Consider the following 57671-nt stretch of genomic DNA (forward strand, 5'->3'; position numbering starts at 1 on the left):
GATAATTTAATGATGTTACTGGCATTTGGTACAGGAATTTGTGGTGCCGCAGCCATTGCAGCCGTTTCACCAATCCTAAAGGCTAAAGAAGAGGATACAGCAATGGCTGTAGGTATGATTGCATTGATGGGCACCATTTTCTCGTTACTATATCCGGCAGTAGGGTCACTTTTACACTTAGCACCAGCCGTATATGGCTATTGGTCCGGCTTCAGTTTGCATGAAATTGCACATGCTGCACTAGCAGGCGCAGCCTATGGCGACGAATCCCTGACACCTGCATTGCTTTCAAAATTGAGCCGAGTTCTCTTATTGTTCCCTGTAACACTTGTGCTTGTAGGTTTCTTGAAGTTTAAAAAAGGGGGAACAGGGCAGAAAGCTTCCTTCCCTTATTTCTTACTAGGATTTTTAGCGGTCTCTGCGCTTGGCACCTGGGGAACACAGCAAGGATTCCTGAGTGCATCTGTAGAAGATGCCATCGCACAAACAGGCACATTTTTCTTAGCGGTTGCTATGGCTGCCCTTGGCATGTCTGTTGACTTAAAGGAATTGAAATCAAGAGCATTGAAGCCACTGTTAATGATGACGATTGTTTCCATTATTCTTAGCGGAGCTGTCTTGTTTATTGTTTAAGCTGCGAGATAGAATAGAATGAAATAAAAAGACTGTAGATTAGCTTTTTCAAGCTGTCTACAGTCTTTTTGCTAAGCAGTTGTTGCATTGCGTTTTTTAAATAGAATCGTAAAGATAATCAGCGCAAGAAGAATGGCCTGGCCGCTAATGGTTTCAATTGTTGGGTAAAAGCCAATCGTAGCCCATACTGGCATATGGCTCATAACATTCGAAGGTACAACATCAGTCAATTGCAACGTATGAATACTTACACCGATTATTTTAAATGCCAGCAAATAGATGAATATAGTCGCTACGGCAAAGAATTTATGAACAGGAATTTTATTTGTCGCACGCAATAAGATGAATGCTACAACAGCTAAAATGACGGCTGCAATCCCGATACCTAGTGAAAATTGGGAAGTAGACATTTTTGGTGCTATTCCCGCATAAAAAATCAGTGTTTCGGCCCCTTCGCGGAAGACGGCAAGGAAACTAATGAATGCCATTGCCCACACACTTTGTTTGGACATTGCATGGTTCATCTGTTTAGCAATATACGCATTCCAAGCTTTGACGTTCGATTTGCTATGCATCCAAACACCAACACCAATCATCATAGCAGCGGCAATTAAACCTACATATCCTTCAATCATTTCGCGGCTAGTATTGATTGTAGAGGAGTTGAACAGCGTTGACATTAAAATAGCTGCCACTGCACTACATGCAATCCCGAGTCCTGCTCCAATATAAATCCATTTTTCCATATGACGTTGGTCTGATTTCTTAAGAAATGCAATTAATGCGATCATAATTAAAAGTGCTTCTAAACCTTCACGCAGTAAAATAAGTGCAGAATCCCAGAGTGTATAATTTTGGTCGCCCTGAATTAATTGGATTTGTTGTTTTAGGTCTCCGAGCTTTGTTTGAATACCTTTTGCATCCACCTGATCTTTCATCAAATCACCAGCAATAATGGGCATTTCGCTTTCGATTTTTGTATAAAGGCCAGCATTTTTAGTGCGTATATCGCCTTCTACATTTGGCCAAGTGACGATGAACTGTTTGATAGTGGCGGAAGCCTTTGAATAATCATTGGCAACGATTTGCCCATTGGCTTTATCAATTAAATCAATGAGCGATTGCAGTGAATATGTGTCTCCTTTAGTAGAAGAAGCCACTTTTTTCCCTAGTCCAAAGTCATTCACTGTTTGCTTTAATACGTTAAACTGGTCTTGCATGGTATCAAAGTTGGGATGTTCGTCAGCTAGCGCAATGCGGATGAACGACATTTGTGTTTCAATCTTGCCGTAAGCAGCAATGTCTTGCTCTCTAACAGGTGTTTCTTTCTTCTTCCAATAAGCGTTGAATGTAGTATATGCTGCTGTCATCTTGGGTACATCGCCTTCTTTAATAGCAGCTTGAAGCTGGTCTAGCGCAGGATTCATCGCTGTCAGGAAGGACTGTCTTTCCGCTTTCTCATCAACAGGGTTTTCTGCTTTTTCTAAAGCTGTTAGAGCCTTAGAAAGAGTAGATAGGGCATCAAGACGTATGTCAGTTGAAGAAGCTGCTTGGGCTTCTTTCAATGCTTGGTCAACTGCTTTCGTTTCCTTGGAATCTTGTGAACGTACTTTCTTCCAATCTTGTGCAAAAGCAGAGAGCGCCTTTTCAGCCTTTTTATCATCGCCTTTTTTGCTGTCCATAATCGCATCGCTGATTGAAATATACAGGTTGCTATAGGATGCGGCTGCTGATACGGGTTTCATGGCAATAAAAGCAGCTAAAGTACATAGTATAAGAATTTGACTACAGCGTATTAAATAATGCTTCACCTATATAACTTCCTTTTTTTATACCTGGGAAGCATGCAAATAATGCGCTCCCACGATGGGTAATGTATTCATTCATTTTGTCTAAGCGGCCTAAACTGTTCTGTATCTTGATAAATTGTTTAGGATTTTTTTGAAACGAGATAAAAAGCAATCCGGCATCAAACGTGCCCGTAGCATCCATCACGCCAGATGAATAGGAAAATGATCTGCGTAATAAACGCGCATTTGACTTCTTCGCCAGGAACGTATGTGAAGTTTCAGGTACAATCGGATTGCCGTTTGCATCTTTACGGTCGATATCCATCGCTTCAAATTCGCCCTTCTTGCCAAGAGGTGCACCACTGTCGCGATGCCGCCCAAATGTTGCTTCTTGCTCTCTTAAAGCTGTACGGTCCCAAGTTTCTAAATGCATTTGTATACGGCGTGCTACTAAATAAGTGCCACCTGCCATCCATGGCTTCGAATCACCGGGCTGTACCCATACGACTTCGTTCATATCTTTTTCATTATCAGTTATAGGATTTTCTGTGCCATCTTTAAAAGCAAATAAGTTGCGTGGTGTTTCTTTTTTGCCATTTTTTATGGGGATAGAATTAAATCCGGCTTGTGACCATTTCAATGATACTTTACCGGAGGCCGCACGAATTAAATTACGGACCGCATGAAAAGCTACTTGCGGGTCATCAGCACAAGCTTGAATACAAATATCTCCACCCGTAAATGTTTCCTCTAACTGGTCCTTTGGAAAGTGGGGCAGGTCTTGTAATTCTTTAGGCTTCAGCTGTGCCAGCCCTAACTCTTTTTTCTCAAATAGAGAGGGTCCCACTCCAAATGTGATAGTAAGGTTATTGGCATCTAGCCCCTTTGCTTCACCTGTATCCTTAGGTGGGATAAGCGCATTTTCTGAAGCTGTGCCAATTAAATCGCCATTCATCATTTGGACTGCGAGGGGTGTCCACATTTGGAACAGCTCTTGCAGTTGGGATTTAGAGGTTACTAAAACATTTAATGATGCGAAATAGATACTTGTCTGTACAGCAGTCGAGATGCCTGACTGATGTTTTCCGTAAAAATCAACTTTATTGGCTACAGTAGATTGATCCTCTAAGATATCTTTTCCAAAGGCTTTAAGAACACCACCCATACCTGAAGCACCGATTGCTAATCCTACTGCACCTGCGCCAGTCATTTTCATCATTTGTCTGCGTGTGATTTTTTTATCTAGTAAACGTTCATCATTTGTTTTAGTCATTGCTTAATCACTCCATAATAATGCCCATTTGGCTTAATGGTTCACCTAAGTGGTTCACTGCTTCAGATAAAGCCTTGGTATCTTCTTTTGTAAGTTTGGTATAAGAGATATAGCCGCCATCTTTTGTTTGATATTTAGCTAATAGATCATTGACTGCTTCGAATTTTTCAGTTAAATCTTTGACTAATTTAGGGTCTTTATTTTCAATTTGGTCTTTCAAGATAGTGAAGATTTTTTCAGCACCTTCGACGTTTGCTTTGAAGTCATATAAATCTGTGTGAGAATAGATTTCTTCTTCGCCGGTAATCTTCGATGTAGATACTTCATTTAGCAAGTCCACTGCACCAGTTAGCATTGTATCAGGGGTTACTTCAACTGTTTCCACACGTGCGCGCAATTCCTTAGAGTCTGCTAGCAGCTGATCAGCTGTTTTTTCATAGCCTTTTGTTTTATTTTCTTTCCATAAGCCATATTCAATCTTGTGGTAACCAGTCCAGTCTTCTACTCCTTGTCCTTCCTCTTTTAAATCTGCCAAACGTGCGTCAATCCGAGGATCAAGGTCACCGAAGCTTTCTGCAATTGGTTCAGAGCGTTCAAAATACATACGAGCCACAGGGTAAATTTCCTTCGCTTTTTTTATGTCGCCTGCTTTTACGGCTTTCACAAACTTATCTGTTTCAACGATGAAATGGTCCATTTGGCCAAGCGCAAACTTTTTATATGCATCCACTTCCTTTTGTAAATTTGTAGAAGAAGTAGTTGTTTCCTCTTTTTTTGCGGCAGAGCTAGTCTTCGTATCATCTGAATTATTGCACCCTGTCATTAAAATGCTTCCTGCAAGCAGGACCGCTGCGAATGGAGTTGCTTTCATTAAAATAATCCTTCTTTCTCATATGGAATAATAGCTAAAAAATCCCTGCCCAATTTGGAGCGGCTATATAAGGGGAGGGGAATAAAAATTAAGCACGAATCTGTTTTCTGTTAGTAATGATAATCATTATCAAAAGAAAAAGCAATAGTTGTTTTTCTGAACTTTTAATAAAAATTAATAGGGGCAAAAATATTTAGAAAGATAATTAGAATTCATTAGATAAAATAACATTATTTTGTTTTTTTTATAAATATTAAAACAGTGTATCTTCTTATATAATAGCAGTTCATATATTTCTCTTTTAAAGAAACAATATATAAGGATGAATTAAAAAGTTATTAAAACTTTCTACTACATGTGCGACGTCTTTTTAATGTATACACGTGATGATCTAAAGGAGCTCCTAAAATGAAAAGAAAAAAGCAATTGTTCTATGACGATGATCTAGTAGAGTGGATCAGGCAAAATAAAAAACAATTATACTGGCTTGCATACAGTTATGTTAAAAACGAGCAAGATGCGTTGGATATTGTTCAAGACAGTATTCAAAAAGCAATGCAAAACTATCAGCAACTGCTGAACAAGGAAAAATTGAAAAGTTGGTTTTATCGAATTGTTATAAATACATCGCTCGATTTCCTAAAAAAATTTCGCAGAGTTCAAGTGACAGATGACGAGACATTGCTCTATCTCTCATCGTCTAGTGAAGACCAGTATGAAAATCTAGATTTAGCTGGCGCATTAGAACGACTTCCGACAAAGTATCGGGAAATTGTGATCCTTCGCTATTTTGAAGATCTCAAGATTGAGGAAGTTGCCTATATCTTAAATGAAAATTCAAATACCATTAAAACTCGTTTATATAAAGCTTTAAAAATTTTGCGTATCGATATGGAACAGGAAGAAGGATGAGATGATGGACAAAAAGCTAAATGAATTGAAAAAACAATATCAGAATGCCCGCGTTCCAGATGAACTGGATGATATTGTCGAGGCAGCAATAATGAAAGGGAAGAAAGAAAAGATGAAGAATCATAAAAAAATGCCAACGGTCGTAACGAAATGGGTGGGAAGTGTTGCAGCAGCAGCAGCCATCTTTACAGTTGGATTAAATACAAGTCCTGCTTTAGCACAAACGGTTAACGATATACCGGTGATTGGCAAGGTTACGCAGGTTCTAACCTTCCGTGAATATAAGGAAAATGACAAGAACTATGGAGCAGATATTAAAGTTGCCAACGTAAAAGGCTTAGATAATAAAAAATTAGAACAAACACTAAACGAGCGTTACATTGCAGATGGACAAAAGCTTTATAGCCATTATGAGAAAACAGTAAAAGATTTAGAGAAAAAAGGCGGGGGGCATTATAGCGTAGACAGCGGCTATAAAGTACTCTTGAACGATCAACAACTACTAACGATTGAACGCTATGAGGAACAAACTGCAGCTTCTTCTTCGACTACAATGAAATACGATACGATTGATAAAGAAAACAAGATTGTATTATCATTACCAATGTTATTTAAAGACAAAGCTTATGTTGATCACATTTCAAGTTATATAAAAGGTGAAATGATTAAAGAAATCAAAGAATCCAACCAAGAAAAAGTATATTGGGTACGCGGTGCAGGTGTGCCAGTTGATGATTTGGCAGAGGATGAACTATTCGAAAGCATTAAAACGAATCAAAACTTCTATATCAATAAAAAACATCAATTGGTGATTGCCTTCGATGAATATGAAGTAGCTCCTGGATATATGGGTGTTGTGAAATTTACTATCCCAACGCATGTGATTGAAAAAGATTTAGTGAGCAATAAATATATTAAGTGATGCAAAAAACCGTAGCATAACCAGGATCACCTGTTAAGCTACGGTTTTTATTATTTAAGGTATTCTTTCAATTCTTTTTCCAAGAACGGTTCGGCAGATAAAAACGCTGTAAAGTCTTCATAACGTTTCCGCTGTTCTTGCTTTGGCTTTGCACCAGTATAGTACGCACGAATCAAAATGTTTTTAGGCGTATGTTCCATATCGATGAATTCGAGCAGTTGCGCATCATAGCCAACAAGCTTTAGAATTTCGGCACGAATTGAGTCTGTGGCAAGGGAAGCGAATCGTTCTTTGATCAAGCCATGCTGCAGCATGATGTCCAACTGAGGTGATTGGAGTTGGCGATTTAATTCATGCTGGCAACAAGGGACGCTTAAGATAACGCTTGCTCCCCATTTTACAGCGCGTGCTAATGCCATATCTGTTGCTACATCGCATGCATGCAGTGTGACGACCATATCAACTGTATTTTCATCGTTATAATCATTGATATCCCCAACTAAAAATTCTAGCCCATCATATTGAAGATCCTTCGCAATTTGGCTGCATTCTTCAATTACATCTTTTTTCAGATCTAAGCCCGTGACACGAATATCTAAGCCCTGTTCAATCTTTAAATAATGGTATAAAGCGAATGTTAAATAAGATTTGCCGGAACCGAAGTCTAAAATTCGAATGGTGCGATCCTTTGGCAAGTAATCCAGAGAATCATGAATAAATTCAATGAAGCGATTTATTTGTTTGAACTTATCGTATTTTTGGTTTTTTACTTTTCCTTCAGGCGATTGAACACCTAGCCGAATCAGGAAAGGGTAGGGAGTATCAGGGTTTAACAAATAATTTTTCTTTCTGTTATGTTGTAAATCAACTGATTTGGCTTCTGTTTTTTCTGCTTTCCATAACACTTTGTTTTTCTTCGAAAGCTGTACATGTATTTTTTCAGTCGTCATTTCGCCTTGGAATTGGCGGAATTGATCAAATAAGCTGTCTAGGTATGAAGCGATTTGATCCTTCGTTATATTTTCATGCTTAATGGTCTGTGCCGTCTGGTATTCAAGTTGGATATGGTAAATCCCTTTGAGCATTAAAGGCTTTAGCTTCACGCGCTTTAGTTCATTTGATTTTGCGCGTGGCTGGCTGATCGTTGCAGTCACTAGCAATTCATCCGTTAATTGCTCGAGGAGCTGTTGTTTCATTTCATTAAAGTCCAATAATATCGCCTTCTTTATGATTTAATTGCTCCATGTATTGTACCATAAATTTAATTTTTCACCTGCTCCTTTGGCAGATAACTGAGTGTCTTGCCAGTCCAGCCAAATACGATGGTAAGAATAGGTGACAGCAAACAGAACAATGCGAATGGCAAGTAATCAATTGTAGGTACACCCAATACCTTTGTAATAAAAATACCGCACACGCTCCAAGGAATCAGTGGGTTCACGACAGTGCCGGCATCCTCTGCTACACGTGCTAAGTTCTTATTTTGTAAGCCAACTTTTTGAAATTGCGACTGGAATGCTTCACTCGTAAGCAGGATGGACAAATATTGTTCCCCAATTAGTGTATTGATTGATACAGCAGTAAGGGCAGCCCCAGTAATGACGGAACCGATACTCCTGAAAATGGTTTCTACCTTCAGAAGGATTGTTTGGACAATGCCTAATGTAAATAACAAGCCGCCCATGCTGAGAGCCAATATAACAAGCCCAATCGTAAACATCATGCTGTTAATGCCACCACGTGTTAATAATGAGTCAATATCTTGAATACCTGTTTCAGAAGTATAACCATTGAATAGAATATTCATTACATCTCCCGCTCCGTAAGTATGATGGAAGTATGTGATGACAATGGCAACTGCAGAACTGGCTGCTAAGGTCATAATGGCCGGTGCCTTTTTTAATGTTAATAGAATAAGGATAACCAGTGGTATGAATGTGTACCAATGGATCATTCCTGTATCCAATAAGCCTTGCTGGAAGGATGCGATTTTGGATTTATTATGCAGCGTTGCCGTCGGTGACATTATTGCATACAGTATGAATGATAGGATAAATGCGGGAACCGTTGTCCAGCACATATTCTTTATATGAACAAATAAGTCGACACCCACTATAGCTGAAGACAGGTTGGTGGTATCGGACAGGGGAGACATCTTATCTCCAAAAAATGCACCTGAAACAATCGCGCCGGCAGTGACAGCAAGTGAGATATCCATTGCGCTTGCCATGCCAATAAACGCTACACCAACTGTTGCTGTTGTCGTAAGTGAGCTGCCGATAGCAACGCCAACCATACAGGTCACAAGGAAAACAATGGCATAAAAGAAGTGGGGCGTGATTAATTCAAAGCCCAGGTAGATAAAAGTAGGAATTGTGCCACTCATCAACCAGCTGCTAATTAGCACTCCAATAAAGAAAAATATAAAGATAGCGCCAAGTCCTGCGGAAGCGCCCTCAATCAGCCCTTTTTCTAATTCTTTATAAGCTACTTTTTTAAACAGCCCATACACCATTAATAACATAATTGATATGAGAATCGGCATATGCGGGGGGGCATCCAATTTTGCGATACATAGAGCCATAATGGCAATAATAACAACAATTAAACTAACTGCCTCTAGAAAACGCGGCATCATTTTTGCTTCTATACGAAACATCTCATCGTTCCTCCTAATCTCTTAATAAAAAATTTTAGTAAGGGACGAAGGGAAACTCCGCGGTACCACCCTTATTGCCAAAGCTTTCTTGGCCACTCTCGGAAATACAAGCATCCATGGTGTAATTCACGATTGGTAAAACCTTGGCTTACATCACCCGCCAAGTTTCTTTTTGCTGTACTTACCAATGCTACTTTAATTCCATCACTTGCATTTATTCACTTTTGCGATTCAACGCGTTGAAGTTATAAAGTATTTTACCACTTTATTTGCTTACGTCAATATGATTTAAAGAAAAAGAATAAGATGGAAAAATTCGAGCTCAGAAAGGAGTTAAAATAATAAAAGTAAAGTACAGGTAAACCTAGTGGGGATGCGTGCTTTCGTATTTTTATTGGATAAAGTAATATGTTAAGATAAATGAAATTGAATCAATTTTTAGTAGATTCAATGAATTCTTTTTTACATATTCCATAGAGCAAGATGTAAATGGAAGAAAGAATGAATATAGTAGAGAAAAAGGAGGAATTTCTATGTCGGATCATATGTATCAATTGCTGGCAATATTGATTTATATGATTGCCATGCTGGTGATTGGCTGGTATGCGTTTCGTAAAACGTCCAGTTTAACAGACTATATGTTAGGAGGGCGCTCACTAGGTCCGGCAGTTACCGCCTTAAGTGCAGGTGCTGCGGATATGTCGGGATGGCTTTTAATGGGATTGCCGGGCGCCATCTACGTAGGCGGTTTGATGGAAGCTTGGATGGCAATAGGGCTGACAGTAGGTGCTTATCTAAACTGGCTATTTGTTGCTCCTAGACTTAGGATGTATACGCAAGTAGCGAATAATTCTATTACGATACCGAGTTATTTAGATAACCGTTTGAAAGATAAAACAAAGTTGCTTCGTATTGCTTCTGGATTAATTATCTTAGTCTTTTTTACTTTCTACGTTTCTTCTGGAATGGTAACGGGAGGAGTCTTCTTTGAAAGCTCATTCGGCTTTAATTACCATACAGGGTTATTGGTAACTTCAGGAGTTGTGATAGCCTATACATTGTTTGGCGGTTTCTTAGCTGTGAGTTATACAGATTTTATTCAAGGGCTTGTCATGTTCTTAGCACTTATTATAGTCCCAATTTTCGGATTGTTCCTCACGGGTGGGTTTTCAGACACTGCTCAATCGATACGTGAAGTAGATCCAAATCGATTAAGCTTTCTAACGGGAGCGACCGTAACAGGGGTCATCTCAGCAGTAGCATGGGGGTTAGGCTATTTTGGTCAGCCACATATTATCGTACGTTTTATGGCGATTAGTAGTGTGAAAGAAACAAAACAAGCGAGACGAATCGGCATTGGATGGATGTTCTTAAGTTTGTTTGGAGCTATCGCCACTGCTTTAATCGGGATTGCTTATTATCAACAAAATGGTTTAGAACTGAAAAATCCTGAAACCGTATTTATTGCTTTAGGCCAAATACTGTTCCATCCATTTATCGCAGGAATTATGTTAGCAGCGATACTGGCTGCGATTATGAGTACGATTTCTTCTCAATTGATTGTAACGTCTTCTGCTTTAGTAGAAGATATCTATAAAGCTGTGTTTAAAACCAATGCAACTGATAAGCATTATGTATTTTTAGGCAGAATGGCTGTATTGATTGTATCCCTTCTAGCGATTGCTCTTGCTTGGAATCAAGATAATAAAATATTAGACTTGGTATCATTTGCCTGGGCGGGCTTTGGGTCAGCGTTTGGTCCAGTAATATTGCTTACATTGTATTGGAAGAAGATTACGAACTGGGGAGCACTTGCGGGTATGGTCACTGGTGCCATCACCGCTTATGTCTGGGGATCTATTAAAACCTTGCACAATAGTCTGTATGAAATTGTTCCAGGATTCCTTGTCTGTCTGATCGTTGCAGTTATTGTCAGTTTATTGACATATAGACCAAATCAAGAGATTGAAGAGGAATTTGACAGTACAGTTGATCTATTAGCGGAAGAAAAAAGAAAATAAACTAAAAAATTGCCTGTAGTATCTGAAAAGCTGCAGGCTTTTTTCTAAGGGGTGTCTAAATATGTTTGAACTCGATCATGTGGTTTATTTTACGAAAAAAACGCCAGAAGAAATTACAAAAGAAGTGTCGATTGAAAGTCTCCATCCTGTTATTGGTGGACAACACCTTCAGTGGGGAACTCATAATGCATTATTATACACAAGAGATAGTTATATCGAGTATTTAGCAGTTGAAGATGAATCAGTGGCTCGAAAATCTTCCCAGCCGTTAGTGCAACAACTGCTCTATGATTTGCCTGGCGGTGAAGGTTTTTATACGTTATGTCTAAGAACAGATAGTATAGAAGAGAAAAATATTTATTTCCGGAAGCTTGGGTACCGGACAACGGGTGTCATTCCGGCAGAAAGAAAAACACAAGATGGTGAGCTATTAAGATGGAAAATGCTGTTTATTGAGCAGAGGATTGGGGATGATCTGCCATACCCATTTTTCATCCAATGGGAGCAGCCTATAGAAGTAAGGTACCAAAATCTAAAAGCAACTGGGATGGTACAAGAGGCAAATGAGAAACTGTTTATTGAACGCTGTCTGTTCAATGTAAGAAACACCGATCAAAAAATTACTCAATGGTCGAGACTTCTATCTTTGCCGGTAAACGGCAACACACTAAGACTTCCTAACACAACATTTGTATTCCAAGCTTTTAATGAACAGAAGGAACGTTTGCACAATATTGAATTAGGGAAAATTTGAATCGTAAACATTTCTTGTGATAGGATGGACATAATATATAGAAGAAAAGGAAAAGGAGAGTGGTTTATCTGCTCTCCTTTCTTTTAGCATCCAGTCGCATGAGGGAGGAACATACATGGAAGAATTGCAAGAAAAGGCGGTATTAGTTGGAGTCAATCTACATAATGATTTGCACTTTGACTACTCAATTGAAGAGCTTGGAAATTTAGCTGAGGCATTGAATGTAGAAGTAGTGGGTGTAGTTACGCAAAATTTAGAACGAGTCAATCCTTCACACTATGTAGGGACTGGTAAAATAGAAGAAATCAAAAGATATTATGAAGCAGTTGATGCAAACTTAGTCATCTTTGATGATGAATTATCTCCATCTCAAATACGAAATCTTGAAAGAGACCTGGAATGTAAGGTAATTGACCGGACGATGCTCATCCTGGATATTTTTGCAAGGCGCGCCAAGTCGAAGGAAGCGCAAATGCAAGTGGAACTCGCACAATTGCAATATATGCTGCCAAGATTAGTTGGTCTTCGCGATTCATTAAGTAGGCAGGGCGGCGGTACAGGCGGTGGTTTCAAAAACAGAGGTGCCGGCGAAACAAAGCTGGAGCTGGATCGACGTAAAATTGAAGATCAAATTGCTAAGCTTCATAAAGAGCTGGAGAGCGTAAAAGAACAGCGAGAAACGCAAAGGAAGCAACGACGGAAAAGCGAAATTCCTATTGTTTCCATTGTCGGCTACACAAATGCTGGTAAATCGACTATCATGAATCAGCTGCTTCAAAATACAAGCCAGGAAGAGCACAAGCAAGTATTTGAAAAAAATATGCTCTTTGCAACATTGGAGACTTCTGTAAGACAGATTTCATTGCCTGATAACAAGAGCTTTTTACTGACGGATACAGTTGGCTTTGTCAGCAAATTACCTCACCATTTAGTAAAAGCTTTTCGTTCAACATTGGAAGAAGCTAGAGATGCGGATTTGTTGCTTCATGTGGTAGATGCCTCTAATCCGGAAAATCAATATATGATGGAAGTCACCAATGATACGCTTGAAGCAGTTGGTGTAGTAGATGTTCCAACAATCAATGTCTTCAATAAAGCAGATCTTGCAAACTTGGCCTACCCATACACCAATCACAATCAGATATGGATGTCAGCTAAGGAAAGAAAAGGCATAGATGAATTGCTACAGCTCATTCGCAGCCATATTTTTAAAGATTATGTTACCTGCACACTCTGCATCCCGTATGAAAGGGGAGAGATCGTTTCTTACTTAAATGAGCATGCCCATATACTGGAGACATCCTATGAGGAGTCAGGAACAGTCGTCAAAGCAGAAGTGAAGGAAGCTATTATGCAAAAGTACAAGCAATACTTAATTTAGTCCTCATGCTTAGCAAATTCACAAGGGACCTAGAAATATAATGAGACTGTAAACGTGCAGGTATTATAAAGCATGATTACAGTCTTTCCTTTGGAATAGGGATTATGCTACTAAGTCGGACAAGGTTATTTGTATTTATAGAGCATACACATTAAACTCTATTGTTTTTTTAATATTTTATTTTTAAATATACATATTTATTTAATAATTAATAATACTATTGAATAATAGGGAAAAACGTGCGGTTACCCCATGTGAAATCAGAAAATATAAAATTTTCCACCATGAAAAATTTTTTTGACATAACACAAGTGTGCATGTATAATGGACAACATACTTCACTAAACTTTAAAGTTATGAAAAGAGATATAGTTTATAGTTAGAATTGTTGGACTATTTTTTATATTGAAAGAAGGAGAGTTTCTTATGGCAACAAGAGAGGAAATCGTTAAATCAGTCCCTCAAAAGGGATTCTTTGGTCATCCAAAAGGCCTGTTTAGTTTATTCTTTACTGAATTCTGGGAGCGTTTCTCATATTACGGAATGAAAGCAATTCTGATTTATTTCATGTACGATACCGTGAAAAACGGCGGTTTAGGCCTTAGTGAAACTACTGCCTCTTCCATTATGGCAATCTACGGCTCATTAGTTTATATGTCAGGTATTATTGGCGGATGGGTTGCTGACCGCTTATTAGGAACAAGAAGAACTTCATTCTGGGGTGGTATATTAATTATTGTTGGACATATATGTCTGGCGATTCCTGGAGGTTTGCCATTCTTATTCACTTCAATGGTATTTATTATTCTAGGTACAGGTTTATTGAAACCAAACGTATCTTCAATTGTTGGTGAAATTTATGCCGAAGGTGACAATCGTCGCGATGCAGGCTTTAATATTTTCTACATGGGAATTAATGCAGGGGCATTTATCGCTCCATTAGTTGTAGGTGCTGTAAAAGAGGAATACAACTATCACGTTGGTTTTAGTGTTGCTGCTATTGGTATGGCAATTGGATTATTCTTCTATACACATAATCAAAAGCAAAAATTAGGACTAGCAGGTATGGAACCTAAAAATCCACTGACTGATGTTGAACGTGGGAAAATCATTAAGAATTTCATAATTTCCCTAGTAATTATAGCAATTTTAGTTGTTATTGCGGCAATGGTTGGCCTCATTACAATTAACAATGTAGTTAACTTCTTTACAGTCATTGGTTTATTAGCACCAATTTGTGTTTTCATTTGGATGTTTACTAGTAAGAAAACAGAAGCGAAAGAAAAGTCTCACCTTCTTGCATACATCCCTTTGTTTATTACTGGTACAATGTTCTGGGTTATTCAAGAGCAAGGTTCTACTATACTTGCTACTTATATTAAGCAGCGTACAGACTTATCAATTGGCTCCTATAATATCCCAGCACCATGGTTCCAATCATTGAACCCATTATTCATTATTACAATGGCACCAATCTTTGCGGCTATTTGGATGAAACTGGGCAATCGTCAACCATCTACGCCAATTAAATTCTCATTCTCCTTGTTGTTTGCAGGGGCATCATTCTTGATTATGATTATTCCAGCAATCTCTTCAGGCGGTACAGAGTTAATTAGCCCATGGTGGATCGTTATTTCATTCTTCTTAGTAGTAGTAGGTGAATTATTAATGTCACCGGTTGGTTTATCGGCAACAACAAAATTAGCTCCGGCTGCATTTGCTGCGCAAACAATGTCACTATGGTTCTTGACTAGTACTGCAGCACAAGCATTGAATGCTCAATTAGCTAAGTTGTTTGATAAAATTTCTGAGGTACAATACTTCGGATTCCTTGGCGGTGCTTCCGTTGCATTATTTATCATCATGTTAATACTAAGTCCATGGATCTCTAAAAAAATGGGCGATATTAAATAAAATCGAAATTCGCTTTATAGCGATTTTAAAATAAGCTTGCTTGTAAATCAGTTTATATGGTTTGCAGGCAAGCTTTTTATTTTATTTCCATTAAGATAATATTAAAGCCTAATTTCCTTATTTAGAAATTAGGCTTTAATGATGGAGCGTTTATTCGTCTTTTGAATTCTTACTTTCTTTCTCCATTTTCGCTTCAAACTTTTGCAGTTGGCGACTAGCAAATTCTCGACCGCCAAGCCCAAATGATAGGGCAAATGCCACTGAAAGGCCAGCTATGACGAACAAGAAGGCTAGATTGACAATGCTTGTACCGAAGTGCAATTGTGAAAGGGCCATAAAGATTGCCATGATAAGAATGGCATACTTAACTATGCCGCCAAATAAACGATTGCCTGTAGTTTGGCGAATATAGTTGCCAAGAAGGGTAGAGCCGATAAAGCCAAGCAAAATAATAACGAGTGCACTTAATAGAAGTGGCAGGTAGCTAATAACAGCCATACCGATATCTTGTAGAACTTCTAGATGCAAAACATTGAGTCCTTCAACTGTAAAGAATATAATAATAAGTACTTGCACAACTTTACCAATAATTGTGGCAATATCAAATGATGGCATAGATGATTGTTGTTTTTGATTTAAATATTTTGATACATCGTCGATGCCTGTGCCTTTTAAGAGATTGCTAAGCAATTCTCCAATAAAACGTGCTAGAACGATACCAATAAGGATTAATATAACCGCTACAAAAATATTTGGAATCATATTGAGCACTTCATTTAACATAGCAGTAACTGGACGTGTAATGGAGTCGATTCCAAGTGTTTCAAGTGCAACAGTGACAATCGGAATCAGGATTAAAATGAAAACAACGTTAGACAGTACATTGGTAAGCGTAGTTTTACTATCAGGAGACATTACTTCTCCGTTTCCACGTTTGGTCAATTTATTGAACCATTTATCAATGTTGATTGTTCCTAAGATCATAGAAACGATGTTGCGGACAAATTTGGCTACAAAGTAACCAATCACTAAAATAATAGCAGCCATGAATAAGTTAGGTAGGAAATCGAGTGTTTTATCCATCATATTAGAAATAGGATTCGCTACTGAATTCATTCTCAACTGATCTAATACGCTCGGCAAGAACAATATGAACACAAGATAGTAAAGTATTTTACCAATAGAATTGAGCTTATTGTGGGCGTCCCTATCATCAGTTGCCATATGAGCTCTCGTCATTGCTCGTGTTGCGCCGATTTTTTTGAGGCCTTTTGTAAAAATAGCTTGGATAAGAGTTGCAACAAGCCAAGCTACGACCAGTAGCAGAATAGCTCCTAAAATATTGGGAATAAAGTTTGCTACTCTGTACCACATGTCATGAAATTCACCTGTAAATCGATTGACCATCTTTTTACCTCCAAATATAAAATATTCCTGTTGATATCGACTTTATTACCCTTGTCTACTAGGAATAAACATATTGTCGAATAAAGAGATTTTTCACTTCGTCGAGGTTTAAGTATTACTTTACGTACTATGATAACGAAAGAAATACTAATCTATAATATATAAATCCTTTTGATAATCATTTTCAATTAACGGTTGAAATATAATATTCAGATGCTATAATTAAGTAGGAGCAAGTGATAATGATTTTCATTTGCAGATGTATCACCTAATAAAGGAAGAGGAAGTAGACGGGATTGCCATGAAAAAACGATATTTATTGATAGCACTTGTTGTGTTGTCTCTTATCTCTCTCTTTGTGGGGGTAAGTGATATCACACCAAAGGACTTATTAAACTTACATTCAGAAAAGACACAAATTTTCCTCATCAGTCGCGTACCAAGATTGGTTGCGATTATTTTGGCGGGCTTTGGTATGAGTATTGCAGGCTTAATTATGCAAAGTTTGAGCCGCAATAAATTCGTATCGCCTACAACGGCTGGTACATTAGATGCTACTCGTTTAGGGATTCTTGTATCGATGCTGTTATTTGCAAACGCTTCGATGCTTGAAAAAATGGCGGTATCCTTCGTATTTGCGCTTGCCGGCACATTATTATTTATGCAAATATTGGACCGTATTAAATTTAAAGATGCGATTTTCATACCGCTTGTCGGATTGATGTTTGGGAATATATTGTCTTCTATCACGACGTTCTTTGCTTATAAGTCCAATGTGATCCAAAATATCTCAACATGGCTACAAGGTGACTTCTCGATGATCATGAAAGGTCGCTACGAACTGCTTTATATTAGTGTGCCTGTATTGATTATCGCCTACTTCTATGCCAACCGTTTTACAGTGGCTGGAATGGGTGAAGATTTTGCAAAAAACCTAGGGCTTGCTTATAAACGTATCGTTAATTTCGGCTTAATCCTTGTTGCTTTAGTTACTACTACTGTTGTTTTAACAGTTGGTATGATTCCATTTTTAGGATTGATCATTCCCAATATTGTCTCCATTTTTAAAGGAGACCACTTGCAAAAAACACTGCCACATACTGCGCTTTTAGGAGCTATATTCCTCTTAATCTGCGATATATTAGGCCGTGTCCTTATCTATCCATATGAGATTTCTATCAGCTTAATGGTAGGCGTCATAGGCAGTGCAGTCTTCCTATTCTTGTTGTTTAGGGGGAAGGCGTATGCGTAATAGTATTAAATTAGCAATATTGCTAGGCGTTGCGCTTATATTTAGCGCACTGTATATTTTCCAAGGCTTGAACGGCAATTATGATTACATATTGCCTCGGAGAGTAATTAAGATTTTGGCAATGGCTTTGACAGGTGTTTCTATCGCTTATTCAACGGTCATTTTCCAAACGATTACGCATAACCGTATTTTGACTCCAAGTATTATGGGGTTAGATTCTCTATATTTGCTTTTGCAAACGTTTATTATTTTCTTTTTTGGATCTGGCCATATTATCATTATGAACGCGCAAGTGAACTTCTTTGTGTCAGTTGTCGTTATGATAGGCTTTGCGCTAATCCTATACCAATTTTTATTTCGCGCTGGCGGGAAACCGATTTACTTTTTGCTGTTAGTGGGCATAATTGTGGGGACGTTCTTAGGAAGTATCACGACTTTTATGGAAGTTTTGATTGATCCAAATGAATTTACCCGCGTACAAGACAAAATGTTTGCTAGTTTCAATAATGTCAACGGTGATCTCGTATGGCTGGCATTAGTGGTAGTTGTGATTGTCATGATCTATGGTGTTAGAATGATCAATCAACTAGACGTTCTATCACTCGGCCGAGATACAGCGATTAATTTAGGTGTGCCTTATGATAAAGTGGTCAAGCGCATGCTGATCATCTCAGCGATACTTATTTCAGTATCAACGGCACTTGTTGGGCCTATTACATTCTTCGGTTTGATAGTAGCCAATTTATCTTATCAATTTTTCAAAACGTATAAGCATTCCATTTTGATTACGGGTGCGTCATTTATGAGTTTAGTTGCATTAATCGGAGGCCAATGGATAGTTGAGCGAGTATTTACATTCTCAACAACATTAAGTGTTATCATCAATTTCATCGGTGGTATCTACTTTATTTACTTATTATTGAAGGAGAGTCGATCTGCATGATCCAAGTAAAAGAGATTTCCAAGTATTTTGGAAAGAAAATGGTCGTTGATAAGGTAAGTGTTGATATACAAAGAGGTAAAATCACTTCCTTTATTGGCCCAAATGGCGCCGGAAAATCGACGCTATTGTCGATGGTGAGCCGTTTACTTGATGCGGATACCGGTGAAGTATTGTTAGACAGCACTGATGTAAAGAGAGTGAAGTCCAATGATTTCGCAAAACGCGTATCTATTCTAAAACAATCCAATTTTATGAATGTTAGGTTAAGCATTCGTGAACTCGTTTCTTTTGGACGCTTCCCATATTCGCAAGGCCATCTTACTGAAGAGGACCAAAAAAAAGTTGATGAAGCCATTCATTATATGAACTTAGAGGATATCCAACATGATTATTTAGATGAATTGTCTGGTGGGCAACGACAACGCGCATTTATCGCGATGGTTATTGCTCAAGATACCGAATATGTTTTGCTAGACGAACCATTAAATAATCTGGACATGAAACATTCTGTTCAAATCATGAAGATTTTGCGTAAACTTGTTGATGAATTGGGCAAGACTGTAGTGATTGTACTTCATGATATCAACTTCGCATCCGTTTATTCAGATTTTATTGTGGCGCTCAAAGATGGAAAAGTCGTAAAAGAAGGGCCAACCAGTGAAATCATTAATTCCGCGTCACTCAAAGAAATATACGATATGGATATACCTATTCAAGAGATGAATAGCTGTCGAATCTGTGTGTATTTTAATTCATGATAAAGGGGAAAAACAAATGAAAAAGTGGTCATTACTAACATTAGTATTTGCAGTTCTATTTGTGCTAGGCGCATGTAATTCAAAAGATTCTAGCAAAGATAAAGGGAATTCTAATAGCGGTTCTAAAGAAACAATTGCCGTAACAAACGATTTTGGAGTACAAAATGAAGATGGTTCATCTGATTCTGTAAAAGATAAAGTTGATGTTCCGAAAAACCCAAAAAAAGTAGTTGTATTTGATATGGGCTTCTTAGATACACTTGATACACTTGGTGTAAAAGTTGCAGGTATTCCACAAGATTCAATTCCTGGTTACTTGAAAAAATATGAAGGTAGCGATTACGAAAACGTTGGTTCATTAAAAGAGCCAGATTTTGAAAAATTGGCTTCATTGAATCCTGATGTTATCTTTATTTCTGGACGCCAAGCTAGCCTTTATAAAGAATTCAGCAAAATTGCGCCAACTGTTTATGTTGGTTTAGATACATCTCGCTATATGGAATCATTTAAAGAAAACACAGAATTAGCAGGCAAAATTTTCGGCAAAGAAGATCAAGTGAAAACAGAACTTGCTAGTGTAGATGAAACTATCGCAAAAGTTCAAGGCGAAACAAAAGGTTTAGATAAAAAATCACTAATTATCCTAGGTTCTGAAGGTAAAATCAGCGCTTACGGTCCTGCTTCACGCTTCGGCTTGATTCACGATGTATTTGGTTTTAAACCAGTAGATAAAGGCATTGAAGTATCAACTCATGGACAAAACGTTTCGTATGAATATGTATTAGAGAAAAATCCAGATATCATCTTCGTAGTAGACCGCGATGCTGTTGTAACAGAAGGCGCTTCAGCGAAAAAAGATATCGAAAACGATATTGTAAAGAAAACAACTGCTTATAAAGATGGAAAAATGATCTACTTAAACCCAGAAGTATGGTACTTATCTGGTGGAGGTATCCAATCTGTAAAAGAAATGGTTAAAGAAGTAGAAAAGGCTTTATAATCATTGTTAACACCTAGCCCAAGATGGCTAGGTGTTTTTTTGTGTGTATGATAAAGTGAAACTACTCTGGAGTAGCTTGCGTTAGATGAAGTAGGTTTGTGTATAAAAGGGTATGCTAATAAACAAGGGGGGATTGGGCATGTCAAAAATCATGTATTCCTTAGGCATTCTTGCTTTTGCTATTTTTATTTTTTTATGGATAAGTTTAAAGAATGAATGGGTAACGACAATCGATTTAGTAGCAGCTCATTTACTTAAGGGCAATGGATTTATTATTGCTTTCCATTATATTGGCGAACAAACATTTATCTTAACGATCGCTGTTTTGCTGCTAGTTTGGTTATGGATACGCGATCGCAATTATCGTGGCATGATGTTTACACTGTTGACGATCGGCGGAGGAAATATGATTAATCAATTTATTAAAGAATGGGTGCATCGTACTAGACCAGACATTCCTAATCAATTGGCATCCTTTAGTTTTCCATCTAATCATGCGATGATGAGTGTCCTCTTTTTGTTCACCCTCGCTTATTTTATGACTGAGGATAAACGGAAGAGCACTTTTTCAATAATTGTATGGCTAGTAGCAATACTATTGGCTATATTAATCGGCTTGTCACGTATCGCGGAAGGCAGGCACTTCGCTTCAGATGTAGCGGCAGGGTGGGCATTGGGGTTTGCTTGGTTTGTTATAGTTTGGGCATGGTATGTACGTCGCAAAAAATGGCAAAACACGTAGTCCATAACAATCCCCTAACAGAAAAGCTCAAAGGGGATTGTTTATTTATAGAGGTTTCAATAATTCAAATGAAGTCTTATTCTCCATTTTTATCTAGTAAATAACAAAATTTTATGTATTACAGATCAAATGAATAGCAAACTTCTTTACTTTTTATCGAAAAGAGACTATTATAAAGAACATAAAACCAAGTATTCTAATAGGATAAGAGGGGAAAAGTATGACTCAAAAAACTGTCTCAAATTGGGACCACAAATCAACAACAGTGGTTGCCAAGCTGAACCCTATGCAAAAACCGCTAGCTTCAGCAGGGATTCTTATAGCAATTATTCTTTTGATTTCGATTGTTTACGTGGCAAATTGGACCCAAGGTGTACTATTTATTATCGGCATTGCCCTTGGCATGACGTTATTGCATGCACGCTTTGGTTTTACCTCTGCCTTCCGTCGACTGGCATCAGTCGGTAATGTGCAAGGGTTGCAAGCGCATATGCTCATGCTTGCAATTGCATCTATTTTGTTCGCGATTATACTCGGAACGGGCTTTAGTTTTACTGGAGTCGCTCCTGAGGGAAATGTTTCACCTGTAGGCACAAGCTTGCTTGTCGGTGCATTTCTTTTCGGGATTGGTATGCAACTTGGAAATGGATGTGCATCAGGAACACTTTACCAAGTGGGTGGAGGAACATCTTCCATGCTTTTAACGCTCATTGCATTCATTGCGGGATCTGTTCTAGGTGCATATAATTTCACATTTTGGATGGAGGACACACCTTCATTGCCAGCCATTTCGTTAGCTGAATCAACAGGTCTCGGTTATGTGGGCGCATTAATCGTCCAACTCATCGCATTTGCTGTCATCTACTGGATTACTGTTCAGATTGCGAAAAAGAAACGCCCACCGATGATGAAGCCTCTACCAACAACTAAAGGCTTTAAAAAAATGATTCGCGGTTCTTGGCCATTATTCGCAGCTGCTATTATTCTTGCATTGTTAAATGCATTGACTTTAGCGGTAAAAGGCAGCCCTTGGGGTATTACTTCTGCTTTTGCACTATGGGGCGGCAAAGCATTAATGGCAATGGGTGTAGACGTGTCAAGCTGGGGCTTTTTCGCAGGTGCTAAAGGCAATGCCTTAAGCCAATCAGTGCTCCTTGATGCAACGAGTGTCATGAATTTCGGTATTATCCTTGGCGCATTTATATCAGCTGCATTCCAAGGTACATTTAAACCGAAGAAACTTCAACCGAAAGTAGCAGCAGCAGCTGTAGTAGGCGGTCTTATGATGGGTTATGGTGCCCGTCTTGCATTCGGCTGTAACATTGGTGCATATTTCAGCGGTATAGCTTCCTTCAGCCTTCATGGTTGGGTGTGGGCAGTAATGGCCTTTTTCGGCACATATGTAGCACTCTTTATACGTCCGCTCTTTGGATTGAAAAATCCAAAATCTACGGATACGTTTTGTTAAATACACTAGAATAACACCAAAAAGGCTTCTGTCATCCTAAACGATGACAGAAGCCTTTTTATTGTGTCTTAATCCTTATTGATTAGCATTGAGCGATTGGCGCACTGTAATCTTATGGATTGCAAAAGCAAGGATGCTCGCTGCGATTAAAAAGACTAAAACAATGCCTACGACACCGCTCCAGCCGAACTTAGACCAAAAGAGTCCGCCGGTTGTTCCGCCGACACTGGATCCTACGTAGTAGAAAAAGAGGTAAAGCGAAGAAGCTTGTGCTTTTTCATGTGTTGCTCTTTTTCCAACCCATCCACTTGCAATGGAATGAGCTCCAAAAAAACCGAAAGTAAGAATCGCTATTCCTGCAATCTTGATAAATAGGTTATCCGTTAATGATAAGAGAGCACCGGCAAGCATAAGCCCTATGCCGCTCAAAAGAATTTTGTAACGCCCGTGATGGTCCGCTAAACTACCCATCCATGCCGAACTGAATGTCCCTACAAGATAAATTAAAAAAATCCAGCCAACAATTGTTTGGCTAAGAGAATAAGGTGGTTCTATCAATTGGAAACCTATATAGTTGTACATCGTTACAAAAGATCCCATTAGCAAGAATCCAACACCGAATAAACTTAATAATGCAGGATCCTTCAAATGCATAAGAAGAGATTGGAATAGTGGCTTTAATGCAAGCTTATCTGGCTCAAAATGACGAGATTTTGGCAATAAAAAGTAAAATGCTATAGCAAGAAGCAAACTAATAATGCCAATCACAATCATTCCGACGCGCCAATTCGAATAATCGCTCACAGAACCCATCACAATCCGTCCGGCAAGACCGCCAATGGAATTTCCACTTATATAGAGCCCCATTGCCGCTCCTAAGCTTTTTGGATCGATTTCCTCACCTAAATAAGCCATCGCAATAGCTGGTAGACCTGCAAAAACAGCGCCTTGGACAACTCTCAAGATCAGCAAGACGTGGTAGTTAGGCGAAAAAGCAATAAGAAAAGTTAAAATAGCTACCGCAATCATAGAAAATGTCATAATAGGTTTGCGGCCCCATGCTTCAGAAAGAGAACCTACTATTAACATACAAATGGCAAGTGATGCTGTAGTAAATGAGAGGGAAAGACTAGCCGCAGCCGGCGATATATGGAAAAATTTTGTTAACGTCGGCATCACTGGCTGCGTCATATATAAATTAGCATAAGTACTAAACGCGCCAGCGAATAATGCCAAGTTGGCTTTGCGAAAATCTAATGTTCCTCTTTTGATGTATTCCTCCATATTTTTCACCTCGATAACCTTATTATAAAACGCAATAAGAAAGAAATACATTTTCCTGTTTATTCCCAGAAAGAGGGAAGTGGTTCATCTTTTATTTTGGCTTTAAAGAAAATTGTTTCATAAAGGAAACATTAAGCATATAGTAAATAAAAAGTCAGTTCATAAAGGAGTATGTAAATGGATGCAAGTGTACTATATGCATTGGGGTTAACTCTTTTTGCAGGATTGGCAACAGGAGTCGGCAGCTTAATCGCCTTTTTTACCTCAAGAACGAATACTAAATTTTTATCATTTTCTTTAGGTTTCTCAGCTGGTGTTATGATATATGTTTCCCTTGTTGAGATATTTGTCAAAGCTAAAGTGGCACTAGTTGGGGAGCTAGGAGAGAAACAAGGCCATCTTTTTACAATTATCGGATTCTTTTCAGGCATGCTGCTAATAGCCTTGATAGATAAACTGATCCCGAAACAAGGAAATCCGCATGAAGTCAAAATGGTAGAAGATTTGAAGAAAGGCCCGTCACAACAAGATTATTCGAGCTTAATGAAGATGGGCGTTTTTACTGCCCTTGCCATTGGCATACACAACTTTCCTGAAGGGATTGCCACGTTTGTTTCCGCATTGAGTGATCCAAATTTAGGATTAGCGATTGCCATTGCTGTCGCAATTCACAATATCCCTGAAGGTATTGCTGTATCTGTTCCTATTTTCTTTGCAACAGGGGACCGGAAAAAAGCTTTTAAGCTTTCTTTTTTATCAGGCTTAGCAGAGCCGGTTGGGGCATTCGTTGCGTATTTATTATTGATGCCATTTTTGAATGATATTATGTTTGGTATGATATTTGCTGGGGTGGCAGGAATTATGGTTTTTATCTCACTAGACGAATTATTGCCGGCGGCCCGCAAATACGATGAAGCTCACTCGTCAATTTATGGCGTTGTTCTTGGCATGATTGTTATGGCCATTAGTTTAGTATTGTTGGTGCCTTAAGAGGATTGCTTGACGGCAATCCTCTTTCTTGGTGCAAAAAGAGGGCGGTACTACATTGCATGTCGAGCAGTTTCCAACTATAATGGCGAAGAATCACATCAAAGAATGTATCATCATGGGAAATTAGGGGAAGAAAATGGACAAGTTGCTTGGCAGTTTATTAATGGTTATATTTGTAGCAAACTTAATTTGGATTATTTACATAATCATAAAAGAATATAAAAAAGATAGCGCTAGTTTGTTTAGATCTATCTTTTTGTCATATTCAATATTGTGTTTGATAATTATAGTCTCTATGCTGTCTTTGTTGTTTCCTGCTTTTTATTTGGAGTCATTCTGTTATTTTATTAATAACGAAAAAAGGGGTTGCCAATATGGCTAGCCCCTTACTGTATTCTAAATATACTCTGATACTTTTAGTTGAATCCCATTTCGATCAATGGAAACAGCTTTTATCTCATAATCCGGCAGGTGAGGACGCATCTTTTCAACAAATTCATCTACTTCTTCAGGTTGAACTAAAGAAATCATGGTTGGACCTGCTCCGCTGATCGCTGTCCCGTAAGCCCCATTTTCCTTCGCCAGTTCTCTAATTTTATTATAATAGGGAATTATATTTGCCCTGAAAGGTTCATGGAACAAGTCAGCTTCCATCATTTCACCTACACGTTTCCAATCATTCATTAATAAGGCGGCTGTTAATACATTAGCATAGGCACTTGCTTGTACAGCATATCCTCGGTCAAAAGTAGAAGGCAAGGCATCCCTTGCTTCTTGTGTTTTAAGCTCTACATTTGGGATGAAAAGGGCGAAGGCTATATCTATTTCTTTTACACTCAGCAGGCTTAGTCCTCCATTCGGCAACATAGCCCCGATTGTCAGTCCACCGCAGAGGGATGCCGTAGCATTATCTGGGTGTCCTTCTAAATCAGTAGTAATACGGCATTTCTCTTCTAATGTTAAGTTTAATTCACAAAGTTGATTAGCTAATTCAACCCCTGCAGCAATGGCAGCCGCACTGCTCCCAATACCACGAGCCAAGGGTAATTCGCTTTGTACAATCACCTTGCAGGAGGGGAGTATGGCACCATAGCATGATGCTGCATAGTTTGCGCTTTGATAGATTAAATGGTCTTCCGTATTTATTTCTTGAGGTAAATGAACTGATTGATGATCAAATGCCCATTGATCACTTAATGTTACATCTAAAGTTAAGTATAGTCCTAGTGCAATTCCAATTGAATCAAAGCCTGGTCCTAGATTCGCTGTGCTGCCCGGTACTTGTATGTTCCATGTTTTGCTCATAGTAGTCCCTCGATATACTCACGGATTTCCTGTTCGTTATTCGAAAGTGTTACCACATTGACAGAGGATGCACTGACAGCTGTGTCAGGATCCTTCAATCCATTGCCTGTAAGGACCGCTACAACCTTGCTTCCTTTTGCGATAGAACCATCCGCTACAGATTGATAGACACCTGCAATAGATGCGGCTGATCCAGGTTCAGCAAAAATACCTTCTTTAGAGGCAATCAATCGATAGGCATTTAGAATTTCTTCATCAGTCACAGCACTGATTTTACCGTCCGATTCATCGCGTGCCATTTCTGCCAATAGCCAACTGGCTGGATTTCCAATGCGGATGGCCGTAGCGATTGTTTCAGGATGTGCTATTGGTTCGCCTCGGACAATGGCGGCAGCCCCTTCCGCTTCATAACCAAACATTCTTGGAAGAGATGTACCTTTTTTCTGTGCGTATTCTCTAAAGCCTTTCCAATATGCGCTTATATTACCTGCGTTGCCAACCGGAATAGCTAGGATATCTGGTGCGTCTCCTAATGCATCGCAAATCTCAAAAGCTGCTGTTTTTTGGCCTTCTAAACGATAGGGATTGACCGAGTTTACTAAGGTTACGGCTGTTGTATCACTGATTTGGCGTACAAGTTGCAATGCCTCGTCAAAATTGCCATCAATCTCGATGATTTTTGCGCCGTACATATAGGCTTGCGCTAATTTGCCTGCAGCAACTTTACCCTTTGGAATCACGATAATAGCCTCAATGCCTGCTCGTGCCGCATAGGCAGCCGCAGACGCAGAAGTATTGCCGGTAGAGGCGCAGATTACGCATTTGCTTCCCTCTTCTACCGCTTTAGCCACGGCCATAACCATTCCTCTGTCTTTGAAGGAACCAGTAGGATTTAAACCTTCAAACTTTACGTGCAAATCAATCCCCAGCTCTTCAGATAATTTGGCAAGATAGATTAATGGTGTATTTCCTTCGTGAAGTGTTAAAAGCGGTGTATTGCTGTTGATTGGCAAAAATTCCTTGTAATGATTAAGCAAGCCATTCCATATAGCGGTCATGATGATAATTCCTCCTTAGTAAATGCAAAGTGGTGTACTTTCTAAAAATACAGCTGTTTATGTATAAGAGACACTTTATCAAAAAAAGAACCTGCTTTCAATGCTATCCTATAAATATTCTAAAATTTCGTAAAATATTTAAGATATTGTCACATGTTTACTGATGTTGTATAGTAAATACATATAAATGTTTACACGTGTAAAGACACATAATGGGGGATGGGAATAGAATGAAACAAGCAGTAAATGCACAAGTTTTTTCGCGCAATAAATTATTGGGCGTTGCAGGTGTAGGATGGTTATTTGATGCACTCGATGTAGGTATTTTATCTTTCGTTATTGCGGCACTTGCAAGCGATTGGGGGTTAACCTCGGAACAGATGGGGTGGATTGGTAGCATTAACTCGATCGGCATGGCCGTAGGAGCGTTAGTATTTGGTATTTTTGCAGATCGTGTCGGCCGTAAGTCTGTCTTTGTTTGGACATTAATCATTTTTTCAGTAGGAAGCGGAATATCTGCATTTGCTTCTTCACTAGCCATTTTTATGGCATTACGTTTTGTGATTGGTATGGGACTAGGAGGAGAACTCCCAGTGGCATCCACTTTGGTATCTGAAAGTGTGGAAGCGAAAGAAAGAGGAAGGGTAGTCGTATTGCTGGAAAGCTTTTGGGCAGTAGGCTGGCTACTTGCAGCGGTAATTTCATATTTTGTCATTCCGCATTATGGCTGGCGTGTTGCATTGTTGTTAACGGCGCTTCCAGCATTATACGCAGTTTACCTTCGTCTCCGTTTGCCAGATTCGCCCCAGTATGAGGAGAAAAAAGAGAAAAGAAGCGTGCTACAAAATTTAGCAGCTGTTTGGTCTAAACCTTATGCAAAGCAAACAATCATGCTATGGATCGTATGGTTTACGGTTGTATTCTCGTATTATGGTATTTTCTTATGGCTTCCGAGCGTTATGGTGGTAAAAGGGTTTAGCCTGATAAAAAGTTTTGAGTACGTATTAATCATGACATTAGCTCAATTGCCAGGTTATTTTACAGCTGCTTGGCTGATTGAAAAGTGGGGAAGGAAATGGGTGCTTTCTGTGTACCTGCTAGGCACGGCATTTAGTTCACTAGCATTTGGTCTGGCTGATAGCACTTGGCTTTTAATGGTTTCGGGAATGCTACTTTCTTTCTTTAACCTCGGAGCATGGGGTGCACTCTATGCTTATACACCAGAACAATATCCGACCGTGATAAGGGGCACAGGTGTCGGCATGGCAGCATCGGTAGGGAGATTAGGCGGCATCTTTGGACCATTGCTTGTTGGATCACTAATGGCAGGAGGCATATCGATTGGTTGGATATTCTCTATCTTCTGCCTTGCTATATTAATCGGTATCTTAGCTGTAATAGTACTTGGAAAGGAAACAAAGCAAACAATTATTAATTAAAAAGTAATTTTTAGGGACTAGCATAGGTTGCTAGTCCTTTTTTGTAATTATTTTTATTTAGAAAGATTAAATTCGAAACAAAAAGGGAACAAATTACCTTAAAGAGCAATTTTTTATTCAACAAATTGCTATGTAATTTTATGTATTTAAGGGAGGTAACAAATTGAGCAATGACAATCAAAAAGATATCTCAAGACGGGATTTCTTGAAAACAACTGGTATTGCAACAGGAACTTTGATCGGCGGAGGTTTAATCGGTGGCTTGATCGGCTACAATTCGAAAAAAACTGCCGCACCGTCTAAAACTAACCAGTCACATTCGAACAAAACATCTGAGACTAGCCAAGGGAAGATGTACTTTACAACAGATGCAGATTTTAATGTTTTAGCAGCTGCTACGGAACGTATTTTTCCAAAGGATGATTTAGGTGGCGGAGCTATTGATCTTGGCGTCCCTTATTTTATTGACCGTCAGCTGGCAGGTCAATATGGCAGTAATTCGAAAGAATATATGCAAGGACCTTTCCATGATGGATCCCCAACGCAAGGCTATCAAACACGTTTAACGCGAGCAGAGATTTTCTCTGAAGGCGTTTCTAAGCTGGAACAAGAAGCGCAAAAACGCTATAAAAAAGGTTTTACTGATATTTCGGATAAAGAGCGTGACGTGATTTTAACGGCATTCCAAAAAGATAAGGTGAAGATGAAAGGCGTATCTGCCGCATTCTTCTTTAATTTGCTCCGGTCAGCAACCATTGAGGGCGCGTATGCCGATCCTCTATATGGAGGCAATCGCAATATGGAAGGATGGAAGATGAAAGGTTTCCCTGGACATCAAATGTCCTATATCAATGTGATTGAAAAAGAGGGATTCCAAAAAATTGCACCAAAATCTTTAGGTATGCATTAATAGGGGGTATGGATTATGGCGAAAACATTGCCAAAGGTTGATGTAGTAACAGTCGGTGTAGGCTGGACAGGCGGAATTGTAGCCGCAGAATGTACAAAAGCAGGATTGAAAGTAGTTGGCTTGGAAAGAGGTAAAGAGCGTGGAACCAAAAACTTTGCGAACGTCCACGATGAATACCGTTATGCTATTCGATATGAATTGATGCAAGATTTATCAAAAGAAACAGTTACCTTCCGTAACAACCGTAAACAACAAGCTTTGCCGATGCGCCAACTAGGTTCATTCCTGTTGGGTGAAGGGCTAGGCGGCGCTGGTACTCACTGGAATGGACAAACATTCCGTTTCTTACCGTATGATTTTAAAATTAAATCTATTACTGATAAAAAGTATGGAAAGAATTTCTTAGGATCCGATTACATCCTGCAAGATTGGGGGATGGATTATGATCAAATAGAGCCATACTACGATAAATTTGAAAAAATAGCCGGTATTAGCGGTGAAAAAAATCCACTTGGTGGCAAACGATCAGATGATTATCCAACAAAGCCGATGAAAAAGACACCTCTGTTGAAAAAGTTCGAGACTGCAACTAAAAAAATGGGGTATCACCCGTACATGATGCCATCTGCGAACCTATCTGCACCGTACAAAAACCAATATGATCAAAATATTAATGCATGCCAATATTGTGGTTTCTGCGAACGTTTTGGCTGTGAGTATGGCGCGAAAGCAACGCCGGAAGTAAGTGTTATTCCAGCAGCATTAAAAACGGGTAAATATGAAATTCGCTTTAACTCAAATGTTGTAGAAGTTCTTACTAAAGGAAATAAAGCAACAGGCGTAAGATATATTGATTCTGTAACAGGAGAAGAATATATTCAACCAGCAGATGTGGTTGTTCTCAGCGCATTTATGATGAATAACGCTAAATTGCTGATGATCTCTAAAATTGGTACTATGTATGACCCGAATACAGGTAAAGGAACTTTAGGGCGTAATTATTGCTATCAAATTATGCCAGGTGCAACTGGTTTTTATGATGAGCAATTTAATACATTTATGGGTGCTGGTGCACTAGGTGAATGTTTAGATGACTTTAATGGCGATAACTTTGACCACTCTAAACTAGGTTTTATTCACGGTGCGAATATTGCATTAACCCAAATTGGTTTACGTCCAATTGGGAACAACCCAACGCATGCCGATACACCGACATGGGGAGCTGAGTTTAAGAAAGAATCAATCCAAAACTATACGCGTTCATTGTCTGTTGGTGGACAAGGTGCTTCAATCGCACATAAAGAAAACTACTTAACATTGGATCCGAAATATAAAGACGCATATGGCGTGCCTTTATTGCAAGTAAACTATAACTTTACTGATCAAGATCGTAAACTGCACCACTTTATTTCTAAAAAATGTGGCGATATTCTAAAACAAATGGATGCCAAAAAAGTAGAAGTTCGTGCAGATCTAACGGATTATAGCATCGTCCCTTATCAATCAACACATAACACAGGTGGTACTGTAATGAGTAAAACACCTGAGGATGGGGTAGTTAATAATTACTTACAACACTGGGATTGCGAAAATCTATTCGCAGTGGGTGCTGGTTCATTCCCGAATAACTCAGGTTATAACCCTACTGACACTGTTGGCGCTTTAGCGCTTCGCTGTTCTGAAGGGATTATCAAGTATAGCAAAAAAGGTGGATCTTTGGTTTAACCAATAACCTTCTCTAAAGCTAAATCAAAAATCAAATAAAAGGAGTGATGCATCATGGGCATAGGTGCCATTGGTATTCCTGGATTAATCATTATTTTAGTCATTGTACTTATCGTTTTTGGTCCAAAAAAATTGCCGGAGATTGGTTCTGCAGTAGGCAAAACTTTCTCTGAGTTTAAAAAATCTACTCAAGGCCTAATGGATGAACATGAAGAACCTAAAAAGGAAACGATCACAACTGTCAAAGTAAAGGATAAAAACGAAATTTAATTAGAGGGTGTTCGTATGGATCCGTATGAAGAAAATAAAAAGAAAGTACTTAGCCCTTTGGATAAATTAGACGAAAGCGAATACGAAGGGAGCGAAGAGGCTGCGGCTGTTGAGCCCGTCTCCCCAGCTCCTTCCGCCTCTCTCGAGATCGAAGAGGAGCAGGGATTGGAAAGCTCCTTTAGGGATACGAGCGAAGCATTTGTTGAACATCTGGCGGAACTTAGAAAACAACTTATCAAAGGGTTAGCTGTTTTTCTCTTTTTCTTTATTCTTGTATTTGCGACAGTCAACAAATGGCTTCCGTATGTAACAAGAGGGCACGACTTAGTCATCTTAGGGCCTCTTGAAGTTGTTAAATTTTATATGTCCATCTCTACAACAGTTGCTGTAGGACTTTCATTGCCATTCTTAATGCACTTTATATGGTCATTTATAAAACCGGGTTTAAAAGAAAACGAAAAAGGTTTTCTTGGTTTATATTCGCCCGTTATGCTTCTGTTATTTCTCTTAGGGGTGGCTTTCGGCTATTTTGTCATTAACCCAATTAGCTACCATTTCCTTGTAGGCATAGGCGAATCGAATTTCAACGTAATGATCTCAGCAGCTCAGTACATGAGCTATCTCATCATGACGACAGTCCCAATTGGATTATTGTTTGAATTACCGATTATTGCTATGTTTTTATCGACAATAGGCGTTCTAACATCAGATACGATGAAGAATATTCGAAAATGGTCTTACGTTATTATGGCCGTTTTCTCAGCACTTATAACACCGCCTGATTTTATGAGCCAATTGTTGGTACTCGTACCGATGGTTCTTCTTTATGAGATCAGTATATATATCGTGAAGAAATTGGAAAGAAAAAGAGAATTACAAGAAGAAAGTTTTAGTTCATAAATAGGAAAAGCTTGTTGATCAGGAATAGCGGGTCAGCAAGCTTTTTTCTGCTTATGCTGCTGAGCCGAGATAATTAGAGTTTCTGTAATAGAGGAGCGAGTGGCCGTAATTTCATCGTGAGTGTCTGAATAATTGGTTGAGTGTCCGTAATAGAGCAGCGAGTGACCAAAAAAGGTAGTTGAGTGGCCCTAATCGAGACGAGTGGCCGTAATTTCATCGTGAGTGACCTGAATAATTGGTTGAGTGTCCGTAATAGAGGAGTGAGTGACCAAAAAAGGTAGTTGAGTGGCCCTAATCGAGGCGAGTGACCGTAATTTCATCGTGAGTGACCTGAATAATCGGATGAGTGTCTGTAATAGAGGAGCGAGTGACCAAAAAAGGTAGTTGAGTGGCCCTAATCGAGACGAGTGACCGTAATTTCATCGTGAGTGACCTGAATAATCGGATGAGTGTCCGTAATAGAGGAGTGAGTGACCTCAATAACCGGTTAAGTGACCCCAATCCCCTCGAGACTTTCCGATAGGTTTGCCGTATGTAACAGCAGGGCATAAATCCTAATAATTGCAAATACAATTCCTTAAGGAGTAATAGTTTATTGAAAGCGAATACATCGAAATTCGTTAATTTATACGATTTATTTTTATAATTTACATGCATGTCCGTCAATTTCTAGAAAGGCTATTTAACGATAAAGGATGGGGTATGATGAAAGAAAAGTTAAAGGAAATAGAGTCGAAGCTCAAGGGAATATTTCAACATCTGCACGCTAATCCGGAAATCGCGTGGGAGGAATACCGCACAACAGAATATATTGAATCGTTATTGCAAGAAGAAGGTTATAAGGTCCATACATTAAAAGACAGTACGGGTCTGTATGTTGAGATCGGGGAAGGCAAGCCGGTTGTTGGTTTAAGGACAGATATGGATGCCCTTTGGCAGGAAGTAGACGGGGAAATGCGAGCCAATCATTCATGTGGACATGATGGGCACATGACTATGATTATTGGGGTGCTACTTCTTATGAAAAAGTTGTCAATCGAGTGGAAGGGAACCTTGCGTGTTTTATTCCAACCGGCTGAGGAAAAGGGACAAGGGGCTCTTTCCTTTGTGGAACGGGGATTGATCGATGATGTAGATTATTTGTTTGGTGTACATTTGCGTCCTATACAGGAGCTCGAAGATGGCACTTTTTCGCCGGCCATCCATCATGGCGCATCCATGACTATTTCCTCGGAAATTTATGGTGTTGAAGCTCATGCTGCAAGGCCGCATTTAGGTAAGAACGCAATCGAAGTGGGGAGCAGCCTAGTAGAAGCTTTAAAATCCATTCGTATCGATTCAATGATTCCCTATTCCGCAAAGGTGACGGTTTTCCAGGCTGGAGGCAGATCAGGCAATATCATACCCGGCAAAGCATTCATTAACGTGGATGTAAGAGCCCAAACGAACGAAGGCATGCAAGAGTTATATAAAGATATTCAGCGCATTGTTAAAGGAGTTAGTACTTTATATGAAGCGAATATTGAGTTAAAGGTTTTGACTGATATAGCGGCAGCGAAAGTAAATGAGGAAGCGGAAGAGATTCTAAAACACGCGATTATAGAGTCTGTCGGTGAAGAAAAACTAAGGCCTGCCCTCTTTACACCAGGAGGGGAAGACTTCCATTTTTACAGCAAATTGAGGCCACATATTAAAGCTACTATGCTAGGATTAGGGTGTGGTTTATCCCCAGGGCTACATCACCCTGATATGACATTCAACCATGCCCAGCTTTTGCCTGGAGTTGAAATACTAACGAGATCAGTTTTAAAAGCAACTGGTTCAACAGTCAAATAATGAAACGAATATAGGTGAGTTTAAAGTTGAATATAGAACAAGTTAAGATCCGCCAATTAAAAATGCGGATGAAATCTCCTTTTAAAACCAGCTTTGGTAGCGTGCAGGATAAACAATTTCTTATTCTTGAAGCAAGGGATCGAGATGGTCTTATCGGATATGGAGAAGGCGTCGCATTTGAAGTGCCTTGGTATACGGAAGAGACGATGAAAACGAGCTGGCATGTACTAGAGGATTTTCTACTACCGCTTATTATGGGCAAAGAGATTCATCACCCGGATATGGTCAGCGAAATCTTTAGCAGTATCCGTCGTAACAGCATGGCTAAGGCTACGTTGGAAACCGCGATATGGGATCTTTATGCTAAGAAGCAATCTATTCCTCTTGCAACAGCTTTAGGCGGTCAAAAAGAAAAGGTGGCTGTTGGAGTGAGTATCGGCATACAGCCTACACATCAGCAGCTTTATCAAAAAATTGAGGATGCTTTAGAAGCTGGCTATCAGCGTATAAAGGTGAAAATTAAACCAGGCGAGGATATTGCACTGCTTAATGCGATTAGAAATGAATATCCAGATGTCCCTTTAATGGCGGATGCCAATTCATGTTATACGCTTAATGATTTAGCATTGCTTCAAGAACTAGATCAATATGGTTTGTTGATGATTGAACAGCCGCTAGGCGCAAATGATATTGTGCAGCATGCGAAGCTTCAAAGTCAGTTAAAAACACCTATCTGTCTAGATGAAAGCATCACTTCATACGAAGATGCTGAGGCAGCGATTGATCTTGGAAGCTGTAAAGTGATGAACATCAAATATGCCCGAGTAGGCGGCCTGACGGAAGCAAAACGTATCCATGATTTGTGTGCTAAACATGAGATGGCAGTATGGTGCGGTGGTATGCTTGAGGCGGGTATCGGAAGGGCACACGCTATCGCCTTATCTACGCTGGCTAATTTTACGCTGCCAGGAGATACAGCAGGCTCTGCACATTACTGGGAAGAGGACATCATCACACCTGAAATTACGGTGAAAAATGGCTATATTAGCATTTCAAAAGAACGGGGAATAGGCTATGAAATCAATCATTCTGCGATTGAACGTTATACAGTGAAGGAAAAGGTTTATCGTGCGAAATGATGATGACTTGTTCCTGTTTTCCTGGCTATGGACAGGGAACATCTTTTTTGTGCGAATCTAGCGACTATATGTTATCTTTTTGATAAAATAAAAAAAGAATCGGTAATTCATTTTGGGAGGAATATATACATGAGTAACGTCCTAGTATTCGGACATAAAAACCCTGATACAGATACAATTACATCTGCATTAGTGTATGCATATTTAAAACAACAAATCGGCGTCGATGCTGAAGCTGTTCGCTTAGGTGAGCTAAACAATGAAACGGCTTATGCACTAGAAAAATTCGGCTTTGATGCACCCCGCTTGATTGAAAAAGCGACACCAGAAGTACAACAGGTCATTTTAGTCGACCACAATGAGCGCCAACAATCTGTAACTGATATAGAAGAAGTACAAGTACTTGAAGTAATCGATCACCACCGTATCGCGAACTTCGAAACGGCTGATCCTTTGTATTACCGTGCTGAGCCAGTTGGATGTACAGCAACCATCTTAAATAAAATCTTTAAAGAAAAAAATGTAGAAGTTCCTGCAAACTACGCAGGTTTAATGCTTTCTGCTATCATTTCTGATACATTGCTATTTAAATCACCTACCTGCACAGAAGAAGATGTGCAAGCAGCGAAAGAATTAGCAGAAAAAGCAAATGTGAATGCAGAAGAATATGGACTTGCTATGTTGAAAGCAGGTGCCGACCTAAGTGATAAAACATTGGAAGACTTATTATCATTAGATGCGAAAGAATTCGCAATGGGCGACCATAAAGTTGTGATTGCACAAGTAAACGCAGTAGATATCAACGATGTATTTGATCGCCAAGAAGAGTTAGAAAAATTGTTAGAAAAAGAAGTACAAGATAAAGAGTTAGATTTATTCTTCTTTGTAGTCACAGACATTCTAAACAATGACTCTGTTGCTGTACCGGTTGGTAAGGTTGCAGATAAAGCTGCTCCTGCATTCCGTTCAGTGCTAGAAAACAACCGTATTGTATTAAAAGGTGTTGTATCACGTAAAAAACAAATCGTCCCAACACTAACTGAAGTATTAGGCTAAAAATAAAGAGCTGACTCCCTGGAACAAGAGAGTCAGCTCTTTTTTATAAGATCAATCATCACAATTCAAGCGGGTCAACGGCAGGGCCTTCTATAACCAAGCCCTCTTTTGAAAAACGGGATCCATGACACGGACAATCCCACGTTTCATCCGCTTCATTCCATCTGGTTTTACAGCCCATATGTGTACAGCGAGGAGTAGAAGTTCGAGTGATATAGCCACCTACAAAATCAACTGCTACTTGGCTGCCGATTTTTAAAGCTTGTGCGAGTGCAGTGCCTAGCTTTGTATGGCTAGGCGAATAAAGATCTAAGCCCTTGTTTGGGGTACCTAATATGCCATCGCTAATTAGCTGTCCTGTGACAAGAGAGTTGGAGATTCCCCATTTTCTAAAACCTGTCGCAATCCAGACGTGTGGAGTCCCAGAGCCAAGATGTCCAACATATGGAAGTAAGTCAGGTGTCTCAGGGTCCTGTGCCGACCATTTAAAAGGAATATCTTTTGCATCGAATCTGTCATGTCCCTCTGCTTCAATCTCATCATAATATTTATACGTATCCGATTTAGTGCCTGCTTTATGACTTGGCCCTGCAAGCAACAAATAATTTTCACCGTCAATCAGTGCTGTTCGTATAGATCTTACAGCGGTATCAACTGAAAGATATTGCCCTTTATAAGGGTCGGGTGTTTTAAAAGCAATAATATAAGAACGATTGATTTCTAATTTAAATAAATGCAGTCCCCTAAGTGCTTCAATGGGGTAATGAGATGCAATGACTAAATCTTTGCATGAAACCGTATGTCCGCTATGTGTTGTCGCCTTTTTATTTTGAATATCCACATGCTGAACTCGCGTATGCTCATAAACCTTCGTTCCTGCAGCCATGGCTTTAGCAAGCATTTCACGACCAAAACGAACAGGATGGATTTGGGCTTGCTCTGCCATTGAAACAGACAATTTCGTTGGATAAGGGATTTCACTCTTCGGATTCATTGTGCCAGCAATATTCAACTGTTTATAGGCATCCCATTCGTCTTCCAGCTTCTTTCTATTAAACTCTTCCTGTGTATACAGGATAGATGTAGAGGGCTGGATGACATCTGAGCCTACTAAATCGAATCCCGAAGAAACAGCCTTTTGGTTGAGTTTATAGTAAAGAGAAGCCCCATCACTTCCGAATTGCTTGATCAGTGTTTGATAGATGGCACCGTGCTGAGCTGTCAGTTTCCCGGTAGAATGGCCGGTTGCACCTCCCAATACGGAATCTCCTTCTAGCAATACTACGTCTTTTCCTGCTTTAGACAGATGATAGGCAGTCATTATGCCACTTAATCCGCCACCAATAATACATACATCTGTTTCGATTGATTCGCCAAGTGCAGCTTTTGAATGCTCTGTTGGTTGTTGTAGCCAAAGTGATTTATACATATATAATCTCCTGTTTTTTCCTAGGTTGTGTTATTCATATGAAGTTTAAACATTTAGTTGTCATGGATTGAACGGCCGGGCAATAAAATTGCCTTTTGAATGAAGTGATAGATACAATAGAGGCGAGGTGATCATGATGAAAATAGAAGTTTGGTCAGATTATGTATGTCCATTTTGTTATATAGGTAAACGAGAATTAGAGAATGCATTGAATAAAACAGGATTTAAGGATCAAGTGGAAGTTGTCTTTAAAGGCTACCAGCTTAGTCCTGAATCGAAAGATACATCAGATGAAAGCATGTATGAAGTCGTTGCAAAGAAATATGGCACGACAGTAGAACAAGCAAAAATTCAATCACAAGGCATCATTGCCCGTGCGAAGGAATTGGGCTTGGATTATGATTACGACCACTTAAAACCTGCGAATACATTTAAGGCACATCGCCTTGCAAAATATGCAGCAACCAAAGGGTTAGGGGCCGAAATGAGCGAGCGTTTGCTTCGTGCCTATTTTATCGAAGCGAAGGAAATTGGCTTAACGGATACATTAGTTGAGTTGGCCGCAGAAGTAGGTATCGAACGCAAGGACGCAGAGGAAGTCTTGGCAAATGGCTCATTCGCTGACGACGTATTGCGAGATATACAAGAAGCAGCCCAAATTGGCGTAAGAGGGGTTCCATTCTTTGTGTTGAATGGGAAGTATGCGATCTCAGGAGCTCAACCTAATGAAGTGTTCGAAAAAGCAATTCAACAAGTCGCAGAGGAAGAAAATCTTCGTCCTACATTAAAAATGATGGGGCAAGATGGCCAGGGAATATGCACAGACGATCATTGTGATTTCTAAAAATTTCAGTCAAAAGTATGAAAACCCATTCGTTGACTTCGGATGGGTTTTACATTAAAATTAAAATATCTTGAATTTGAGATATAATATTACACGAAAAGAGAGTGTGTGACTAATGACAAACGTATTAGTTGTTAAAGCAAATAACCGCCCAGCGGATCAAGCTATATCAAGCAAAATGTATGAAACATTTATGGAAACTTTAAAAGGTTCTGATTTAAATGTGACTGTATATGACGTATATGAAGAAGATACTCCTTATTTCGGTCAAGATTTACTAGATGCTTTTGGTAAATTGCAAAATGGTGAAGAGTTGTCTGAGCTTCAACAACGTACACTTGCTGCTAAACAAAAAGCAATGGACGCACTTACAGCTGCTGATGTAGTCGTATTTGCATTCCCTCTATGGAACTTGACTATTCCTGCTAAATTACAAACTTTCATCGACTATGTATATGCAGCTGGTTTTGCATTCAAATACGATGAAGCAGGTAATATGATTAGCCTAATGCCTGAGAAAAAAGCTATCTTGCTAAACGCACGTGGTGGCATTTATTCTACTCCAGAAATGGCATCTATGGAAATGGCTGTTAACTATATGCGTAATGTATTTGGCGGCGTTTTCGGTATGGACATTATCGAAGAAGTTGTTATCGAAGGTCATAATGCAATGCCTGCTAAAGCACAAGAAATCATCGCTGACGGTTTAGAAGAAGTTAAAGCAGCAGCTAATCGTTTAGTTGAAATGGCTGTTAAAGCGTAAGCAACAAGTTAGAAATAGAACAATAAAAAGCACCTCCTATGTTAGAGATAACTCTAGCTTTGGGGGTGCTTTACTTATTATTGAACGGTTAGGGCTAAATTACAGTTTTCGTTCAAATTGATGATAGCGCGTTCCCTGGTATGTCAGCGTACCATTGTCTCCTTCAACAAAAGAACCATATACTTTACCGCTCACCCGCAATTCAACTCGTTCTCCGTTTTCTAATTCAAATGTCGCATAGTAGCTTGTGCTGGCACTTGTATCATGTCCTCCGCCGCTAACTTCGGTACGTTTGGCTACGATTGCAGCAGGAACAGTGAGGATAGGTGAGTTATTATTCGTTGTCCACGTGTTCAGCCCCTTGGCTGCACTGATAATTAAAATACCGATTACAATCACAAAACCAATGCCAACGATAATCGGTACAATCGTAAATAAGCTAAATCCTTGTTCTTCTAATATCATTCCTGCCACCCCTTACAATAATCCTATAATATGTATTTCAATTTATTATACGAATAGACCTAGAGAAAGTTTCAACCCATGTTCCGGTTGCTTTAGCCAAAGAATATTACTTGTAAAATGGGCCTTCGTTATTCATACTTAGTTATGAATAAGTATGAAGGGAATGGACTTTCGGAGATGAAAGAACAATGGATGAATGATTTAAAAACGATTGTAAATCCCGATGATATCAAAATAGATGAACCACTTAATAAATACACAATGACAAAGCTAGGCGGCAATGCAGATTTGCTTGTTATGCCTTCCACTGAAGAAGAAGCGGCAGAAGTTGTCAAGTATGCCCACCAGCATGACGTACCTCTATTTCTATTAGGAAATGGATCAAACATGGTCATCCGTGACGGAGGCCTTCGTGGAATTGTTCTAAACCTCTCTAAATTGGATGAAATCCGTATTGAAGGGACGACCGTGTATGCTCAAGCTGGAGCACTGATCATCGATGTATCAAGAGCAGCTGCCGCGCAATCATTGAGTGGCCTTGAATTTTCTTGCGGTATTCCAGGCTCAGTAGGTGGAGCGATGGCAATGAATGCAGGTGCATATGGCGGTGAAATTAATGATGTAATCGTCAGCTGCAAGGTCATGACGCCAAGTGGCGATATATTAAACCTGACAAAGGAACAGTTAGAACTCGGCTATCGCCAAAGCATTATTGCGAAGAAGGGTTATTACGCGCTTTCTTCCATTTTTGAATTGAAGAAAGGCGACCAAGCAACTATTGATGAAACGATTGCTGATTTAACATACAAGCGAGAGTCGAAGCAGCCTCTTGAATTTCCTTCAGCAGGCAGTGTATTCAAACGCCCCCCAGGTCATTTTGCAGGCAAGCTAATTCAAGATAGTGGCTTGCAAGGTAAAGGTGTGGGTGGAGCAGAAGTATCCACAAAACATGCCGGCTTTATCATCAATAAAGGCAATGCGACAGCAACGGATTATATTGAGACAATCCGTATGGTTCAGCGTACTGTAAAAGAGAAATTCAACATAGATCTTGAAACAGAAGTTAAAATTGTCGGCGAGGATGTAAAATAAGACTAGATATAATGTTAAGAAGACGCCTTCCGTTATACCATGGAGGGCGTCTATTTTTATAGATGGGTTAGCATGAAATAAACAGGGGAAATGTCTTTTCTAGTGAGGAATATTGTATTCTTCCAAAATCTATATTTTTTGAAGGAGTTTTATAGGATGAAATTTATATCATGGAACGTCAATGGTATTCGCGCATGCTTGAAGAAAGGGTTTCTTGACTATTTTCATCAGGAAGAACCAGATTTTTTCTGCATCCAGGAAACAAAATGCCAAACTGGGCAAGTAGAGATCGATTTGCCTGGGTATTATCAATTTTGGAATGATGCGGAGAAAAAAGGGTATTCAGGAACAGCCATTTTTACTAAACATGAACCTTTATCAGTCAGTTATGGTGTTGGCGATGCGGACACACAAGACGAAGGCCGAATTATTACATTGGAATATGAAAACTTCTACTTAGTAAATGTATATACACCGAATTCGAAGCGGGATCTGGCTCGTTTGGAGTATAGGCTGCTGTGGGAAGATGAACTGCGTGCTTACTTAAAAGAGTTAGATGAAAAGAAACCTGTCATTTACTGTGGTGACTTGAATGTCGCACACCAATCAATCGATTTAAAAAACCCCAAAGCCAACATAGGGAACTCTGGTTTTACAGAAGAAGAAAGAGGCCGAATGACGAGACTATTAAACAGCGGCTTTGTCGATTCATTCCGCTCTGTTTACCCTGAAGCAACAGATCGTTATACATGGTGGTCATATATGAACAAAGTAAGGGAAAGAAATATTGGCTGGCGCATTGACTACTTTATTATCTCTAAAAGGCTTGAGGAATCTATAAAAAAAGTAGACATCCATCATGCAATAGCAGGAAGTGATCATTGTCCAGTTCTTCTAGAAATGAATATTGACCAAATGGTTGAGACTAGAACAGAATAAAATATTCTTCCTTCAATGATGAACAAATTTACAATGGCATGCATTGGAGTACGGCGTCTCTTGCGGAAAAAAGCTTGAGCTGAATCCCCTCAGGATTAGACCGAAAAATTAAATGCTTATACTTTTTGTATAAAAGAATACTTACAGTAAACCGAACCAATGTGATGTTGAATTTCACATATAGTTCGGTTTTTTACATAGCAAATAATAGACTTTTAACTACAGTTTCTAAGACGCAAAATTTCATCATATTTAAAGGGATATGAGGGGCGGGGAAGGAATATAGAGAAGATAAGGGGGATGAAGTATGAAAAAAGGGAAACGTATATGGAAATGGCTTTTAATAGCTGGCGGTGTGGCTATTGTTCTTATTATTGCGGCGGCATTATTATTAGATGCCTTTGTCGACAAATCGAAGCCGCAAATTGAAGGGAAAGTAGAAGTCGCAGGTTTAAAACAGGATGTAACGGTCACTAGAGATAAAAAAGGTGTTCCTCATATTAAAGCAAAGAACGATGAAGATCTGTATCGGGCACAAGGATATGTGCAAGCACAAGATCGTCTATTCCAAATGGATCTTTCTAGAAGACAGGCGAGCGGTATGCTATCAGAAGTGGTAGGAGAAAAAGCCATACAAACGGATAAATTTTTCCGAACATTCAGTCTTAGAGATGCAGCAGAAAAATCATTAGACGGTTACTCTGATGAAGCTAAGCAAGTATTATCATGGTATGCAGAGGGCGTGAATGATTATATCCAGTATGCAAAAAAGGAAGGAAAGTTGCCGTACGAATTTAAATTACTTGGCTACCAACCAAAGCAGTGGACGGAAATAGACTCATTAACTATCGGGAAATATATGGCGTATGATTTAGGCGGTCATTGGGATATGCTGGCATTCCGGCACTGGGCGCTAACTAAGTTATCGTCAGAAAAAGTACAAGAATTAATGATTCATTATCCTGAAAATGCCAAGTCTATTATTGAAGAAAATATTGAACATCCAGTAAAGGTATCAAATCAATTTGATACATCACTTATACCCAATGAATTCAACGGCAGTAATAACTGGGTAGTGTCAGGAGACAAAACAAAGAGCGGCAAGCCATTGTTGGCAGATGATCCTCACTTAGGACTTAGTACGCCTTCGATTTGGTATCAAATGCATCTGTCCTCACCATCACAAAATGTCAGCGGTGTTATTTTTGCAGGGATCCCAGGGATTATCCTCGGACATAATGAAGACATTGCATGGGGCGTAACAAATGTGGGGCCAGACGTCCAGGATTTATATATCGAAATGCCAAACCCAGACAATCCTACACAATTTAAGTATGAAAACAAATGGGAGCAGGCAGAAGTACGTAAAGAAAAAATAAAAGTAAAAGGGCAAAAGGCAGTCGACTATGAAGTCGTTGTCACGAGGCATGGACCTATCATCTCTGACCTCGCCTTTAAAAAGGAAAAGCCGACCGCCGTCTTTTCTATGCAGTGGACAGCATTGCAATCAACACAAGAATTGCAAGCCATCTTAAATATGGATAAAGCGAAGGATTGGCATCAATTTGAAACAGCATTGAAAGACTTTAAAGCACCTGCGCAAAACTTTGTTTTTGCTTCCGCAAAGGACGGCACGATTGCCTATAAAGCAAATGGGCTAATTCCTATTCGCAAAAGAGGAGATGGCCAGTTCCCTGTACCTGGCTACTCAAAGGATTATGGATGGAAGGGCTATATCGACTATGACAAGTTGCCAAAGGTTGTCAATCCGGATTCAGGCTATATTGCAACCGCCAATAATAAAGTGGTCGGCAGCGGCTATCCGTATCACATTACAGACTTTTGGGCACAGCCGTATCGGTATGAACGGATTGTGGAGATGCTAGAAGAGAAAGATGACTTTACAGCAGAAGATATGCAAAACATTCAGATGGATACAAAAAATTTGTATGCCAAAGAATTTTTGCCGTCTATGATTTCTTCAGTCAAGAAACAAGGGAAGGAAAGCAAAGCGGTAGAGCTGTTAGAAAAATGGGATTACAACGATACTGTATCACAAGCAGCGCCGCTTATCTTCCAACATTGGATGATCGCTATACAGGAAGGATTATTTAAACAGGCAATGCCAGCAGATGTGTATGCTATGATGCCAGGGAAATATAATATCACAGATGAATTATTACGGCAGGCATATAAAGGGAAACCAGGAGAATTTGTCGATGAAGCAGGCGGAGTAGATGAGCTTGTTACAAAGGCCCTGCAAAAGTCAGTGAAGGATTTAAAGGAAACATACGGGGATGACATGTCAAAATGGCAATGGGGAGAAGAGCACCAGGTCCAATTTAAGCATCCGATATCTTCTGCTTCTGAAGTATTAGCGTATGTACTCGATTCTAAGAAAGTGCCTGTGGCGGGGTCAAAAGTGACAGTTAGAGCAGCAGCGCCAGACCAAAACGGAATCGTCAATCACGGTGCTTCATGGCGTTTTGTAGCTGATTTAAGCGATTTATCCAAAGCCTATCATATTGTGGGGCCGGGACAAAGTGGCCACGTCAAATCCGTATGGTATAATGACCAAGTAGACGATTGGGTAAATGGCACTTATCATGAAACGGTGATAAAAGGCAAAGTACCAAACGGTCAAACATTAATTTTAAAGGCGAAGTAGTGAGTATAAAATGATTAAGAATATAGCGGCAGTGATGCTTGGCGGCATTGTTGGCACATGGATGCGTTATGGTGTCATGATTTCTGTGTCTGCCGAGTGGCTGCTTTGGATCGTAAATGGTGTGGGCAGTTTTGCCATGGGTGTATTAAATGGCCTCTTTGCGACCACTTCAAAATATGCAAGATGGAAGCTTTTTTTGACAACAGGAATGCTTGGAGCTTTCACTACGTTTTCCACCTTTTCAGCAAGCTGGCTAAAGTTGATGGAGCATCATGAACTCACCGCTGTATTCTATGCAGTGTTGATGACGGCTCTATGCGTAATTCTCGCATCATTTGGCTATCTAATGGGAATAGGGCATAAGAAAGCAGGTGAACGCTCATGATATGGCTGATACTAGCTGTAGGTGGAGCATTGGGTGCTCTAAGCAGATATATGGTTACATTATGGATGGGAAGGTTGACGCAGCCATATTATGTAGCTACTTTTATCGTCAATAGCCTAGGCTCATTTTTAATGGGTTTGGCTCTTCATATAGCAGCTGACCAACAATTGCTTTCCGCCTTCTTTGCAACAGGCTTTTTAGGGGCTTTCACGACATTCTCAACATTCGCATTTGATACAGTTCGCTTGATGCAGGAAGGAAATCATCGTGGGGTGTTTTTATACCCTGCACTTACATTGCTTGCTGGGATTGCTTTCGTAACGTTTGGTTGGCAAATAGGCTAAGATTTTAAGCGTACTATAGAATAGTGCATGAAAAAAAGGCATAAAGAGAAAATTCTCTTATGCCTTTTCATAATGATAAAAGACTATTTAGCTAATGCCAAATGTCCATAGTCAACAGTAAATAGAACAAATTATTTCATGGTATTTATTAAATCTATTTGTCACTGCTATAATAGTAGCCTAGGGGGTTGTTGCGTTGAAATTAATTGAGTGGACAATGGAAGAGCAAGAACAACTAATTGAATTTATGACAACAAATGTATGGCCATATCATATCAATTCGCATCCAGTAAGAGAGTTAATCGAAAAGACGATTGACGAGGGCGGCTACGAATCGGATGAATCAAAAACCTTTTGGCTTGTTAATGATGAAGATATCCAAGTAGGTATGGTAAAAATATATGATTTGCAGGATGATATTCCACTATTTGATCTAAGAATTGGAGAAAAATGGCGCGGCCATGGTTATGGCACTAAAGCATTGCGATTGGTCAGCGAGTATGTTTTTTCGTTGCCCGGCAATAAAATTCGACTTGAAGGCCATACTAGGCAAGATAACATTGCTATGCGGAAAACATTTGAAAATGCTGGTTTCGTAAAAGAAGCTCATCTTCGCAAGGCATGGTATGTCCCAAAAGAAGATGATTATTATGATGCTATTACATATGGCATTACTCGTCAGGATTACTTGGAAGGCAAAACAACGCCAGTAAGCTGGGACGACGAAGGTAAAAGTGATGAGGTTGATTATAAAGAAACATGGGATTTCGATGACAGTTTTGAATCTGAACGATTGATTATTCGAATGCCCCGTATGCAAGATGCAGATGCTGTTTGGGAGGCAATCTCTTACTCTGCAAAAACCTTGAAGCCATTTATGGAATGGGCTCAGCAAGCACCTAAAAAAGAAGAGACAAAGGAAAATATACGGGAAGCAATTGCAAACTTTATCGCAAGAAAAGACTTACGACTGCATGTATTTTTAAAGGACGGCGGCCAATATATCGGCTCTACAGGGTTGCATAATATTAATTGGCAAATCCCTAAGTTTGAGATTGGATACTGGTTGGATATGCGATATGAGGGAAAAGGATATATGACAGAAGCCGTGCAAAGAATTGTACAATTTGCTTTTGAAGAGTTAGGCGCTAATCGGTTGGAAATACGATGTGACTCAGATAATACTCGTAGCCGTGCCGTCGCTAGCCGTGCAGGATTTGAGTTGGAAGGCATTATGAAGCAGGATTCTTTCTCAGCTGATGGGAAGAGTTTGCGCGATACATGCGTATATGCCAAAATCCACCCCAGCAGATTGAGTTAAAACCTTTCGCAATAGTTCTACAAGTTACGTTTTAGACTTTCATGTAGTAAACTAGAGAGATAGATACTGAAAGAGAGGGTAAAAGGATGCCGACACCGAGTATGGAGGATCACATCGAACAAATCTATTTGCTAATTGACCAAAAAGGATATGCGCGTGTATCGGACATCGCGGAAGCATTGTCAGTTCTTCCTTCTTCTGTTACCAAAATGGTACAAAAACTTGATAAAGATGGTTATCTAATATACGAACGATATAGAGGCTTATCTTTGACGCCGAAAGGGTTAAAGCTAGGAAAGCGCCTAGTGGAAAGGCATAGCTTGCTTGAAGATTTTTTACGGTTGATTGGTGTAGAGGAAGAACGGATTTATGATGATGTGGAGGGAATCGAACATCATTTGAGCTGGAATTCAATCGAATGCATTGCAGATTTAAATCAAGTATTAGAAGAAAACCCTGAATTCATTCAAAAGCTGAAAGACTTAAAGACCAGCCCAGCAGAATGATTTCCTAATTAAAGAGAGGAGTTAGAATAGGTGGCATCACTACAATCTGGAGACGTTGTAAAATTAGTAGTAAAAGAACAGCGTGGATCTCAATATATCTTAACTAATGACGAAATAGAAATTCCATTGAATGCATCTGAAACAACGACAGAGTTAAAGGTAAATGAGAAGGTAGAAGTATTTCTTTTCGCTGACCGAAGAGGGAATTTAGCTGCAACGCTTGCCATTCCGCATATTCGCAAAGAAGAATACGGATGGGCACGTGTACTACATGTTAAAGACCGTGAAGGGGCTTATGTTGATATTGGCACATCACGTGAGGTGTTAGTTCCTGCTGAAGACTTGCCGAAGTTAAAGCCATTATGGCCAGAGCCGGGCAATCATATATATATCACTTTGCGAACTGATCGTGAGGGAGGGCTTTTTGGCCGTTTGATCACAGAAGAGAAAGTATTGGAAATGTATGAGGATGCTGAACCAGAGCTGTTCAACCAAAATATCCTTGCACGTCCATATCGCTTATTACCAGTCGGTACATTTTTACTTGGCGTTGATAAGCCATACCGTATCTTTGTTCATGAATCTGAACGTAAGAAAGAGCCGCGTCTTGGAGCAGATATCTCTGTTCGTGTCATTGAGGTAAAAGAAGATGGAACGATTAATGCTTCCATGCTACCACGTGTTCATGAAAGATTATCAGAGGATGCAGAAGACGTCTATAAATATCTGCAAGAAGTAGGCGGGAAAATGCCATTTAGCGATAAATCTTCACCTGAAGAAGTCAAAGAAATGTTTAACATGAGCAAGGGTGCATTTAAACGTGCATTAGGTACACTGATGAAAAGTGGTCGTGTGACACAAGAAGATGGCTGGACCATTATAAAGTAATAGCAATAGAGCAAAAAGGTTCGGTGGCCAACCCAGAAACTTTTTGCTCTTTTTAGCGTATTATTAGTAGGCCTCATTGAAAGAAGATGTGGGTAAGTAGGATACAAACCAATTGGAGGAGGAACAATAATGAAAAAACAACTTGTAGCTGTTTTGGCAGCGTTCTGTTTGACTACTGCTATCGCAACACCTATTAAAAGTTATGCCAGCACAAGTACAACAGATTCATCGGGTGAAGTTGTCAATGAAAAATTAGGGGATCCTATTGTCGTTTATGGCGGTAGCCTTTCAGATAGTGAAAAAGCAAGCGTAAAAAGTAGTTTGGGGGTTTCCGGAAATTCCGGTATAAAAGAAATTACAATTACCGGTGCGGATATTGCTAAATATATTGAAAATGGAAATGCAAGTGCACGCCTATATTCTTCTGCAAAAATTACGCCTAAAAATGAAGGCAGCGGACTAGTTATTAATATTGTAACCCCAGAAAATATCACTGAAGTCACTTCGGATATGTATTCTAACGCAATGTTGACTGCAGGTATCGAAGACGCAACAGTTGAAGTAGCGGCACCTAAAAAGGTAACAGGCCACTCTGCTTTGGCTGGAATCTATAAAGCGTATGAAGTTACAACAGGTAAAAAGTTAGACCCTGAAAGGACAGATGTAGCCAACCAAGAACTTTCTGTAGCGACGGATATTGCCCAAAATTCCAATGTGGACGATAAAAAGGTTGGAGAATTGTTAACAGAAATTAAAAAGCAAATTGCAGAGCAAAAACCAGCTACAAAAGAAGATGTAGCTAAAATTGTCGATGAACAACTGAAAAAATTAGAAATCAGTTTAAGCGATAAAGACCGTCAATTACTAATCGACTTGATGAACAAAATTAGTAATCTCGATATCAATTTTGGCAAATGGTCATCTCAATTAAATGATTTAAGCGGTAATATAAAAGATAAATTGTCTAAAATCAATGATGATATAAAAAATGACACAGGATTCTGGGCAAGCGTTAAAAATTTCTTTAAAAAAATCATTGATGGTATCAGTGGCCTATTCGGTTAGAAAATAGTTGTTGGTTGAACATTACCCCCATTGGACGAGAGATGTATGATTTGGGCAAAATAGCAAAGGGTAATAGAAAGAGTGTGCTACACTATTTATTACAGGGGGTGTTATTCATGGATTTCCAATTAAACAACCGTGGAAGTGAAGGATATGCATTTGAATATAAAGAAGACGGTCAAGTGTTAGCAGAGCTAACATGGACGCAGCTTGGAGATATTATGGTAGTTGACCATACATTTGTAGATCCATCTTTGCGCGGACAGGGTTTGGCAGTTAAGCTGCTGGATCGTGCTGCAGAATACGCACGTGAGAAAGATTATAAAATCGAGGCTGTTTGCTCATTTGTACTGAAGGCATTCAGCTCAACCGATAAGTATGATGATATTAAAGCATAAAAGAACACGATAACGGATTAGCCGATTTGCGGGTAGATATTATTTGCAAATTGGCTTTTTCGTCGTGGAAAGTTAAAGATACATGAATCTTTTCCATAATTGGATACGTATACTACTATGAAGTGAGATTTCACTTAGTGAGAAGCTTTTTCTTACTTGAGTGTTAATGAAACTAAATATGAGGTGTATACATGAAAAGAACAGGAGAATTAGTTTTCGGCATTATTGGATCGCTCTTTAATTTGATTGCCATCTCTTTTGTGGGCTTACTTGTCGTCTCTATGTCAAGTGTTTCAGTCAACGAGCAATTCCAGAATGAACTTGTAACGGAGATGGAGAAAAACTATGCTAATAATCCGAATCTACAGGATATTGATCCACAAAGTTTTGCAGATACGGTAGTAGCGTTCACCGATGGTTTTGGACCATTCGGTTGGTTTTTCATTATCTGCTTTGTCATTAGCTTGGTATTAGGAATTGTAGCGTGTATTCAAGCATATAAAGCAAAGAACAAAAAAGCCAATATGGCAGGGTGGCTCTTTATCGTGGCTGCTATCTTTGCGGGCATTATTTCCTTTACTTCTTTCGCTTATTATATTGCAGCAATTATTTGCTTTGTCCGCAAACCGAAAACAGAAGATCAAACGCTTGTTAACTAATGGGAGGCCCTATCACAATCCAAACAGATAGGGCTCTTTAACTGTTAGGGAAAGAGCATATGTTTTCTGCCCGTCAGTTTAGAAGAAATATGTATAGATTTTTCAATGGTTGCAGATGATGTGGGGAGAAGCCCTTCAAAAATTATGATTGAAAAGGTGTAGGATTTTTAAAAAAGGGTATAGTTATCCTAGAACAAATTGATATAACGGGAGGAAATGATGAACATGGGAAAAAGTAAATCATTATTACTAGCAGGATTAGCGGCAGGAGCGTACGCTTATTTCCGTAAGAAAGAAAACCGCGACAAAGCAATGGAGGCATTCAACTCAACAAAGGATAAAGTAAATGAGTTTGTAGACAAAAACTTCTCTTCTTCCCCAGATGTAAAAGAAGATGCTGTAAGAACAACTACTGGTGATGGACATACAGATCCAGAACTTACGTATGATGAAGAAGATAGCAAAATGACATATGAAGGTTCAACAATGACAAGCATCAACTATGAAAATGCTGAACAAGATGATAAATTAAATGGCGTTAAGCCTCCTGAAGAAAATAAATAAATGAAAAAAGAGTTGTCTTTGTGACAACTCCTTTTTTATGTGTTTTAGAATCCTAAAGACCGGCGGAAGTAGCTAGCATAGCGCTGACTAACAGGTATCCGAGTTCCGTCTTTCATTATTAATAAGAAAGTGGAATGCGAATCGGGTTGAATTTCTTCGATATAATCAATGTTAACAATATAAGAGCGATGGCAACGTATAAAAGTATCAGGAGATAAGAACAATTCCAAATCGCTTAAGTTTAATCGATGGTATCCTTCTTTTTGGATTGATTTAACGTATGTTTTACGTAGCTGTGTTTCTAAGTAGATCACATTTTCATGTTTGACAGGATACCAGCAATCATCAACTTTAATGGTAATGTAATTAGTTAAAAAAGGAGAAGGTTTTTGTGGGAAAATAGCTGTAATTGCACCTTTTGTCTCCCCTTCTTCCATTAAAGGGATACTCATGCCATAGTAAGGTACGCCAAATACGTCTGATTCGATAAAAGAATTAATTTTTTGACCGTAGCTTAGTGCCTTGCGGGTAGCAGAGCCTTCAGGAATGTCATCGCCCGGCTTAATTTTCAAATCAATCTTTTTGCTTGGTTGATAATAGATATATTTTTCTGTATCTGAAATAACTATTGATGTGTTGTCAGGGAAAAATTCCTTTATAACTTCTATCAATTCCTCGATAGACTTTGGATCCATGAATACCTACCTCGTTTCTTTGCATTCATCATAATACAGTACTCCCTATAAAACATAGGATGATTAAGCACTGTTATAATTATTCTCTTCACATATTATGACACAATTCTATTATTGAAAATACTCCTTCGTGAAAAATTGTTGGTTTTTACACTGCTTTATATTAGAGAAATAAGAACGGTATATTTATAGTCGGTTAAAACGCGATTAAAAAGTAATAAATAGGGAAGAAATTTTAATTCTTTTAACTACAAAACCCAAAGGGGGACCCTAGCACCAATATAGCTATAATTTGGCTAATTTCCTGAAATGTATTTTTTATAAGAACTAGTACCCAATTTTTAAAAGAACCAATTTACTCAAATTTTCTTTAAGATTGGGTAATAAAACTATTTTCATATTACCATTTTCGTTATATAGTAAGATTAACGTGATAAAATACTGTGTAATTTTATAGAAAGATGGGGAGTTTATGCTGCAAAAACAATATTCCATTTCAGAAACAATCTCGAAAAAGTACTTTGAAGAAATTGAAATTATAGAAAACTACGAAGGCATAGAAGAGTTTTTTGAAATAGAAGCACAACTTTTAAGGCAGATTTACCAATTAGAGTTAAATGAGGCAAGGGCATCACTGCGCCAACTAATAGATATTTTAGCTATACGAGCTGGGAAAGAATTCATCCGTTCAGTAAGGCATTACTTTGTCATTTTATCATCTGTTGTCACAAGAAAATTACTTGAAAACCAAGCACCATCAAAGAAAGTGTTTGCGTTTAACACAGCATGTATACAAATGATCGATAAACAGATGAAAGATGCAGAATTCCTGCAATTTGCGGACGACTTAATAGAATTTTATATCTATGTCATCTCAGAAAGAAAACAACCATCCTATAGACACCAAACAGTAAATAAAGTCATTATGTACATAGATGATGAAGTCGAATCGGACTTTTCAGTCGAAGACATCGCCATGTATTTTTCCATTAGCACAAGCCATTTATCACGTATTTTTAAAGAGCATGTTGGCATAACTTTAGTAGAGTATTTAAATGTTCGAAGAGTGGAAGAATCTCAATATTATCTAAGGCATACGAACAAAAGCATATCTGAAATATCAGATCAATTCCATTTTTGCAATCAAAGCTATTACACACGTATTTTTAAAAAATACGTTGGTTGTACACCGAAGCATTTTAGAGACAAGCCTGAAGAAGAATATTACCGTTATAAATTACCAGAAAGACTATTATAATTTGAAATCGTTACATATATATTGAATAAACACAATTTTGATTTGATTAGTATCCTCTATATAATGTATACTTCACTATAGCTTGAGAAATTGTAGGTGAATATATTGAAGAAGAAACTTTGGTTAGTTTCAATGGTCGGTCTTGCTCCATTTTTGCTAGCTGGCTGTAGTTCAGTGCAAAATAAAGAAGGCTTTTTCTATAGTACATTTGTAAAACCGATGGATTTCTTGCTAGACTTTATTGGGAACTCCCTTTTTAATGGGAACTATGGCGCAGCGATTATCATAATTACTGTGTTAATCCGTTTTATTCTAATGCCTTTCATGTTGAAGAACTATAAAAATCAACAGGGTATGAAAGAAAAAATGGATCAATTGAAACCCGAAATGGACGAGATCCAAAAAAAATTAAAAGCCGCTAAATCAAAAGAAGAACAAATGGCTTTACAACAAGAGATGATGGGATTGTACAAAAAGTACAATGTCAACCCATTGAATATGGGCTGTTTGCCTGTCATTATCCAAATGCCGATTATTATGGGCTTATACTACTCCATTCGTTATTCGTCTGAAGTACAAGCGCACCATTTCTTATGGTTTAAGCTTGGAGACCCAGATATTGTTATGACACTTATCGCTGGTGCTGTTTACTTTGTACAAGCACAAGTTTCATTATGGACAGTGCCTGAGCAACAAAAAGCACAGATGAAAATCATGATGTACATTTCTCCAATAATGATCATGTTCATCTCGTACACTAGTATGGCTGCACTTCCTTTATATTGGTCTGTCAGTGGTGCTTTATTGATTTTCCAAACATATCTTGGACGTAAATTTTACTCTCAACATCCAGAGAAAGCAGTTGAAAAAACCGCTGTCCCTGATTCGGATAGAAAATTGACTCCTGCAGAAAAGCAGGCTGCGAAATCAGCAAAGAAAAAATCAAAAAAATAAAGTAACGATGCAAGAGTTATAATCATCGACTTGAGTGTTCGTGAACGATTCAAAGCATTTTCATGTAGAAGCCCTATCTTTTCAGATATGGATCTTACTACTTTTGAATGCGGTATAAACTTCTAAATCGAGGCGAATTTTGCCTCGATTTTTAATTGGTTAAGGGAGGCAACAAATTGAGTTCGAAAGCACTAACAGGTGTACTTGTAGCGCTTACAAGTATTCTGGCTGTTATTTTTATTATTCGTCAAAATTTTGATTGGGCAGTTCTTTTCATTTCATTGATGTTTACGATTACAAACTCTTTCCGTGCAAAGGATATGGCAAGGCAAGGGTATACAAAAGAAGCGAAGTGGATGAAAGGGACGGCTATATTTTTTGGAATCGCTACGCTTGTTGTATTAGCGCTGATTCTTTTTTAAAATGATGTAGTCAGCAGTTTTAAATATAAGAGGTGTAAGCAATGATTAAAAAACATGTTAAGAAATCTTCATTTGCATTCCTGTCGATTGCGGCGCTTGCCGGCAGTATATTAGCAGGGTGCAATGATATAAAACAAGAGCCATCTGACAAACCTGTTCAAAAGGAAGTATCTCATGATCCAGCAACAGAAAAGAAAAAGACTAAAATCAAAGACGAGAAAGTAGATGCAGGGGGCTATATAATTGGTAAGAAATTGCCTAAAAAAGCCACGTATATGCAAGGTTTTTTGGTCGCAAGTAAGCAATATCCTTTGCCTGCAAGCTATGCGCCAGGAGAGAATCCGGAGGCTAGAGATGCGTTTAATAAGCTAAATGCTGCAGCTTCTTTGGACGGCTTTCATTTTGATGCATTCAGCACCTATCGGTCATATGATCGTCAAGTAGAGTTATATAATGCGTATGTCAAACGCGATGGTAAGAAAGCAGCTGATAGGTATAGTGCTCGACCGGGTTATTCAGAGCATCAAACGGGTTTAGCATTCGATATCGGTGAAGTAGGAAATGAAGCGGCCTATGCAGATAATGCTTTCGGTAAAACAGAAGCTGGCAAATGGCTTGCAAAAAATGCACATAAATATGGTTTTATTATGCGTTATCCAAAAGGTAAAGAAACTGTTACAGGTTATATGCATGAATCATGGCATTTCCGTTATGTAGGTCCGAAGGCTGCAAAAGAAATCTATAAAAAGAATGAGACATTAGAAGAATATCTTGGTATTAAATAAATAGTAAAAGAAAAAAGCTTAAAGCAAGTTACTTGCTTTAAGCTTTTTCTATAGGGAGTATCCCGTAAATCCTGATTATCATTTTATAATATTGGAGATAATAATCGTGAAATTGATTCTTTCATCTTAATAGTCCGTGAACGGTTATCGTATAACTCTTGTGTAAGCTCTGTAGAAAGTAGCATGTCTTTTTCGAATAGCTCCGCTAGCTTATGAGATGTCTCGCGGTGATAGATAAAGGCATTTACTTCAAAGTTTAGCTTAAAACTACGGAAATCGATATTGGCTGTTCCTACTGTCGATGCTTCATCATCAATCACAATCATCTTAGTGTGCAAGAATCCATTTTCGTAAATATATATTCTGGCGCCCGCTTTCAATAGCTGTCCGACATAGGAGTAAGTTGCCCAATACACAAACATATGGTCTGGTTTGTTCGGGATCATAATCCGGACATCTATACCTGATAAACAAGCAATTCGAACTGCGTCCATAAAGCTGTCATCCGGAATGAAATAGGGTGTTTGGATGTAAATGTACTTTTGGGCCATGCCGATTAATTTAAGGTAGGCATTCTTAATTTGTTCCCATTCAGAGTCGGGACCGCTTGAAACAATTTGAATACTGACTTCTCCTTTACGCGTAATAGCGGGGAAGTAGTGATCTGCATATTGAATATCTTTTGTGTTGGAGGCTTGATTCCAATCCAAAAGGAATCTTGTTTGCATAGGATGTACAGAACTACCTTCAAGTCGCAGATGTGTATCTCGCCAATAACCAAACTTCTTCTTTAAACCAAGATATTCATCACCCACATTAAAACCACCGATATAACCAACGCGCCCATCAATAATTACAAGCTTACGGTGATTCCGATAATTCATGCGCGGATTAATCAGTGGTAAGATGGAAGGGAAAAATACCTCAACCTCACCACCTGCATCGATGAGTTCTTGGAAATGCTTCACATGCACGCCTCTAGAACCCATTTCATCATAAAGTAACCTTACCTGCACGCCTTGCTTCGCTTTCTTGGTAAGCTCCTTTACAATTTTGGTGCCTAGCCGATCAACGCGAAAAATATAATATTGAATATGAATATGATGTTTTGCAGATTCTATGTCTTCAAGCAATGCCTTGAATTTCTCCTCACCATCATTAAAAATCGTGACAGCATTGTCTTGCGTCAAAACCGCATGGTTGGTCGTTAAATTCATAAAAATCAACTCTTTGAAGTGCGCTGCGTCATCAAGACGAAACTCAAATGTATTTTCTTGAATCGCTTCCATTTGATATTCAATTAATTGATCAATCCCAATTTTCTTGCGTCCTTCCCATCTGAAAAGATGTTTCTTGCGGAGTTGCCTGCCCAATAATATATAAAGGATAAATCCAGCGACAGGCAAAAAGAAAAGAACAAGAATCCACGCCCAAGTTGACGTAGGCTCTTTTCTTTCTAAAAAAATGATAATAGCTGCTAGCAGGATGTTGGATACTAAAATAATGGAAACAATTAAGGAAGTTAAATTCGCTGTATCCATTTAGTAGTCACCTTCTTCCGTGTACTTCTCTTTAGTATAGCCTATATAATACCGAATTCAACTGGATAAAGAAACAAACATTACTTTCCTGTTTCGAAACGATTAAATTCAATTTTCATTTTATTTAACAGGAGATAAAGATGTTTTAAAAGTTTGAGTAAACCTACTTGACTAATAGGTTTTCTTGTTTTAATCTAAGAATACAATTTTTATAGAATGGGGTTGTGAAGGGTTGAATACCTTTTTAATAATAATAAACGTAATAGTCCTGCTATTGCTGATTGGCTTGCTTATTTATATGAATAAAAAGCATGTCTCATTTTCTAAACGTGTATTTACAGGTTTAGGAATAGGTATCGTATTTGGGCTATTCCTGCACTTTGTTTATGGCCCAACGACAGATGTTGTCGTAAAAACAGTTGACTGGTTTAGCATTGTCGGAACAGGCTATGTGAAACTGTTACAAATGGTGGCTATGCCATTAGTATTTATTTCAATCATTTCAGCATTTACAAAAGTAGTTGCTGGTAAAAACTTCGGTAAAATTGCTGCTCTAATTTTATTTATATTAGTTGGAACTACAGCTATCGCTGCTTCAGTCGGTATAGCTTCAGCACTTGGTTTCCATCTTGATGCAACACAGCTTGTACAAGGTGATGCGGAACAAGCGCGTGGGACAGAAATAGTTCAAAAATCAGAAGACCTTGGCGATAAGTCAATGCCACAACAAATCATTGATCTGCTTCCTGCTAATCCATTTTTAGATTTAACAGGCGCTCGTTCTTCTTCAACGATTGCAGTAGTTATTTTTGCAGCATTCTTAGGCTTCGGCTATTTAGCTGTAAGACGTAAAGATGAGAAAACAGCTGACATGATTAAAACAGGTATAGATACAATCTATTCACTTATCATGCAAGTCGTAAAAATTGTCTTGCGTTTAACTCCTTTCGGGATTTTAGCAATTATGACATCGACTATTGCTACATCTGACTTTGGAGCTATTTACAATATGGGTAAATTTGTTATCGCTTCGTATGTTGCGTTAGCAGTGATGTTTATTATCCATATGATTAT

Annotated in this window: 54 protein-coding genes (2 of these 54 only partly in view); 41 read left to right on the forward strand and 13 right to left on the reverse strand. The window is 38.9% G+C overall.

All coding sequences use genetic code 11. The features are described from left to right. Window positions 1-633, forward strand: the 3' portion of a protein-coding gene (locus tag RST01_RS11765; protein ID WP_147197038.1) for a YeiH family protein. Its footprint begins 348 nt before the window's first position; the window shows 633 of its 981 coding nt (coding positions 349-981); its start codon lies off the left edge, out of view; it ends in the stop codon at window positions 631-633. Between the two features lie 71 nt (window positions 634-704). Here RST01_RS11765 and RST01_RS11770 read toward each other — a convergent pair whose 3' ends face one another. From RST01_RS11770 to efeO, 3 genes are read right to left on the reverse strand one after another with little or no spacing between them, the layout of a single operon-like run. Then, window positions 705-2444, reverse strand: coding sequence for an FTR1 family iron permease (locus tag RST01_RS11770; RefSeq protein ID WP_147197040.1), 1740 nt, complete (start codon window positions 2442-2444; stop codon window positions 705-707). Next, window positions 2419-3696: an iron uptake transporter deferrochelatase/peroxidase subunit gene (efeB, locus tag RST01_RS11775; RefSeq protein WP_147197043.1), complete on the reverse strand. Its 1278-nt coding sequence runs from the start codon at window positions 3694-3696 to the stop codon at window positions 2419-2421. Before efeB ends, RST01_RS11770 begins: the two co-directional genes overlap by 26 nt. Before the next feature lie 7 nt (window positions 3697-3703). After that, window positions 3704-4567 (reverse strand): iron uptake system protein EfeO, encoded by an 864-nt coding sequence (gene efeO / locus RST01_RS11780; RefSeq protein WP_147197045.1) that lies wholly within the window; start codon window positions 4565-4567, stop codon window positions 3704-3706. Window positions 4568-4975: 408 nt separating this feature from the next. Here efeO and sigV point away from each other — a divergent pair, with 408 nt between their 5' ends. Further along, window positions 4976-5479, forward strand: coding sequence for an RNA polymerase sigma factor SigV (gene sigV / locus RST01_RS11785; protein WP_147197047.1), 504 nt, complete (start codon window positions 4976-4978; stop codon window positions 5477-5479). A 4-nt stretch (window positions 5480-5483) separates the two neighbouring features. Then, on the forward strand, window positions 5484-6401 hold the full coding sequence (gene rsiV / locus RST01_RS11790; protein WP_147197049.1) for an anti-sigma-V factor RsiV: 918 nt from the start codon (window positions 5484-5486) through the stop codon (window positions 6399-6401). Between the two features lie 50 nt (window positions 6402-6451). Here rsiV and RST01_RS11795 read toward each other — a convergent pair whose 3' ends face one another. Together RST01_RS11795 and nhaC are read right to left on the reverse strand one after the other, a co-directional pair. Further along, window positions 6452-7612 carry a class I SAM-dependent methyltransferase gene (locus RST01_RS11795; protein WP_147197051.1) on the reverse strand — a complete coding sequence of 387 codons (1161 nt, stop codon included), beginning with the start codon at window positions 7610-7612 and terminating at the stop codon, window positions 6452-6454. A 50-nt stretch (window positions 7613-7662) separates the two neighbouring features. Then, entirely contained in the window at window positions 7663-9060 is a 1398-nt protein-coding gene (gene nhaC, locus RST01_RS11800; RefSeq protein WP_147197053.1) for a Na+/H+ antiporter NhaC, read from the reverse strand. Window positions 9061-9593: 533 nt separating this feature from the next. On the opposite strand from nhaC, the gene putP reads away from it, so the two are divergent. From putP to RST01_RS11820, 4 genes are all read left to right on the forward strand, one after another. Next, window positions 9594-11081, forward strand: a complete 1488-nt coding sequence (putP, locus tag RST01_RS11805; RefSeq protein WP_147197055.1) for a sodium/proline symporter PutP — start codon at window positions 9594-9596, stop codon at window positions 11079-11081. 61 nt (window positions 11082-11142) lie between these two features. Beyond that, entirely contained in the window at window positions 11143-11835 is a 693-nt protein-coding gene (locus RST01_RS11810) for a VOC family protein (RefSeq protein WP_147197057.1), read from the forward strand. A gap of 115 nt (window positions 11836-11950) precedes the next feature. Beyond that, complete coding sequence (gene hflX / locus RST01_RS11815) at window positions 11951-13216, forward strand: GTPase HflX (RefSeq protein WP_147197059.1); 1266 nt, start codon at window positions 11951-11953, stop codon at window positions 13214-13216. Between the two features lie 426 nt (window positions 13217-13642). Further along, window positions 13643-15130 carry a peptide MFS transporter gene (locus RST01_RS11820; RefSeq protein WP_147197060.1) on the forward strand — a complete coding sequence of 496 codons (1488 nt, stop codon included), beginning with the start codon at window positions 13643-13645 and terminating at the stop codon, window positions 15128-15130. A gap of 150 nt (window positions 15131-15280) precedes the next feature. Here the strand turns inward: RST01_RS11820 and RST01_RS11825 are convergent, their stop codons facing one another. Then, window positions 15281-16537 (reverse strand): mechanosensitive ion channel, encoded by a 1257-nt coding sequence (locus tag RST01_RS11825; protein ID WP_244946713.1) that lies wholly within the window; start codon window positions 16535-16537, stop codon window positions 15281-15283. A 301-nt stretch (window positions 16538-16838) separates the two neighbouring features. Here RST01_RS11825 and RST01_RS11830 point away from each other — a divergent pair, with 301 nt between their 5' ends. The 6 genes from RST01_RS11830 to RST01_RS11855 all read left to right on the forward strand — a co-directional run bounded on the left by RST01_RS11830 (window position 16839) and on the right by RST01_RS11855 (window position 22700). Then, window positions 16839-17789 (forward strand): ABC transporter permease, encoded by a 951-nt coding sequence (locus tag RST01_RS11830; RefSeq protein WP_066791983.1) that lies wholly within the window; start codon window positions 16839-16841, stop codon window positions 17787-17789. Continuing rightward, window positions 17782-18732, forward strand: coding sequence for an iron chelate uptake ABC transporter family permease subunit (locus RST01_RS11835; RefSeq protein WP_147197063.1), 951 nt, complete (start codon window positions 17782-17784; stop codon window positions 18730-18732). Before RST01_RS11830 ends, RST01_RS11835 begins: the two co-directional genes overlap by 8 nt. Then, on the forward strand, window positions 18729-19490 hold the full coding sequence (locus RST01_RS11840; protein WP_147197065.1) for an iron ABC transporter ATP-binding protein: 762 nt from the start codon (window positions 18729-18731) through the stop codon (window positions 19488-19490). The genes RST01_RS11835 and RST01_RS11840 overlap by 4 nt, the downstream gene beginning before the upstream one ends. Before the next feature lie 16 nt (window positions 19491-19506). Further along, the gene (locus tag RST01_RS11845; RefSeq protein WP_147197067.1) at window positions 19507-20490 is read left to right on the forward strand and encodes a siderophore ABC transporter substrate-binding protein; all 984 of its coding nucleotides are present in this window, start codon (window positions 19507-19509) and stop codon (window positions 20488-20490) included. 139 nt (window positions 20491-20629) lie between these two features. Beyond that, window positions 20630-21232, forward strand: coding sequence for a phosphatase PAP2 family protein (locus tag RST01_RS11850; protein ID WP_147197069.1), 603 nt, complete (start codon window positions 20630-20632; stop codon window positions 21230-21232). Window positions 21233-21452: 220 nt separating this feature from the next. Next, the gene (locus tag RST01_RS11855) at window positions 21453-22700 is read left to right on the forward strand and encodes a YeeE/YedE family protein (protein WP_147197070.1); all 1248 of its coding nucleotides are present in this window, start codon (window positions 21453-21455) and stop codon (window positions 22698-22700) included. A gap of 75 nt (window positions 22701-22775) precedes the next feature. Here RST01_RS11855 and RST01_RS11860 read toward each other — a convergent pair whose 3' ends face one another. Beyond that, the gene (locus tag RST01_RS11860) at window positions 22776-23984 is read right to left on the reverse strand and encodes an MFS transporter (protein ID WP_147197072.1); all 1209 of its coding nucleotides are present in this window, start codon (window positions 23982-23984) and stop codon (window positions 22776-22778) included. A gap of 177 nt (window positions 23985-24161) precedes the next feature. On the opposite strand from RST01_RS11860, the gene zupT reads away from it, so the two are divergent. Beyond that, window positions 24162-24974: a zinc transporter ZupT gene (gene zupT, locus RST01_RS11865; protein ID WP_147197074.1), complete on the forward strand. Its 813-nt coding sequence runs from the start codon at window positions 24162-24164 to the stop codon at window positions 24972-24974. A 396-nt stretch (window positions 24975-25370) separates the two neighbouring features. Here zupT and thrB read toward each other — a convergent pair whose 3' ends face one another. Together thrB and thrC are read right to left on the reverse strand one after the other, a co-directional pair. Continuing rightward, complete coding sequence (gene thrB / locus RST01_RS11870) at window positions 25371-26279, reverse strand: homoserine kinase (protein WP_147197075.1); 909 nt, start codon at window positions 26277-26279, stop codon at window positions 25371-25373. Next, on the reverse strand, window positions 26276-27328 hold the full coding sequence (gene thrC / locus RST01_RS11875) for a threonine synthase (RefSeq protein WP_147197156.1): 1053 nt from the start codon (window positions 27326-27328) through the stop codon (window positions 26276-26278). Before thrC ends, thrB begins: the two co-directional genes overlap by 4 nt. A gap of 239 nt (window positions 27329-27567) precedes the next feature. Between thrC and RST01_RS11880 the strand changes: the two genes are divergently transcribed. The 8 genes from RST01_RS11880 (at window position 27568) to RST01_RS11915 (ending at window position 36612) form a co-directional block, all read left to right on the forward strand. Beyond that, window positions 27568-28776, forward strand: coding sequence for an MFS transporter (locus tag RST01_RS11880; protein WP_147197077.1), 1209 nt, complete (start codon window positions 27568-27570; stop codon window positions 28774-28776). Window positions 28777-28939: 163 nt separating this feature from the next. Next, window positions 28940-29686, forward strand: coding sequence for a gluconate 2-dehydrogenase subunit 3 family protein (locus RST01_RS11885; protein ID WP_147197079.1), 747 nt, complete (start codon window positions 28940-28942; stop codon window positions 29684-29686). Between the two features lie 15 nt (window positions 29687-29701). Further along, window positions 29702-31411, forward strand: a complete 1710-nt coding sequence (locus tag RST01_RS11890; RefSeq protein ID WP_147197081.1) for a GMC family oxidoreductase — start codon at window positions 29702-29704, stop codon at window positions 31409-31411. Window positions 31412-31465: 54 nt separating this feature from the next. Beyond that, window positions 31466-31681, forward strand: coding sequence for a twin-arginine translocase TatA/TatE family subunit (tatA, locus tag RST01_RS11895; RefSeq protein WP_173668486.1), 216 nt, complete (start codon window positions 31466-31468; stop codon window positions 31679-31681). Window positions 31682-31696: 15 nt separating this feature from the next. Further along, complete coding sequence (gene tatC / locus RST01_RS11900) at window positions 31697-32581, forward strand: twin-arginine translocase subunit TatC (RefSeq protein ID WP_147197083.1); 885 nt, start codon at window positions 31697-31699, stop codon at window positions 32579-32581. Between the two features lie 705 nt (window positions 32582-33286). Continuing rightward, the gene (locus RST01_RS11905) at window positions 33287-34417 is read left to right on the forward strand and encodes a M20 peptidase aminoacylase family protein (RefSeq protein ID WP_147197085.1); all 1131 of its coding nucleotides are present in this window, start codon (window positions 33287-33289) and stop codon (window positions 34415-34417) included. Between the two features lie 26 nt (window positions 34418-34443). Beyond that, window positions 34444-35556 carry an o-succinylbenzoate synthase gene (menC, locus tag RST01_RS11910; RefSeq protein WP_147197087.1) on the forward strand — a complete coding sequence of 371 codons (1113 nt, stop codon included), beginning with the start codon at window positions 34444-34446 and terminating at the stop codon, window positions 35554-35556. Window positions 35557-35685: 129 nt separating this feature from the next. Then, window positions 35686-36612, forward strand: coding sequence for a manganese-dependent inorganic pyrophosphatase (locus RST01_RS11915; protein ID WP_147197089.1), 927 nt, complete (start codon window positions 35686-35688; stop codon window positions 36610-36612). A 58-nt stretch (window positions 36613-36670) separates the two neighbouring features. On the opposite strand, the gene RST01_RS11920 is transcribed toward RST01_RS11915, so the two are convergent. After that, window positions 36671-38041 (reverse strand): FAD-dependent oxidoreductase, encoded by a 1371-nt coding sequence (locus RST01_RS11920; RefSeq protein ID WP_147197091.1) that lies wholly within the window; start codon window positions 38039-38041, stop codon window positions 36671-36673. Between the two features lie 136 nt (window positions 38042-38177). On the opposite strand from RST01_RS11920, the gene RST01_RS11925 reads away from it, so the two are divergent. Then, on the forward strand, window positions 38178-38885 hold the full coding sequence (locus RST01_RS11925) for a DsbA family oxidoreductase (RefSeq protein ID WP_147197158.1): 708 nt from the start codon (window positions 38178-38180) through the stop codon (window positions 38883-38885). A gap of 115 nt (window positions 38886-39000) precedes the next feature. Next, the gene (locus RST01_RS11930) at window positions 39001-39648 is read left to right on the forward strand and encodes an FMN-dependent NADH-azoreductase (RefSeq protein ID WP_066790332.1); all 648 of its coding nucleotides are present in this window, start codon (window positions 39001-39003) and stop codon (window positions 39646-39648) included. Window positions 39649-39747: 99 nt separating this feature from the next. Here RST01_RS11930 and RST01_RS11935 read toward each other — a convergent pair whose 3' ends face one another. After that, the gene (locus RST01_RS11935; RefSeq protein WP_147197093.1) at window positions 39748-40113 is read right to left on the reverse strand and encodes a DUF2500 domain-containing protein; all 366 of its coding nucleotides are present in this window, start codon (window positions 40111-40113) and stop codon (window positions 39748-39750) included. Window positions 40114-40290: 177 nt separating this feature from the next. Here RST01_RS11935 and murB point away from each other — a divergent pair, with 177 nt between their 5' ends. The 12 genes from murB to RST01_RS11995 all read left to right on the forward strand — a co-directional run bounded on the left by murB (window position 40291) and on the right by RST01_RS11995 (window position 50942). Then, complete coding sequence (gene murB / locus RST01_RS11940) at window positions 40291-41205, forward strand: UDP-N-acetylmuramate dehydrogenase (RefSeq protein WP_147197095.1); 915 nt, start codon at window positions 40291-40293, stop codon at window positions 41203-41205. Window positions 41206-41361: 156 nt separating this feature from the next. Continuing rightward, window positions 41362-42144, forward strand: a complete 783-nt coding sequence (locus tag RST01_RS11945; RefSeq protein ID WP_147197097.1) for an exodeoxyribonuclease III — start codon at window positions 41362-41364, stop codon at window positions 42142-42144. A gap of 307 nt (window positions 42145-42451) precedes the next feature. Beyond that, the gene (locus RST01_RS11950) at window positions 42452-44812 is read left to right on the forward strand and encodes a penicillin acylase family protein (RefSeq protein WP_147197099.1); all 2361 of its coding nucleotides are present in this window, start codon (window positions 42452-42454) and stop codon (window positions 44810-44812) included. Window positions 44813-44822: 10 nt separating this feature from the next. Continuing rightward, window positions 44823-45197, forward strand: coding sequence for a fluoride efflux transporter FluC (locus RST01_RS11955; protein WP_147197101.1), 375 nt, complete (start codon window positions 44823-44825; stop codon window positions 45195-45197). Continuing rightward, window positions 45194-45541, forward strand: coding sequence for a fluoride efflux transporter FluC (locus RST01_RS11960; protein WP_147197103.1), 348 nt, complete (start codon window positions 45194-45196; stop codon window positions 45539-45541). The genes RST01_RS11955 and RST01_RS11960 overlap by 4 nt, the downstream gene beginning before the upstream one ends. Window positions 45542-45737: 196 nt before the next feature. Beyond that, entirely contained in the window at window positions 45738-46862 is a 1125-nt protein-coding gene (locus RST01_RS11965) for a GNAT family N-acetyltransferase (RefSeq protein WP_066790321.1), read from the forward strand. Between the two features lie 86 nt (window positions 46863-46948). Continuing rightward, entirely contained in the window at window positions 46949-47368 is a 420-nt protein-coding gene (gene mntR / locus RST01_RS11970; protein WP_066790320.1) for a transcriptional regulator MntR, read from the forward strand. Window positions 47369-47398: 30 nt separating this feature from the next. Next, the gene (locus RST01_RS11975; RefSeq protein ID WP_147197105.1) at window positions 47399-48256 is read left to right on the forward strand and encodes a CvfB family protein; all 858 of its coding nucleotides are present in this window, start codon (window positions 47399-47401) and stop codon (window positions 48254-48256) included. A gap of 129 nt (window positions 48257-48385) precedes the next feature. After that, on the forward strand, window positions 48386-49321 hold the full coding sequence (locus RST01_RS11980; protein WP_066790317.1) for a DUF1002 domain-containing protein: 936 nt from the start codon (window positions 48386-48388) through the stop codon (window positions 49319-49321). Window positions 49322-49437: 116 nt separating this feature from the next. Then, window positions 49438-49719, forward strand: a complete 282-nt coding sequence (locus RST01_RS11985) for a GNAT family N-acetyltransferase (RefSeq protein WP_147197106.1) — start codon at window positions 49438-49440, stop codon at window positions 49717-49719. A 191-nt stretch (window positions 49720-49910) separates the two neighbouring features. Further along, entirely contained in the window at window positions 49911-50378 is a 468-nt protein-coding gene (locus RST01_RS11990) for a DUF4064 domain-containing protein (RefSeq protein WP_147197108.1), read from the forward strand. Window positions 50379-50603: 225 nt separating this feature from the next. Beyond that, window positions 50604-50942 (forward strand): YbyB family protein, encoded by a 339-nt coding sequence (locus RST01_RS11995; RefSeq protein WP_223823624.1) that lies wholly within the window; start codon window positions 50604-50606, stop codon window positions 50940-50942. A gap of 44 nt (window positions 50943-50986) precedes the next feature. On the opposite strand, the gene RST01_RS12000 is transcribed toward RST01_RS11995, so the two are convergent. Further along, a complete protein-coding gene (locus RST01_RS12000) occupies window positions 50987-51637 on the reverse strand; it encodes a LytTR family DNA-binding domain-containing protein (RefSeq protein ID WP_066790308.1) in 651 nt (216 codons plus the stop codon). A 472-nt stretch (window positions 51638-52109) separates the two neighbouring features. Here RST01_RS12000 and RST01_RS12005 point away from each other — a divergent pair, with 472 nt between their 5' ends. The 4 genes from RST01_RS12005 (at window position 52110) to RST01_RS12020 (ending at window position 55056) form a co-directional block, all read left to right on the forward strand. Then, window positions 52110-52895: a helix-turn-helix transcriptional regulator gene (locus RST01_RS12005; protein ID WP_147197110.1), complete on the forward strand. Its 786-nt coding sequence runs from the start codon at window positions 52110-52112 to the stop codon at window positions 52893-52895. A 105-nt stretch (window positions 52896-53000) separates the two neighbouring features. Beyond that, entirely contained in the window at window positions 53001-53849 is an 849-nt protein-coding gene (yidC, locus tag RST01_RS12010; RefSeq protein WP_147197112.1) for a membrane protein insertase YidC, read from the forward strand. 176 nt (window positions 53850-54025) lie between these two features. Further along, the gene (locus tag RST01_RS12015; RefSeq protein WP_147197114.1) at window positions 54026-54271 is read left to right on the forward strand and encodes a hypothetical protein; all 246 of its coding nucleotides are present in this window, start codon (window positions 54026-54028) and stop codon (window positions 54269-54271) included. Window positions 54272-54312: 41 nt separating this feature from the next. Next, window positions 54313-55056 (forward strand): M15 family metallopeptidase, encoded by a 744-nt coding sequence (locus RST01_RS12020; RefSeq protein WP_147197115.1) that lies wholly within the window; start codon window positions 54313-54315, stop codon window positions 55054-55056. Between the two features lie 83 nt (window positions 55057-55139). Here the strand turns inward: RST01_RS12020 and cls are convergent, their stop codons facing one another. Further along, window positions 55140-56597, reverse strand: a complete 1458-nt coding sequence (gene cls / locus RST01_RS12025; protein WP_147197117.1) for a cardiolipin synthase — start codon at window positions 56595-56597, stop codon at window positions 55140-55142. Window positions 56598-56895: 298 nt separating this feature from the next. On the opposite strand from cls, the gene RST01_RS12030 reads away from it, so the two are divergent. Next, window positions 56896-57671: the 5' portion of an L-cystine transporter gene (locus RST01_RS12030; RefSeq protein WP_184117602.1), read on the forward strand. The gene runs 550 nt beyond the window's last position; the window shows 776 of its 1326 coding nt (coding positions 1-776); its start codon is at window positions 56896-56898; its stop codon lies beyond the right edge, outside the window.

The organism is Rummeliibacillus stabekisii (genome assembly GCF_007988965.1).
Classification (GTDB): Bacteria; Bacillota; Bacilli; order Bacillales_A; family Planococcaceae; genus Rummeliibacillus; species Rummeliibacillus stabekisii.

Coding starts and splice junctions, on each gene's coding strand:
- efeB (WP_147197043.1), bottom strand. CDS start 3,696: ATGACTAAAACAAATGATGAACGTTTACTAGATAAAAAAATCACACGC.
- efeO (WP_147197045.1), bottom strand. CDS start 4,567: ATGAAAGCAACTCCATTCGCAGCGGTCCTGCTTGCAGGAAGCATTTTA.
- sigV (WP_147197047.1), top strand. CDS start 4,976: ATGAAAAGAAAAAAGCAATTGTTCTATGACGATGATCTAGTAGAGTGG.
- rsiV (WP_147197049.1), top strand. CDS start 5,484: ATGGACAAAAAGCTAAATGAATTGAAAAAACAATATCAGAATGCCCGC.
- nhaC (WP_147197053.1), bottom strand. CDS start 9,060: ATGTTTCGTATAGAAGCAAAAATGATGCCGCGTTTTCTAGAGGCAGTT.
- putP (WP_147197055.1), top strand. CDS start 9,594: ATGTCGGATCATATGTATCAATTGCTGGCAATATTGATTTATATGATT.
- RST01_RS11810 (WP_147197057.1), top strand. CDS start 11,143: ATGTTTGAACTCGATCATGTGGTTTATTTTACGAAAAAAACGCCAGAA.
- hflX (WP_147197059.1), top strand. CDS start 11,951: ATGGAAGAATTGCAAGAAAAGGCGGTATTAGTTGGAGTCAATCTACAT.
- RST01_RS11820 (WP_147197060.1), top strand. CDS start 13,643: ATGGCAACAAGAGAGGAAATCGTTAAATCAGTCCCTCAAAAGGGATTC.
- RST01_RS11825 (WP_244946713.1), bottom strand. CDS start 16,537: ATGGTCAATCGATTTACAGGTGAATTTCATGACATGTGGTACAGAGTA.
- RST01_RS11830 (WP_066791983.1), top strand. CDS start 16,839: ATGAAAAAACGATATTTATTGATAGCACTTGTTGTGTTGTCTCTTATC.
- RST01_RS11835 (WP_147197063.1), top strand. CDS start 17,782: ATGCGTAATAGTATTAAATTAGCAATATTGCTAGGCGTTGCGCTTATA.
- RST01_RS11840 (WP_147197065.1), top strand. CDS start 18,729: ATGATCCAAGTAAAAGAGATTTCCAAGTATTTTGGAAAGAAAATGGTC.
- RST01_RS11845 (WP_147197067.1), top strand. CDS start 19,507: ATGAAAAAGTGGTCATTACTAACATTAGTATTTGCAGTTCTATTTGTG.
- RST01_RS11850 (WP_147197069.1), top strand. CDS start 20,630: ATGTCAAAAATCATGTATTCCTTAGGCATTCTTGCTTTTGCTATTTTT.
- RST01_RS11855 (WP_147197070.1), top strand. CDS start 21,453: ATGACTCAAAAAACTGTCTCAAATTGGGACCACAAATCAACAACAGTG.
- RST01_RS11860 (WP_147197072.1), bottom strand. CDS start 23,984: ATGGAGGAATACATCAAAAGAGGAACATTAGATTTTCGCAAAGCCAAC.
- zupT (WP_147197074.1), top strand. CDS start 24,162: ATGGATGCAAGTGTACTATATGCATTGGGGTTAACTCTTTTTGCAGGA.
- thrB (WP_147197075.1), bottom strand. CDS start 26,279: ATGAGCAAAACATGGAACATACAAGTACCGGGCAGCACAGCGAATCTA.
- RST01_RS11880 (WP_147197077.1), top strand. CDS start 27,568: ATGAAACAAGCAGTAAATGCACAAGTTTTTTCGCGCAATAAATTATTG.
- RST01_RS11890 (WP_147197081.1), top strand. CDS start 29,702: ATGGCGAAAACATTGCCAAAGGTTGATGTAGTAACAGTCGGTGTAGGC.
- tatA (WP_173668486.1), top strand. CDS start 31,466: ATGGGCATAGGTGCCATTGGTATTCCTGGATTAATCATTATTTTAGTC.
- tatC (WP_147197083.1), top strand. CDS start 31,697: ATGGATCCGTATGAAGAAAATAAAAAGAAAGTACTTAGCCCTTTGGAT.
- RST01_RS11905 (WP_147197085.1), top strand. CDS start 33,287: ATGAAAGAAAAGTTAAAGGAAATAGAGTCGAAGCTCAAGGGAATATTT.
- RST01_RS11915 (WP_147197089.1), top strand. CDS start 35,686: ATGAGTAACGTCCTAGTATTCGGACATAAAAACCCTGATACAGATACA.
- RST01_RS11920 (WP_147197091.1), bottom strand. CDS start 38,041: ATGTATAAATCACTTTGGCTACAACAACCAACAGAGCATTCAAAAGCT.
- RST01_RS11925 (WP_147197158.1), top strand. CDS start 38,178: ATGAAAATAGAAGTTTGGTCAGATTATGTATGTCCATTTTGTTATATA.
- RST01_RS11930 (WP_066790332.1), top strand. CDS start 39,001: ATGACAAACGTATTAGTTGTTAAAGCAAATAACCGCCCAGCGGATCAA.
- RST01_RS11935 (WP_147197093.1), bottom strand. CDS start 40,113: ATGATATTAGAAGAACAAGGATTTAGCTTATTTACGATTGTACCGATT.
- murB (WP_147197095.1), top strand. CDS start 40,291: ATGAAAGAACAATGGATGAATGATTTAAAAACGATTGTAAATCCCGAT.
- RST01_RS11945 (WP_147197097.1), top strand. CDS start 41,362: ATGAAATTTATATCATGGAACGTCAATGGTATTCGCGCATGCTTGAAG.
- RST01_RS11950 (WP_147197099.1), top strand. CDS start 42,452: ATGAAAAAAGGGAAACGTATATGGAAATGGCTTTTAATAGCTGGCGGT.
- RST01_RS11955 (WP_147197101.1), top strand. CDS start 44,823: ATGATTAAGAATATAGCGGCAGTGATGCTTGGCGGCATTGTTGGCACA.
- RST01_RS11960 (WP_147197103.1), top strand. CDS start 45,194: ATGATATGGCTGATACTAGCTGTAGGTGGAGCATTGGGTGCTCTAAGC.
- mntR (WP_066790320.1), top strand. CDS start 46,949: ATGCCGACACCGAGTATGGAGGATCACATCGAACAAATCTATTTGCTA.
- RST01_RS11980 (WP_066790317.1), top strand. CDS start 48,386: ATGAAAAAACAACTTGTAGCTGTTTTGGCAGCGTTCTGTTTGACTACT.
- RST01_RS11985 (WP_147197106.1), top strand. CDS start 49,438: ATGGATTTCCAATTAAACAACCGTGGAAGTGAAGGATATGCATTTGAA.
- RST01_RS11990 (WP_147197108.1), top strand. CDS start 49,911: ATGAAAAGAACAGGAGAATTAGTTTTCGGCATTATTGGATCGCTCTTT.
- RST01_RS11995 (WP_223823624.1), top strand. CDS start 50,604: ATGGGAAAAAGTAAATCATTATTACTAGCAGGATTAGCGGCAGGAGCG.
- RST01_RS12000 (WP_066790308.1), bottom strand. CDS start 51,637: ATGGATCCAAAGTCTATCGAGGAATTGATAGAAGTTATAAAGGAATTT.
- RST01_RS12005 (WP_147197110.1), top strand. CDS start 52,110: ATGCTGCAAAAACAATATTCCATTTCAGAAACAATCTCGAAAAAGTAC.
- RST01_RS12020 (WP_147197115.1), top strand. CDS start 54,313: ATGATTAAAAAACATGTTAAGAAATCTTCATTTGCATTCCTGTCGATT.
- cls (WP_147197117.1), bottom strand. CDS start 56,597: ATGGATACAGCGAATTTAACTTCCTTAATTGTTTCCATTATTTTAGTA.